Source organism: Actinopolyspora mortivallis (assembly GCF_003001495.1).
Classification (GTDB): domain Bacteria; phylum Actinomycetota; class Actinomycetes; order Mycobacteriales; family Pseudonocardiaceae; genus Actinopolyspora; species Actinopolyspora mortivallis_A.
In genome coordinates this window covers 1-57,671 of the sequence record NZ_PVSR01000027.1, presented here as the reverse complement: position 1 = coordinate 57,671, position 57,671 = coordinate 1, and the positions used below count along the sequence as shown (strand labels likewise).

Annotated in this window: 53 protein-coding genes (1 of these 53 running past the window's edge); 22 read left to right on the top strand and 31 right to left on the bottom strand. The window is 70.3% G+C overall.

Annotated features, from left to right (window positions below; all coding sequences use genetic code 11):
* The 7 genes from secA to CEP50_RS14340 form a co-directional block, all read right to left on the bottom strand.
* Positions 1-2,444, bottom strand: partial view of a preprotein translocase subunit SecA gene (secA, locus tag CEP50_RS14370; RefSeq protein WP_106114467.1) — the 5' portion only. Its footprint begins 424 nt before the window's first position; 2,444 of the gene's 2,868 nt are visible here — the first part of the coding sequence; it begins with the start codon at positions 2,442-2,444; its stop codon lies off the left edge, out of view.
* 294 nt (positions 2,445-2,738) lie between these two features.
* A complete protein-coding gene (gene hpf / locus CEP50_RS14365) occupies positions 2,739-3,464 on the bottom strand; it encodes a ribosome hibernation-promoting factor, HPF/YfiA family (protein WP_019855361.1) in 726 nt (241 codons plus the stop codon).
* Between the two features lie 464 nt (positions 3,465-3,928).
* Positions 3,929-4,621 carry a ComF family protein gene (locus CEP50_RS14360; protein WP_106114466.1) on the bottom strand — a complete coding sequence of 231 codons (693 nt, stop codon included), beginning with the start codon at positions 4,619-4,621 and terminating at the stop codon, positions 3,929-3,931.
* Between the two features lie 99 nt (positions 4,622-4,720).
* The gene (locus tag CEP50_RS14355; protein WP_106114465.1) at positions 4,721-6,460 is read right to left on the bottom strand and encodes an LpqB family beta-propeller domain-containing protein; all 1,740 of its coding nucleotides are present in this window, start codon (positions 6,458-6,460) and stop codon (positions 4,721-4,723) included.
* A complete protein-coding gene (gene mtrB / locus CEP50_RS14350; protein ID WP_106114464.1) occupies positions 6,457-8,142 on the bottom strand; it encodes an MtrAB system histidine kinase MtrB in 1,686 nt (561 codons plus the stop codon). Before mtrB ends, CEP50_RS14355 begins: the two co-directional genes overlap by 4 nt.
* A 90-nt stretch (positions 8,143-8,232) precedes the next feature.
* A complete protein-coding gene (gene mtrA, locus CEP50_RS14345) occupies positions 8,233-8,910 on the bottom strand; it encodes an MtrAB system response regulator MtrA (RefSeq protein ID WP_026449242.1) in 678 nt (225 codons plus the stop codon).
* 128 nt (positions 8,911-9,038) lie between these two features.
* Entirely contained in the window at positions 9,039-9,680 is a 642-nt protein-coding gene (locus tag CEP50_RS14340) for a dTMP kinase (protein ID WP_181188397.1), read from the bottom strand.
* 206 nt (positions 9,681-9,886) lie between these two features.
* Here CEP50_RS14340 and CEP50_RS14335 point away from each other — a divergent pair, with 206 nt between their 5' ends.
* Both CEP50_RS14335 and CEP50_RS14330 read left to right on the top strand, forming a co-directional pair.
* Entirely contained in the window at positions 9,887-12,544 is a 2,658-nt protein-coding gene (locus tag CEP50_RS14335) for a lipase family protein (protein WP_181188396.1), read from the top strand.
* A gap of 59 nt (positions 12,545-12,603) precedes the next feature.
* Positions 12,604-13,113 (top strand): GNAT family N-acetyltransferase, encoded by a 510-nt coding sequence (locus CEP50_RS14330; RefSeq protein ID WP_106114461.1) that lies wholly within the window; start codon positions 12,604-12,606, stop codon positions 13,111-13,113.
* Between the two features lie 99 nt (positions 13,114-13,212).
* Here CEP50_RS14330 and CEP50_RS14325 read toward each other — a convergent pair whose 3' ends face one another.
* The 6 genes from CEP50_RS14325 to CEP50_RS14300 all read right to left on the bottom strand — a co-directional run bounded on the left by CEP50_RS14325 (position 13,213) and on the right by CEP50_RS14300 (position 20,247).
* Positions 13,213-14,718, bottom strand: coding sequence for an amino acid permease (locus CEP50_RS14325; RefSeq protein WP_181188395.1), 1,506 nt, complete (start codon positions 14,716-14,718; stop codon positions 13,213-13,215).
* Positions 14,719-15,375: 657 nt separating this feature from the next.
* Positions 15,376-16,644 (bottom strand): mannose-6-phosphate isomerase, class I, encoded by a 1,269-nt coding sequence (gene manA, locus CEP50_RS14320; protein ID WP_106114460.1) that lies wholly within the window; start codon positions 16,642-16,644, stop codon positions 15,376-15,378.
* 159 nt (positions 16,645-16,803) lie between these two features.
* A complete protein-coding gene (locus CEP50_RS14315; RefSeq protein WP_106114459.1) occupies positions 16,804-17,889 on the bottom strand; it encodes a hypothetical protein in 1,086 nt (361 codons plus the stop codon).
* Positions 17,886-18,113, bottom strand: a complete 228-nt coding sequence (locus CEP50_RS14310) for a Trm112 family protein (protein ID WP_106114458.1) — start codon at positions 18,111-18,113, stop codon at positions 17,886-17,888. Before CEP50_RS14310 ends, CEP50_RS14315 begins: the two co-directional genes overlap by 4 nt.
* Before the next feature lie 114 nt (positions 18,114-18,227).
* Positions 18,228-19,577, bottom strand: a complete 1,350-nt coding sequence (locus tag CEP50_RS14305) for a phosphomannomutase/phosphoglucomutase (RefSeq protein ID WP_106114457.1) — start codon at positions 19,575-19,577, stop codon at positions 18,228-18,230.
* Between the two features lie 304 nt (positions 19,578-19,881).
* Complete coding sequence (locus CEP50_RS14300) at positions 19,882-20,247, bottom strand: DUF3499 domain-containing protein (RefSeq protein WP_106114456.1); 366 nt, start codon at positions 20,245-20,247, stop codon at positions 19,882-19,884.
* A 253-nt stretch (positions 20,248-20,500) separates the two neighbouring features.
* On the opposite strand from CEP50_RS14300, the gene CEP50_RS14295 reads away from it, so the two are divergent.
* On the top strand, positions 20,501-20,977 hold the full coding sequence (locus tag CEP50_RS14295) for a metallopeptidase family protein (protein WP_106114455.1): 477 nt from the start codon (positions 20,501-20,503) through the stop codon (positions 20,975-20,977).
* A gap of 54 nt (positions 20,978-21,031) precedes the next feature.
* Here CEP50_RS14295 and CEP50_RS14290 read toward each other — a convergent pair whose 3' ends face one another.
* Together CEP50_RS14290 and CEP50_RS14285 are read right to left on the bottom strand one after the other, a co-directional pair.
* A complete protein-coding gene (locus CEP50_RS14290) occupies positions 21,032-24,394 on the bottom strand; it encodes a glycosyltransferase (RefSeq protein ID WP_106114454.1) in 3,363 nt (1,120 codons plus the stop codon).
* Positions 24,395-24,529: 135 nt separating this feature from the next.
* Entirely contained in the window at positions 24,530-24,757 is a 228-nt protein-coding gene (locus CEP50_RS14285) for a WhiB family transcriptional regulator (RefSeq protein ID WP_169509107.1), read from the bottom strand.
* Positions 24,758-25,309: 552 nt separating this feature from the next.
* Here CEP50_RS14285 and CEP50_RS14280 point away from each other — a divergent pair.
* The 6 genes from CEP50_RS14280 to CEP50_RS14255 all read left to right on the top strand — a co-directional run bounded on the left by CEP50_RS14280 (position 25,310) and on the right by CEP50_RS14255 (position 30,271).
* Positions 25,310-26,050: a site-2 protease family protein gene (locus CEP50_RS14280; RefSeq protein WP_106114474.1), complete on the top strand. Its 741-nt coding sequence runs from the start codon at positions 25,310-25,312 to the stop codon at positions 26,048-26,050.
* A gap of 73 nt (positions 26,051-26,123) precedes the next feature.
* Positions 26,124-27,134: a 2-phospho-L-lactate transferase gene (gene cofD, locus CEP50_RS14275; protein ID WP_106114453.1), complete on the top strand. Its 1,011-nt coding sequence runs from the start codon at positions 26,124-26,126 to the stop codon at positions 27,132-27,134.
* A complete protein-coding gene (locus CEP50_RS14270) occupies positions 27,131-28,474 on the top strand; it encodes a coenzyme F420-0:L-glutamate ligase (RefSeq protein ID WP_106114452.1) in 1,344 nt (447 codons plus the stop codon). Before cofD ends, CEP50_RS14270 begins: the two co-directional genes overlap by 4 nt.
* Positions 28,471-29,040 (top strand): NUDIX hydrolase, encoded by a 570-nt coding sequence (locus CEP50_RS14265; RefSeq protein ID WP_106114451.1) that lies wholly within the window; start codon positions 28,471-28,473, stop codon positions 29,038-29,040. Before CEP50_RS14270 ends, CEP50_RS14265 begins: the two co-directional genes overlap by 4 nt.
* Positions 29,041-29,507: 467 nt before the next feature.
* Positions 29,508-29,747: a hypothetical protein gene (locus CEP50_RS14260; RefSeq protein WP_146134813.1), complete on the top strand. Its 240-nt coding sequence runs from the start codon at positions 29,508-29,510 to the stop codon at positions 29,745-29,747.
* A 341-nt stretch (positions 29,748-30,088) separates the two neighbouring features.
* On the top strand, positions 30,089-30,271 hold the full coding sequence (locus CEP50_RS14255) for a DUF397 domain-containing protein (RefSeq protein ID WP_106114473.1): 183 nt from the start codon (positions 30,089-30,091) through the stop codon (positions 30,269-30,271).
* Between the two features lie 171 nt (positions 30,272-30,442).
* On the opposite strand, the gene CEP50_RS14250 is transcribed toward CEP50_RS14255, so the two are convergent.
* Positions 30,443-30,778, bottom strand: coding sequence for a type II toxin-antitoxin system VapC family toxin (locus CEP50_RS14250; protein WP_258175250.1), 336 nt, complete (start codon positions 30,776-30,778; stop codon positions 30,443-30,445).
* A gap of 50 nt (positions 30,779-30,828) precedes the next feature.
* The gene (locus CEP50_RS20170) at positions 30,829-31,095 is read right to left on the bottom strand and encodes a FitA-like ribbon-helix-helix domain-containing protein (RefSeq protein ID WP_181188394.1); all 267 of its coding nucleotides are present in this window, start codon (positions 31,093-31,095) and stop codon (positions 30,829-30,831) included.
* Between the two features lie 169 nt (positions 31,096-31,264).
* Between CEP50_RS20170 and CEP50_RS14240 the strand changes: the two genes are divergently transcribed.
* The 3 genes from CEP50_RS14240 to CEP50_RS14230 all read left to right on the top strand — a co-directional run bounded on the left by CEP50_RS14240 (position 31,265) and on the right by CEP50_RS14230 (position 32,415).
* Positions 31,265-31,399 carry a DUF397 domain-containing protein gene (locus CEP50_RS14240; RefSeq protein ID WP_106114448.1) on the top strand — a complete coding sequence of 45 codons (135 nt, stop codon included), beginning with the start codon at positions 31,265-31,267 and terminating at the stop codon, positions 31,397-31,399.
* Between the two features lie 216 nt (positions 31,400-31,615).
* Entirely contained in the window at positions 31,616-31,774 is a 159-nt protein-coding gene (locus CEP50_RS20165; RefSeq protein ID WP_181188393.1) for a hypothetical protein, read from the top strand.
* Positions 31,775-31,785: 11 nt separating this feature from the next.
* Positions 31,786-32,415, top strand: a complete 630-nt coding sequence (locus CEP50_RS14230; RefSeq protein ID WP_258175245.1) for a hypothetical protein — start codon at positions 31,786-31,788, stop codon at positions 32,413-32,415.
* A 92-nt stretch (positions 32,416-32,507) separates the two neighbouring features.
* On the opposite strand, the gene CEP50_RS14225 is transcribed toward CEP50_RS14230, so the two are convergent.
* Positions 32,508-33,605, bottom strand: coding sequence for a sugar phosphate nucleotidyltransferase (locus tag CEP50_RS14225; protein WP_106114447.1), 1,098 nt, complete (start codon positions 33,603-33,605; stop codon positions 32,508-32,510).
* Between the two features lie 260 nt (positions 33,606-33,865).
* Between CEP50_RS14225 and CEP50_RS14220 the strand changes: the two genes are divergently transcribed.
* Complete coding sequence (locus CEP50_RS14220) at positions 33,866-34,198, top strand: hypothetical protein (protein WP_106114446.1); 333 nt, start codon at positions 33,866-33,868, stop codon at positions 34,196-34,198.
* Positions 34,199-34,216: 18 nt separating this feature from the next.
* Here CEP50_RS14220 and CEP50_RS14215 read toward each other — a convergent pair whose 3' ends face one another.
* The 3 genes from CEP50_RS14215 to CEP50_RS14205 form a co-directional block, all read right to left on the bottom strand.
* A complete protein-coding gene (locus CEP50_RS14215) occupies positions 34,217-35,092 on the bottom strand; it encodes a glycosyltransferase family 2 protein (RefSeq protein WP_181188398.1) in 876 nt (291 codons plus the stop codon).
* A gap of 53 nt (positions 35,093-35,145) precedes the next feature.
* Positions 35,146-36,300, bottom strand: coding sequence for a glycosyltransferase family 4 protein (locus tag CEP50_RS14210; protein ID WP_106114445.1), 1,155 nt, complete (start codon positions 36,298-36,300; stop codon positions 35,146-35,148).
* Between the two features lie 130 nt (positions 36,301-36,430).
* On the bottom strand, positions 36,431-37,525 hold the full coding sequence (locus tag CEP50_RS14205) for a glycosyltransferase family 4 protein (protein ID WP_106114444.1): 1,095 nt from the start codon (positions 37,523-37,525) through the stop codon (positions 36,431-36,433).
* A 184-nt stretch (positions 37,526-37,709) separates the two neighbouring features.
* On the opposite strand from CEP50_RS14205, the gene CEP50_RS14200 reads away from it, so the two are divergent.
* A complete protein-coding gene (locus CEP50_RS14200) occupies positions 37,710-38,675 on the top strand; it encodes a glycosyltransferase family 2 protein (RefSeq protein WP_106114443.1) in 966 nt (321 codons plus the stop codon).
* Positions 38,676-38,707: 32 nt separating this feature from the next.
* On the opposite strand, the gene CEP50_RS14195 is transcribed toward CEP50_RS14200, so the two are convergent.
* The 4 genes from CEP50_RS14195 to CEP50_RS14180 form a co-directional block, all read right to left on the bottom strand.
* Entirely contained in the window at positions 38,708-39,229 is a 522-nt protein-coding gene (locus CEP50_RS14195) for a DUF6346 domain-containing protein (protein ID WP_106114442.1), read from the bottom strand.
* 75 nt (positions 39,230-39,304) lie between these two features.
* The gene (locus CEP50_RS14190; protein ID WP_106114441.1) at positions 39,305-40,243 is read right to left on the bottom strand and encodes a WXG100 family type VII secretion target; all 939 of its coding nucleotides are present in this window, start codon (positions 40,241-40,243) and stop codon (positions 39,305-39,307) included.
* Between the two features lies 1 nt (position 40,244).
* Entirely contained in the window at positions 40,245-40,577 is a 333-nt protein-coding gene (locus tag CEP50_RS14185) for a type VII secretion target (RefSeq protein WP_106114440.1), read from the bottom strand.
* A 3-nt stretch (positions 40,578-40,580) separates the two neighbouring features.
* The gene (locus tag CEP50_RS14180; protein ID WP_106114439.1) at positions 40,581-41,039 is read right to left on the bottom strand and encodes a YbaB/EbfC family nucleoid-associated protein; all 459 of its coding nucleotides are present in this window, start codon (positions 41,037-41,039) and stop codon (positions 40,581-40,583) included.
* 269 nt (positions 41,040-41,308) lie between these two features.
* Here CEP50_RS14180 and CEP50_RS14175 point away from each other — a divergent pair, with 269 nt between their 5' ends.
* The 3 genes from CEP50_RS14175 to CEP50_RS14165 all read left to right on the top strand — a co-directional run bounded on the left by CEP50_RS14175 (position 41,309) and on the right by CEP50_RS14165 (position 45,589).
* Positions 41,309-43,828 (top strand): glycosyltransferase, encoded by a 2,520-nt coding sequence (locus tag CEP50_RS14175; RefSeq protein ID WP_106114438.1) that lies wholly within the window; start codon positions 41,309-41,311, stop codon positions 43,826-43,828.
* Between the two features lie 40 nt (positions 43,829-43,868).
* Positions 43,869-44,969 (top strand): glycosyltransferase family 4 protein, encoded by a 1,101-nt coding sequence (locus CEP50_RS14170; protein ID WP_106114470.1) that lies wholly within the window; start codon positions 43,869-43,871, stop codon positions 44,967-44,969.
* A 158-nt stretch (positions 44,970-45,127) separates the two neighbouring features.
* Positions 45,128-45,589, top strand: coding sequence for a VTT domain-containing protein (locus CEP50_RS14165; protein ID WP_258175244.1), 462 nt, complete (start codon positions 45,128-45,130; stop codon positions 45,587-45,589).
* Positions 45,590-45,601: 12 nt separating this feature from the next.
* Here the strand turns inward: CEP50_RS14165 and rfbD are convergent, their stop codons facing one another.
* Together rfbD and rfbB are read right to left on the bottom strand one after the other, a co-directional pair.
* Positions 45,602-46,516: a dTDP-4-dehydrorhamnose reductase gene (rfbD, locus tag CEP50_RS14160; protein ID WP_106114436.1), complete on the bottom strand. Its 915-nt coding sequence runs from the start codon at positions 46,514-46,516 to the stop codon at positions 45,602-45,604.
* Positions 46,513-47,502, bottom strand: coding sequence for a dTDP-glucose 4,6-dehydratase (gene rfbB, locus CEP50_RS14155; RefSeq protein WP_106114435.1), 990 nt, complete (start codon positions 47,500-47,502; stop codon positions 46,513-46,515). The genes rfbD and rfbB overlap by 4 nt, the downstream gene beginning before the upstream one ends.
* Positions 47,503-48,119: 617 nt before the next feature.
* Between rfbB and CEP50_RS14150 the strand changes: the two genes are divergently transcribed.
* The 4 genes from CEP50_RS14150 to CEP50_RS14135 all read left to right on the top strand — a co-directional run bounded on the left by CEP50_RS14150 (position 48,120) and on the right by CEP50_RS14135 (position 52,906).
* Positions 48,120-49,589, top strand: a complete 1,470-nt coding sequence (locus CEP50_RS14150) for an LCP family protein (protein ID WP_106114434.1) — start codon at positions 48,120-48,122, stop codon at positions 49,587-49,589.
* A gap of 174 nt (positions 49,590-49,763) precedes the next feature.
* A complete protein-coding gene (locus CEP50_RS14145; protein WP_106114433.1) occupies positions 49,764-51,182 on the top strand; it encodes an LCP family protein in 1,419 nt (472 codons plus the stop codon).
* Positions 51,183-51,258: 76 nt separating this feature from the next.
* Positions 51,259-51,984, top strand: a complete 726-nt coding sequence (locus tag CEP50_RS14140; protein ID WP_106114432.1) for a TIGR03089 family protein — start codon at positions 51,259-51,261, stop codon at positions 51,982-51,984.
* Positions 51,985-52,120: 136 nt separating this feature from the next.
* Entirely contained in the window at positions 52,121-52,906 is a 786-nt protein-coding gene (locus tag CEP50_RS14135) for a thioesterase family protein (RefSeq protein ID WP_106114431.1), read from the top strand.
* Between the two features lie 15 nt (positions 52,907-52,921).
* On the opposite strand, the gene purE is transcribed toward CEP50_RS14135, so the two are convergent.
* The 4 genes from purE to CEP50_RS14115 form a co-directional block, all read right to left on the bottom strand.
* Positions 52,922-53,410, bottom strand: coding sequence for a 5-(carboxyamino)imidazole ribonucleotide mutase (gene purE, locus CEP50_RS14130; protein ID WP_106114469.1), 489 nt, complete (start codon positions 53,408-53,410; stop codon positions 52,922-52,924).
* Positions 53,411-53,643: 233 nt separating this feature from the next.
* Positions 53,644-53,910: a DUF2599 domain-containing protein gene (locus CEP50_RS14125; protein ID WP_106114430.1), complete on the bottom strand. Its 267-nt coding sequence runs from the start codon at positions 53,908-53,910 to the stop codon at positions 53,644-53,646.
* A 199-nt stretch (positions 53,911-54,109) separates the two neighbouring features.
* Complete coding sequence (locus tag CEP50_RS14120; protein WP_106114429.1) at positions 54,110-55,294, bottom strand: 5-(carboxyamino)imidazole ribonucleotide synthase; 1,185 nt, start codon at positions 55,292-55,294, stop codon at positions 54,110-54,112.
* Between the two features lie 60 nt (positions 55,295-55,354).
* The gene (locus tag CEP50_RS14115) at positions 55,355-56,248 is read right to left on the bottom strand and encodes a hypothetical protein (RefSeq protein WP_106114428.1); all 894 of its coding nucleotides are present in this window, start codon (positions 56,246-56,248) and stop codon (positions 55,355-55,357) included.
* 178 nt (positions 56,249-56,426) lie between these two features.
* On the opposite strand from CEP50_RS14115, the gene CEP50_RS14110 reads away from it, so the two are divergent.
* The coding region (locus tag CEP50_RS14110) for a sigma-70 family RNA polymerase sigma factor (RefSeq protein WP_146134812.1) at positions 56,427-57,671 on the top strand (1,245 nt) is incomplete at its 3' end.

Below are 57,671 nucleotides of genomic sequence, written 5' to 3'. Positions count from 1 at the left end.
AGAGCTTCCAGCATCGCGTTGAACATGTCGAAGCCCTCACGCCGGTACTCGAGCAACGGGTCCCGCTGGGCCATGGCCCGCAGCCCGATTCCCTCCTTGAGGTAGTCCATCTCGTAGAGGTGTTCACGCCACTTCCGGTCCAGCACGCTCAACACGACACGGCGTTCGAGCTCCCGCATCGCGCCCTCGCCGACCTGGCTCTCGATCTCGGCCTCACGCCGGTCGTAGGCCGCCTTGGCGTCCTCCAGCACCGCTTCACGCAACCGGTCCCGGCTGAGGTCGCCGTCCTCCTCGGCCAGGTCCTCCCAGTGAATGGACACCGGGTACAGCGTCTTCAGTGCCGACCACAGCTGGTCGAGGTCCCAGTCCTCGGCGTAGCCCTCCGAAGTCGCCCCGTTCACATAGGCACGAACGACGTCCTCGATCATGTGCTCCACCTGCTCACGCAGGTCCTCTCCTTCGAGAACCCTTCTGCGTTCGGTGTAGATCACCGAGCGCTGCTGGTTGAGCACCTCGTCGTATTTGAGGACGTTCTTGCGGATCTCCATGTTCTGTTGTTCGACCTGGGTCTGCGCACTGCGTATGGCCCTGGTGACCATCTTGTGCTCGATCGGCACCTCGTCGGGCACCTTGAGACGGGTCATCACGGTCTCGACCATGTTCGCGTTGAACCGGCGCATCAGCTCGTCGCCGAGCGAGAGATAGAACCGGGACTCACCGGGATCACCCTGACGTCCCGAGCGCCCGCGCAACTGGTTGTCGATGCGTCGGGACTCGTGCCGCTCCGTGCCGAGCACGTACAGACCGCCCGCGGCACGAACCTCCTCGGCCTCGGCCTCGGCCTGCTCCTTGATCTTGCTCACCACGGCGGGCCACTCGGCCTCGTACTCCTCGCGGTTCTCCACCGGGTCCAGTCCACGCTTGCGCAGCTCGGCGTCGGCGAGGTGATCGACGTTGCCGCCGAGCACGATGTCGGTACCGCGACCCGCCATGTTCGTCGCCACCGTCACGGCGCCCTTGCGTCCCGCCTCGGCGACGATGCCCGCCTCGGACTCGTGGTGCTTGGCGTTCAGCACACTGTGCGGCACACCACGCTTGGTGAGCAGTTTCGCCAGGTACTCGGAGCGATCGACGCTCGTGGTCCCCACCAGGACCGGTTGTCCCTTCCGGTGCCGCTCCTCGATGTCCTCGGCGACGGCGGCGAACTTCGCCTCCTCCGTCTTGTAGATCAGGTCCGGCTGGTCCTTGCGGATCATCGGCTCGTTCGTGGGGATGCTCACCACACCGAGCTTGTAGGTGCTCTGGAACTCGGCCGCCTCCGTCTGGGCGGTACCGGTCATGCCCGCGAGCTTGTCGTAGAGCCGGAAGTAGTTCTGCAGGGTGATCGTGGCCAGTGTCTGGTTCTCGGCCTGGATCTCGACGCCTTCCTTGGCCTCGATCGCCTGGTGCATCCCCTCGTTGTAACGGCGCCCGTGGAGCACCCGGCCGGTGAACTCGTCGACGATGGCCACCTCACCGTTGCGGACGATGTAGTCCTTGTCGCGGTGGTACAGCTCCTTGGCCTTCAACGCGTTGTTGAGGTAGCCGACGAGCGGGGTGTTCGCGGCGTCGTAGAGGTTGTCGATCCCCAGCTGGTCCTCGATGACCTCGACGCCCTCCTCGGTGATGCCGACGGTCCTCTTGCGCTCGTCCACCTCGTAGTGCTCGTCACGTTTGAGCATCGGGGCGAGCCGGGCGAACTCCTGGTACCACCGCGAGGACTGGTCGGCCGGGCCGGAAATGATCAACGGCGTCCGTGCCTCGTCGATGAGGATCGAGTCCACCTCGTCGACGATCGCGAAGTTGTGGTCACGCTGGACGCACTCCGCCAGGCTCCAGGCCATGTTGTCACGCAGGTAGTCGAAGCCGAACTCGTTGTTGGTGCCGTAGATGACGTCCGCCGCGTAGGCCTCCCTGCGCTGTTCGGGAGCCATGTCGGCCGTGATCGCGGCGACCTCCATCCCGAGAAAGCGGTAGATCCGCCCCATCCACTCGGAGTCACGCCTGGCCAGGTAGTCGTTGACCGTGATGACGTGCACGCTGTTGCCCGTGATCGCGTTGAGGTAGCCGGGCAGCACACAGGTGAGGGTCTTGCCCTCACCGGTCTTCATCTCGGCGATCTGGCCGAAGTGCAGGGCGGCTCCGCCCATGAGTTGGACGTCGAAGTGCCGGTTGCCCAGCGTTCGGCGCGCACCCTCCCGCGCGACGGCGAACGCCTCGGGCAACAGCTTGTCCAGCTGCTCACCGTCGGCGTAACGGCTCTTGAACTCGTCGGTCTTGGCCCGCAGCTCGCTGTCGGACAGCGCGACCGTGTCGTCTTCGAGCTCGTTGATGTGCGCCGCGATGGAACGCAGGCGCTTGAGCATCTTGCCTTCGCCAGCGCGGAGCAGTCGGGACAGGACCATCCGGTCGACCTCACTTGCTGATCGTGACGCGCCCGTCACGGACGCTTTACGGCCATAGTATTAGAAGCCCACCCACGCACCGTTCGAACAGGCTCCTCGTACCGAGCCCGCCCGAAAGCCGGGAGCGGCCACGGACTACGAACGTTTCGGACACGTACGCGTGTTCCCGCAGCACCCGATCGTGCGGTGGCCGGGCCCGGACCGTCCAGGAGCGTACACCCATGAACGGGACCGTCCCCGCGTACCACGGTACGCGGAGGACGGCCCCCGTCGTTATGCTCCGTATGAATCAATTCACTTGTCGGAGGCCAGTCTGATCACCCCGTAGTCGAACCCCTTGCGGCGGTACACCACGCTGGGTTTGGCGGACTCGGCGTCGAAGAACAGATAGAAGTCGTGACCGACCAACTCCATCTCGTACAGCGCTTGGTCAACCGTCATGGGTGTGGCCGGGTGCTCCTTCTCGCGAACGATGCGGCCCGGCTCGTAGCCGTTGTCGCCGTGACGCTGCCCGGGAAGATCCATGTGCGAGGAGGTTTCGGAGGTCGAGGGAACGGAGCGCTCTTCGGCGTCGGTACGCGCCTGCTCGGCGGGAGGCTCCAGCAGCGTGGTGCGGGTGCCGTGCTGGGGCGTTCCTCCGGCCCCGGCGACGGCGACGGGGCGGTCGGCCAGCGCTGCGGTCGCCTCGGCCACGGAACGGGGGCTGCGCCGACCGTGGTGGACTTTCCGCTGGTCGTGCTTCTTACGCAGCCGGCTCTCCAACTTCGTCGTCGCGGCGTCCAGGGCGGCATAGAAGTCGGGGGCACTGGCTTCGGCGCGGACAGCCGGTCCACGTCCCTTCAGGGTTATTTCGACCCGCTGACAGTTCTTTGCCTGGCGCGGGTTACGCTCGTGGTGCAGTTCCACGTCGGCTCGCATGGCTTTTCTGTCGTAGCGGTCCAGACGGTTGAGCTTTTCACCGACGTGCCTCTGGTAGTGGGTGGGCACCTCGACGTTGCGGCCCTTGACGACGATGTCCATTCGCGACCTCCATTGCTCAGCGTTCTTCCGTGAACCCTGGTCACGGCGACGCCGGAGGGAGCAGCCTCAGCTCACGTCCGACGCCGGGGGAGTCACTGCCTCACCTCTTCCTCAGGTCGGATACGGCTGATTGGCACGCACACTAGCTCGCTTTATCCGTTCGCAACACCCCCGACCAGAGGGACGTCAACCGACCACCCTGTGTAATCGATACCGCCGAGCGGACGAGCACGGACTCCCTCGGGGAGCCCATCGGAAAAGCGGCCGTTCCCGTCGTCCCAGCAGGAGCGCGGTTGCCTCCGTTCGGGTGACAGCACGCCCACTCTCACCACCCCTTCGGGGGCAAAGTCTCGGCGGTCTCGGCTACTCGCGTATACCCGGACAACGCTCGGACCAAACCCGTGGTTCCCGCGTGTCCGGAAAAGTTTCCGATCACCGGCTGCTCCGGTCGTGCTCCACTCCGGTCACTGCCGGGCCGCCGCCAGTACCACCACGGCCACCACCCTGGTCCCGTCCGCGCCCAGGGCGTCCACACAACAGGACACCGTGGCACCGGTGGTCACCACGTCGTCGACCACCACGACCGGCTCCCCTCGGCGGGGCGCCCGAGGAGCACGCACCCGGAGCCCGCGCCTGATGTTGTGGAGCCGCCGTGTCGCGTCCAGCCCCACCGAGTCCCTGCTCACACGACTCAGCCGCAGACGGTCGTCCACCACTGCGTCCTCCCCCAGACAACGCGCCGCCCGGTGTGCCAACCGCACCAGGTGCGCCCCACCCCGTGCCCGAACGGCGGCCGGTCGCGACGGGACCGGAACCATCCGGAAGGGCCCCTCGTCGGGGAACTCCGCGCACTCCCCCCGCACCGTCCCGACAGCACGTGCGAGTCGGTCCCCCAGGGGCCGCACCAGATCACGTCTGCCGAATTCCTTGTAGGCGAGTACCGCCCTCCGCGCACCTCCCCGATAACGCCCGAGCGCGTAGACGGGAGGGGACTCGGCGAGCAACCCGGGGCGGACACGCCGCAACCTCCCGAACTCGCCGTCGCAGTGGGCGCACAGCACGGCCCCGTGACGTGCGCACCCGGCGCAACGGAGCGGAACGGCCAGCTCCACGAGGGCCCGCACGGACTCGCCAGGACCGAAACGATCTCGCACCATACCCGGCAGCGTCCCGCCTGGGGGAGACGTCCACGGCGTGATCCGGGAAAACCACGGGCGTGTCGGACGCCGGGGCGGGCGAGAACACCGCCCCGTGACTCAGCCGGGGTAGAACGGTATCGACTCCGGCCCGATGGGGATGTCCTGCAGGACTTCCCAGACCTCCTCCTGGTCCCTGGCCTGCCAGAGATAGGCGTCGTCGGCGACGACGACCTTCTGTCCCGGTCCCACGGTCAACCTGCGCAGCGGAGGACTCAGGTTCGAGGAGTTGTACGGCTTCCAGGTGAAACCGTCCACCGAAACCCGGACCACGGGCAGGGAATCGGTGTCGGTGATGGCGACGAGGTCCTTACCGCTCAGCCAGTCCACCCGTGTGATCCGGGAGTCACTGTAGCGGCCGACCAACGGAGTCGGTTCCTGCAACATCACCTCCGAACCGGTGCCCGCTATTCCGGCGACCACGATCCGGCCGTCCACCACCCCGGCCAGCCGGGTTCCGTCCCGGGAGACACGCAGGTCCTGGATCTTTTCGTCCCCGGCGAACTCCGCGGAGTCGACCTCGCTGACCGACCAGTAGCCGTTCTTGTCCCGGCTGGCCCGGACGATCCGTTCCCCGTCCACGACCGTCCAGACCTCGGACTCGTTCCGCCAGGTCGGTCGGGACATGAAACTTCCCCGCACGGGGAGGGCGCGGAGTTTCCCTCCGTAACCGCCCACACGCAGTTCCACCCGTCCCTCACCGGAGCGGACCACTGCCGCCAGTCGTTCCCCCTGGTCCGAACGAGCCGCCCTGGTGATCTTGAACTTCCCCGACCCGGCGTCCCCGGGAACGGGAGGGGCCTGTTCGTCGAACACCACGAGACGCTGGTCGACCACGGCCAACGGATCCACGTCCGAGGAGACCTTGTTCCCCTCTTCGTAGGAAGCCACATCGGCCGGCCGCAGGTTGGAGTCGTTCTCGGAGGAGATCAGCTCGGTCCCCTCCTCCTGCAACAGCACCCGCGCGGTGCGGACGCCCCGCAGCGTCAGCACCACCTGGGCGGCGATCAGACGCTTCTGTTCGCTGCTGAGCTCCCCCAGGTCGCTCAGGTTCACCAGCAGCGCGCCCTCGTTGTTCTCGCTGACGTTGCTGACGGTGGTCGTACCTTCCGGGATGGCCGTGTTCATCGCCGCGTCGAAACCGGCCGAGGGGCCCTTCAGCAACAGGTCGATCACTCGGGAGGGAAGGGTGCTGCGCGGCTGCTGACGCACCCAACGAACGTCCGGAACCACGGTCTCCTGCTGTTCGTCCGTGAAGTACACGGACACGGACCGGTAGTTGGAGGCGAAGGTGCTGCGACTGGCCAACAGCAGGTTTTCCGGGGGGTTGGTGATCCGCCACTCCCCCTCGGAGTTCCTCTCCACCCGGAACCTCATCTCCCGGCTCTGCTCGCGCGGGACGAAGGAGTGGTCCGGCCGCAGCGTGCCGACGACGTCCATGCTCACCTTGACCAGCTGGACCGAACCGGGCAGCTTCTCGTCCCGCAGCGGGATCGTGTCCACGTGGTCGACGATCGTCAGTTCCGGAGAAACCCGCCAGGACCGCGCGGCCCGCTCGGTCAGGTGCATGCGCGCGGCGGCGTAGTCGTCGCCGGGGCGCGCCCCGGCGTCGATGAAGTCCCGCACCAGGTCGGGGGCATCTATGCCCTCCGGGGGAGGCTCGACGGTGGTGCTGGTGGGCTTGCCCTCCTCGACCTGTCTGATCGCCTCCGGAGAGGTCTCCTCGGGGATCGAGGCACATCCCGCGATCGGCACGCACAGCACGAGCAGCAGCGTGACCAGTCGAACGCCTCGCCTCATCGTCCTTCCTCCCGACCGTCAGCGTCCGGACGTTGCCCGCTGGCCTCGTCCTGCTCCCGGTCCTCCTCGGTCTCGGAGGGAACCGCGAGCAGCGCTTCGGGAGCCGCTATGCTGCGCGCACTCGGAAGCGGCAGCGGGCTCTCGGAGATCTCCTGGTCGACCGAGTACTTCGGCAGCGTCAACCGGAAGCAGGAACCCTGTCCTGGTTCGCCCCAGGCGTCCAACCACCCACCGTGCAGGCGGGCGTCCTCGGAGGCGATGGACAACCCCAGCCCGGTTCCTCCCGTCTGGCGGTCCCGCGAGGGGTCCGCGCGCCAGAACCGGGTGAACACCAGTTCCGCCTCGCCGGGACGCAGCCCCACCCCGTAGTCCCGGACGGTGATCGCGACCTCGTTCGTTCCCTCGCCGAAGGCGATGTCGACCGGCCCTCCCTCGGCGTGGTCGATGGCGTTGGCCACCAGGTTGCGCACGATGCGTTCCACGCGGCGCGCGTCGGCGAAAACGGTGACCTCCTCTTGGGGGACATGGAGACGCAGTTCCACCCCGCTGGTGTCCGCTATCGGCCGGAGGGATTCCACGGCGCGGCGGACCAGCTCGGGGATGTCCAGGGACTCGGTGGAGAGCTCGGCCACCCCCGCGTCCAGCCGCGATATCTCCAGCAGGTCCCCGAGCAGCGCCTCGAAGCGGTCGAGTTCGTCGACGAGCAGTTCGGCGGAGCGTTCCAAACCGGCCGGGAACTCGTCCCGGGAGGCGTGCAGCACGTCGGCGGCCATCCGCACGGTGGTCAGCGGGGTCCGCAGTTCGTGCGAGACGTCGGAGGTGAACCGTCGCTGCAACTGGCCGAACTCCTCGAGCTGCTGGATCTGTTGCGCCAGGCTGTCGGCCATCTCGTTGAACGAGTCCGCCAGCCGGGCGACATCGTCCTCACCGATCACCCGCATCCGCTCGTCCAGATCACCACTGGCGAGCCGTTCCGCCGTGCGGGCCGCCTGCCGCACGGGGCGCACCACCTGGCGGGTCACCAGGTTCGTGATGGCCCCGAGCAGCACGAGCAGCACCAACCCTCCGACCAACAGGGTGCGCTGCACCACGGCCATGGTGCTCTGCTCGGCCGTCAGCGGGAACAGGAAGTACGCCTGCAACGGACGGGTGGGGGCGCCGGCCGGGCTTCCGATCGCCAGCATGGTGACCCTGTCCTGCCCCCGCGGGACCGTGACGATCTGGGCGGCGAACTGGTCCCTCTTGACGTACTCGCGCAGAGCTTGGGGCACGTCGTGCACCGGTCCCGCGGACGGGGGTTCCTCACCCTCCTCGGTGACCGCGTACCCGTCCACGAGAACGGGGTCGTAGGCCCCGGCGACCGAGTCGGTGTCGGCCTGCACCGAAGGAGCGGTGGTCAGTCGGTTGAGCGCTCCCTCCAGCTGCTCGTCCACTTCCTCGGAGTTCGGATCCACGGCGGACAGCTGGCGCTCCAGCACGGGAAGGTTCTGCTCCACCTGGCGGATGGCCGCTTCCCTCTTGGTCTGCAGCATCTGGTTCGTTATCTGCGTCTGGAGCACCATTCCCAGGACGAACACCACGGCCGAGGAGAGCGCGAGCGTGCTGACCACCACCCGCAGCTGCATCGACCGGCGCCAGACCGACTCGAACCGATGCCAGTGCCGACGTACCTCCTCACGCATCCACAACAGCGAACGCGGCCAACCGCGCCGGATTCTCCTGTCACTCACGGTGTCCGTCCCGCCGTACGAACGTGCTGACCGAAGCGCGGATCACGGAGGGCCGGCCTTGTAACCGACCCCGCGCACCGTGAGCACGACCTCCGGGTGCTCCGGATCCTTCTCGATCTTCGAACGGAGTCGCTGCACGTGCACGTTGACCAGCCTGGTGTCCGCAGCGTGACGATACCCCCACACCTGTTCCAGCAGCACTTCGCGCGTGAACACCTGACGCGGTTTCCGGGCCAGCGCGACCAGCAGGTCGAACTCCAGCGGGGTCAACGAGATCGGAACCCCGTCCCTGGTGACCTCGTGTCCGGGAACGTCGATGGTGAGGTCACCGATGGACAGCACCTCGGCGGGTTCGGCCTCGGTCCGCCGCAGCCTCACCCGCAGCCGCGCCACCAGCTCCTTGGGTTTGAACGGCTTGACGATGTAGTCGTCGGCACCGGACTCCAGGCCGAGAACCACGTCCACGGTGTCACTCTTCGCGGTGAGCATGACGACGGGAACCATCGACTCGGCACGGATCGCCTTGCACACGTCGATGCCGTTCATCCCCGGCAGCATCAGGTCCAGCAGCACCAGGTCGGGTTTGAGCTCACGCAGCGCGGGCATCGCCTTGGTGCCGTCGTTGACGACGGCGGTGTCGAACCCCTCACCACGGAGCACGATCGTCAGCATCTCCGCCAGGGCCGGGTCGTCGTCCACCACGAGCACGCGTGACTTCATGCCCCACATGGTTGCACTTCGCACCACGGGGGCACACACCGCCCGGTCATCATCACTGCAGGTCGCCGAACCATTGCCCAGAGCGTAGGAGCGAACACGGCCGAACGGAGCACCTCCTGTCGGGGGAACTAGGCGAGCACCCGGTCGGCCAGCCGCGCCGGGTCCACGGCACCCGCGCTGTCCACCACGTGCCAGGGGGACCACCACGAGGACTCGGCGAGCCCGAGATAGACCTCACCACAACGCTCCTGCAGCGAGGAGTCCACTTCGAACCGGTCCCCGCCGGCACGTCCGGCCGCACGTTCCCGCCGCTCGGCACGCCGTGCCGCGACCTCGGTGGGAACACTCAGCAGGACCTGCAGGTCGGGTGTGGGCATGGCGAACCGCTCCGTCTCCAGCCGCCACACCCAGTCGACGAACTCCCCCGCGGCGTCCTGTCCCAGCCGGGCGGCCCCGTAAGCGGCGTTGGAGGCCACGTAGCGGTCCAACAGCAGCACGTCGTGCTCGGCGACCCGCTCCCGCAACCAGGTGCGGGAGTACCACCTGTCCAGCGCGTAGAGCACAGCCATCCCGTAGACGGACTCGGCGAGATCCCCGTGGTCCCCGCGCAGGGCCTCGGAGATCAGGTCCGCGTGCACGTCCGTTCCGTAGCGGGGGAAGGCAGCCCCACCCACCGAGCACCCCCGGCGTTCCAGCTCGGTCGACAGCGCTGCGGTCAAGGTCTGCTTGCCCGCACCGTCCAGTCCTTCGATCACGATCAGCCGCCCCACGGCGGGCAACCCTACTCACCGAGAAGACGTCGCCGACGAGGACACCCGGTGCGGGACGACGGAACCCGACAAACGATTCACACTGTTGGGCAGTTCCGGGGACTCGGCGCACAATCTCCACCGGAACGGTCGCAACACGACCGTCGAGAAGAGACAATCGACTGAAGGCGCGTCCCGCACTCCGCCGTCGACCCACAGGAGGAACAGTGCACGTACCCGGGCCGGACACTCGCGTGGTCGAGCTGCGGGTACACGGCATTCTCGGCACGAAACCCCAGGATCTGACGGATTCGGTGGCCTCCGTGGACGTCGCCGGGGACGGGGTCGGGCGCATCGTGCGTCCGGCGGACAGACTGCTGCGGCCCGTTCCGGGACCGGACCTGACCGCGGGCGAACGCACCGTCCCTCGCTCGATCGAGGGATACGTGTGGGGTGACATGACCTCGGGGGGAAGCAAGGCCCTCTGGGCACTGCTGTTCCCCTTCGCCCTGGCGAACATGGCGCACTGGATGCTTCCCCCCACCGACACGGGTTCACGTCCCCTCCGGTGGCTCGGTGGAGCGCTGCGCGCCGGGATCCGCCTGACGGCGCTGCTGCTGACGATGTTGTTCGTCGCGCATCTGACCGTGCTGGGGCTGGATCTGATCGCCTCCCAGTGCCTGCGTCCCGGAGCGGAGTGCCTCACCCCCCTCCCCGAAGGGGTCCGCGTCTTCCGGGCACCGCGTTCGATCGTGGCCGTGGCCTTCGTCTCGGCTGTGGTGCTGGGAATGCACCGTCTTTCGGCCAGGTCCTGGCGGGTGTGCGGACGGAGGGAACCCGAGAGCACCTCCCCGGCGCGCAGCCCGCGACTGCCCGGTGCCGAGGTGGTGCGCGATCCGGAGGCGCCGGCGCTGCGGATACTGCACACGGTGGCCGGCCTGTGCGCGATGCTGCTGATCGCGTTGGGCGGGCTCGCCCCCTCCCCGGACCCGCGCTGGTGGGTCACCGCGGTGCTCACCGTCGGATGCGTGGCCGGTGTGCTGCTACTGGACGACCCCACCGACTCCGAAGGACGCGCCGACACCCCCTTCCGCCGTGCGGTCCGAACGGTGTTGTCCCGCAGACCACGGATGGTGCTCGTCGCGCTCACGGTGCTGGTGGTGCTGGTGACCGCACCGACGGTCGAGCTCAACGGCCCGCTCGCCGGTTCCGGGCCGGTCATCGAGCTGCTGACTGTCGGGATGCTGTTCTCCTGCGGATTCGTGGCCCTGCTCCTGGTGCCCACCGTGCTGCTGGCTCGCGACCGCTGGCGCGGCCTGCCCGCCCGACTCCGCCCCTGGGCCGGCGGGTGGTTCGCCGCGCCGGTGCTGTTGATCGCCTGCCTGCTGGGGACCGGCTTCGGGGCGGGGCTGACCCTGACCACCCGCGAGGCTCTCGGCGGGCGACCGCTGCTGCCCGACTCCTACGACACCGCCACCCTGCTGTGGGGCTCGGCCACGGCGTTGCTCGTCACGGCCGGGCTCGTCCTCGTCCCCTGGGTCTGGTTCCGCTGGTGGAGCGCGCTGCGCGGAGCGGAACCGGTCTCCGCCGAGGTCGAGTTGTTACACGCGGGCCGCTCCGCCGACCAGCGCAGCGCCGAGCGAGCGTGGAAGTGGGCCGAACTGCAACGCGCGCACGGACACAAGGCGGTACTCGTGCTCGCCGGAGTGCTGTCGGCAGGGACGGTGACGGCAGCCGCGCTGCGGCTGGGCTTCTCCCACCCGCCGTTCTGGGGTCGCTGGCTCATGGTCCTCGGGGTGGGCACACTGGCAACCCTGGCCGCGTTTCTCCTCCGCATGGTGTACCTGGCCGTGCGCAGACCCGAAGCGGCCCGAGAACTCGGTGTGCTGTGCGACCTCACGCTCTTCTGGCCCCGCGAGGCTCATCCCGTGGTCCCTCCGTGTTACGCGCTGAAAGTCGTGCCGGAGCTGGTCAACCGGGCCAGGCAGCACCTGGAGGACCCGCACACGCGCGTGGTGATCACCGGCCACAGCCAGGGCAGTCTGCTCGCCTCCGTGGCGACGGCGCGGCTGCTCCGCGAGCTGGACGAACGGGACCGTCGCCGCGTCGGGCTCGTCACGGCCGGCTCACAGTTGCAGTGGGCCTACGCCCGGGGGTTCCCCGCCGTGCTCGGCCACGACTCCCAGCGGGAGCTGGCCGGGGAACTGGACGGGCGCTGGCGTTCGCTGTGCCGGGGGACCGATCCCATCGGAGGTGGGGTGGGCACCTGGAGCAGGCAGGTCTACGACGGCAAGCTGCTGGGAGTCGGTTTCCGTCCCGACGGGACGACGGGGCCGCTTCCCCCGGCCGCCCGGGGACCGACCGGGGCCCTGGTTCTCGGTGGGGACCACTGGTTGCCGGATCCGCAGCGGGGGCCGTTCGAACACCGCCGTTGGATGGCCGGACTGCTTCGCCACTGGGAGTACAGCGGCGACCCGGAGTGGGATCGGGCGGTTTCCATGGCGGCGGGACTGGAGATTCCCGCCCGGGGGACCCAACTACCGCTCAGCACGCCGGTGGCCGGGGTCGCGGCTCACTCCCCGACCCTCAACGGGGCTCCGTCGCCGGCCGCGCCGGACAACTCCCCCTCCGAACGGTCGGCTCCCGTCATCCCGCTGGAGCCGGCGGCTCCGGAGCAGTCCCCCCTCCGTCACGAAGACACGTCCGAGACACGAGGTACCGGTGAGGACACTCCGGCGGAGCCACGTCCGGATCAGGCGTGCGCACCGTCGGAACCGTCCGAGGCACGAAGAACCGTCACCGATCCCGCCGCCGAGACCTTCGACCCCCCGGGGATCACTCCTCCGTGGGAACGGGGGCCCGCGCTGCGTCCCTCCGGGCACTGAACACGGTCGCGACGAATCAGGTGGACTTCCTCACCGACCTCTGAGGAAAATGAAGAGTCATGGTGAATATCCGCAGAGCCACCACGGCCGACATCGACGCGCTGGTCGAGCTGCGCGCCCAGATGTTCACGTCCATGGGCAGGAACTCCGACGATCACACGTGGCGTTCGTATGCCGCAGCGTGGTTCACGCGGAAGCTCTCCTCGGGAGAGGCCATGGTGGTGGTCACCGAAGTGCCCGACGGCCGGTTGGTCGCCGCCGCCCTGGGCGAGATCAACCACGATCCGCCGAGTCCCTCGAACACGACGGGGATACGGGGGCGGATCTCGAACGTGGTCACGGCCGCCCCGTACCGCCGCAGGGGCTACGCGCGAGCCTGCGTGCGACAGCTGCTCGACTGGTTCCGCGCCGAGACGGAGGTCGCCGACATCGACCTGTTCGCCACCGGGGAGGGCTCGAACATGTACCGGGAGTTCGGGTTCGAGGCGCGCCCCTACCCCGCCATGCGGCTGAGGCTGCCCGCCCGCGCCAGGGGAAGCGGCCACACGGTTCACCAGGGGGTGTCCTGACCCGGCGGCCCGTGTCGAAGGTGTTCCGGCCGTCCGTGGGGAGAACCGTCCCGGAGACGGTCCTCCCCGGCCTCCTCACCGGGCCCCTGCCGGGACGGATCAGTCGGGGATCTCCCCGGCGCGTTCCCGTTCGGCCAGCACCGAGTGGCTGCGGCTGTAGAGGAAGTAGATGACGACTCCGGCCACCATCCACACCGCGAAGCGGATCCAGGTCAGCGCGGTGAGGTTGAGCATCAGCCAGACACAGGCCACCACGGCCAGGATCGGCACCAGCGGCACCAGCGGGGCACGGAAGCCGCGGGGGAGGTCAGGACGTTTGCGCCGCAGCACGATCACCCCGACCGAGACCAGGCTGAAGGCGAACAGCGTGCCGACGTTGACCATCTCGGCCAGCCTGCTGAACGGGAAGAAACCCGCGGCGAGGAAAACCGCCCCGCCGACCAACAGGGTGGTGCGCACGGGAGTACCGGTGCGCTGGTCGGTTTTGGCCAGGCCCCGGGGCAGCAGTCCGTCCCGGGCCATGGCGAACAGCACCCGGGTCTGTCCGAGCAACAGCACCATCACCACCGTGGTCAGCCCGATCAGCGCTCCGAGCGAGATGAGGCTGGCCGCCCAGTGCACCCCGTTGAGCTGGAAGGCGGTGGCCAGCGTGGCGCTCTCCCCGTCCGGACCTGTGGCCAGTTCGGTGTAGTTGGCCATGCCGGTCACCACGAGCGCCACCGCGACGTAGAGGCCGGTGGTTATCGCCACCGAACCGAGGATTCCCCGGGGGGCGTTCCGCTGCGGGTCCTTGGTCTCCTCGGCCGTGGTGGCGACGATGTCGAACCCGATGAAGGCGAAGAACACCAGCGAGGCTCCCGCCAGCAGACCGTAGACACCGTAGTTGCTGGTCTCACCGCCGACGATCAGCGAGAACAGGGACTGTTCCAGCACCGGCCCGCTCTCGGAGGCCGACTGTGCTTCGGGAATGAACGGTGTGTAGTTGTCCGGTTTGATGTAGGCGATCCCGGCGATGATGATGAACAGCACCACCGAGACCTTGATCGCGGTGATGACCAGACTGACCCGCGCGGAGAGCTTGGTTCCGCTGGCCAGCACGCCGACCAGCACGGCCACCAGCAGCATCGCTCCCCAGTCCAGGTGTAACGGCCCCAGGGGAATCATGGTCTCCACCGGCAGGCCCGCGCTGGACAGGACCTGGTGGAGGTAGGCGGACCAGCCCTTGGCCACGGCCGCGGCGGCGATGGAGAACTCCAGGATCAGGTCCCAGCCGATGATCCAGGCCAGGAACTCCCCGAAGGTGGCGTAGGAGTAGGTGTAGGCGCTGCCCGCCACGGGAACGGTGGAGGCGAACTCCGCGTAGCACAGCGCGGCCAGCGCGCAGGCCACGGCGGCCAGCAGGAATGCCAGGGACACCGAGGGTCCGGAGACGTCTCCGGCGGTCTGGGCGGCGATGGTGAAGATCCCGGCTCCGATGACCACGGAGACACCGAAGACGATCAGGTCCCATGTTCCGAGGTTCTTCCGCAGTTTGGTGTCCGGTTCGTCGGTATCCAGGATCGACTGCTCAACTGTCTTGGTTCGCCATAGTCCGTGTCCCGGCACCCTGCCTCCTCGAATCACTGTCGACGCCTGTCGTGTCGAAGTCGAGCGGTTCGCGGAGCCGAGTCGACCTCGCGTCACGGGGTGACACCGGGTCTTCGGCACCGGGCGCGGCTTCGGACAGGCTCTCGTGTGAGACCGCACGATAGCGGCCACGTGGTCGTTGTCCATGACGATCGGGAGCACGATCCGCTAACGGGCCCACCGCGCCGAACACGGCGACGGAGGGGGCTCCTCCCGCGAACGCCCCCCATGACTGGCGTCCACGATGCGGGAAAGCCACCGGGGTCGAACGAGGTGCGTCCGCAGCTCGACCACCCTCGCGGAGCGTTTCCCATACCGCGGGAAAATGTTCCCGTTCCCCCGAAAAGGGTATACCCCGGGTTACGGGACCTCTCCCCCCAGGTATCGACAACCTATCCAAACGGTGAAGCTCCGATCACGGACAACCACGAAAACCGGCCACCGTGATAGAGTTCCGCGCCTCCTGCACACCCCCGCAGACCGTTTCGTCCGGATCTGTTGGCTCCCACGACGTCGTCGGTGACGCGCCTCACCCGAGGAACGGGACGAGGTCTCTCGCATGACGGGAAACCCGGAAGGTCCCGGGCGAGGACCCCGCAACCTCGGAAGGCACCTACGCCGAACGTGCCCCGGGGCTCACACGAGTCCCGGCGCGGCCCGGAACAACTGGGTCTCGGCGGCCGTGTCGAGCGGGCGGGCCACCACACAGGGGTCGGAGGCGGCCAACCACACCGAGTCGCCGCGTTCGAGTTCCAGCTCCCGCAGGGAGGACGGCACACCGTGCCCGTTGACCCCGTGCCCGGTGTTCAACGGTGAGAGTCGCACCCCGCCGCCGGTGCACAGCAGGATCTGCGGCCCCGCCGAATCCAGGGCCACCTCGGCGTTGTCGCCACAGGGCCAGTCCACCCTGGACAGCTCGAACTCGTCGGCCTCCGTCTGGTAGACGGTCAGGTTCGCGTCGCGCCTCGTTCCCGTCGAAACCCGCATCCGTCCGTTGTCGAAGTCGAGCACCCGCAACAGCTCGGCGACGTCGACGTGCTTGGGAGTCAACCCGCAGCGGAGGATGTTGTCCGAGTTCGCCAGGATCTCGATGCCGGTACCCCGCAGATAGGCATGCAGGTTCCCCGGAGGCAGGTAGATGGCCTCACCCGGCTGGAGCACCAGCCTGTTGAGCAGCAGGCTCGCGAGCACACCCGCGTCGTTCGGGTAGGACTCGCCCAGTTCCAGCACGGTCGCGCACTCCAGCCGGAACTCCCCCTCGGCGCGCACGTGCTCCGAGCAGGCGCGCAACAGTTCCGGCATCAGCGCACGCAGGGTGTCCTCGGGAAGGGTGATCCACGTGGTGAACAGCGCACGCAGCCCGTCCCGGTCGGGTTGTGCCTCCAGCAGTCCGGTGTGCGCGCGCAGCCCCGGCACGTCGAGCTGGTTCAACAGGCGAACGGTGCGGTGGGCGTCGCGGAAGCCCGCCAGGGCGTGGAACTCCGTCAGCGCACAGATCAACTCGGGTTTGGCGGTGGGGTCGGGATAGTTGCGGTCCGGCGCGTTGCGCGGGATGCCGGCCTCCTCCTCCCGGGCGAACCCCTCGGCCGCCTGCTCGGAGGAGGGATGCGCCTGTAGGCTCAACGGCTCGTCGGCCGCGAGCACCTTCATCAGGAAGGGAAGGCGGTTGCCCCACCGCCCGGTGCATCCCCGCCCCAGCTGGTAGGTGGGTTCCGAGTCCAGCAGTCGTACCAGCGGGACCTCGGACCCGTCGTGGCGCAGCAGTCGCGAGGAATCACCGGGATGAGCTCCCATCCAGAGTTCCGCCTCGGGATGGGGTGCGGGTACGGGACGACCGAGCAGCTCCGCGATCGCGGTCCGGGACCCCCAGGCGTACGGGCGTACCGCGTTGCGCAGTAACTCCACTGTCCTTCTCGCTTCCTCGTCTAACCGCGTTTCCCCGCACCGGCCCCGTCCGGTCGCACCGGTGACCACTCCGAGGCACGTTGTTCACCGCACCAGGGGATGCATCGCATGGTCCCGAACACTCCGAAGGAGGTCCCGGACAACCAGCCGTCCCTCGCCTCAGGACGTCGCGAGCATAGAACGCTGGTGACCGTCCAGTAACCCCGAGGCCAGTCCGAGGTACACCGCGGCCATGTCGAAACCGACCGCCAGCAGCCCCGCACGCAGCGTCGCGTCCTCCCGCGCCGTCTCCGGAGGGGAGAGCACGTCCGCTCCCGGCAAGGCCGCCGTGGCCCGCTGTTCGAGGAAACCCGCCCGCTCACCGACCCGGGTGGTCAGCAGGAGGACCCGCAGCCCCGCCGTGCCCTCCCCCGGATCGGCGAACAGCTCGGCTTCGCCTCCCGCGCTCGCGGCCCTGTCGTACAGGGCGTAGCGGTTCACGGCCTGGGCGTACTCGCCCACGTCACACGGCAGCCCCCCGTAACAGCCGAGCACGAACGCACCGTGCCCGGCCACGGCCGTGGCCAGCTCGTCCACCCCCCACAGCAGCGGCATCCGGTCGGCCAGGCGCAGGGCCAGGTTCTTCGCCGGATTCCACGAACTCTCGTGGGCGGGATGAGTGGCCGCCGCTCGCTCGTCCAGGGCGTCGGCCAGCTCCTCGGTGTCGATCCGCAGCAGCCCGAGCGCCTCCAACAGGCAGGCCCCCACCGTGAACACGTGGGCGAAGTCCAGCCCGGCGGCCACCGGAACCCGCGGCGGCACCGTTCGCGCCCGACCGGCGACGGCGGCGGCCACCGGCCCCTCGTCCGGGGTGGCGAGCACCACGCCGGCCCCTCTCCTGCCGGCGACCTCCAACGACTCGGCCAACTCCCGGTCCCCGCCGTCCGGACCGTGGGCGAAGACCACGTCGAGCGGACCGATCCAGGACGGCACCACCTCGGTGCGCACCACGGGCACCGGACAGGACGAGCCGAGCAGCGCGGCCAACGCGTCACAGGCGGCCGCGCCCACACCCGGCCGGGCGAGCAGCACGAGAGCACGCGGGCGCTGCCCGTCGAGCACGTCCAGTCCTACCTCGGCCGCGGAGTGCGCCGCCGAACGCACCTGCGCCCCGGCCAGGGCCGCCTGGCGGAGCAGCCCCCGGGTGTCCGCCTCGAACAGGCGCCGCTGATCGTCCAGCATGCTGTCGTCCAGCACCACCCTCACCCCTTTCCAGGGCCTTCGGAGGGGGTGTCGGCCTCGGAGCCTCCGATCGCCTCCTGCAACAGCAGCACGGGAATCCCGTCCCGGACCGGAAAGCTCCGTCCGCAGGACTCACAGGTGAGGTACTCGGCGTCCGGATCCGTGGGCAGACCGTCCCGCAGTGGCGCGTTCCGTGGGCAGGGGCACACCAGGATCTCGCGCAGTCGGGGATCCATCGCGATACTCACTGTTCCTCCCGGATGTTCACGCCGCCGACACCGACGGGACGAACACCATCCCACCGACACGCCCGTGGGGCGAGCCTCCATGTGGGTAGCGTCGCCCACATTTCCCGTGACCGTTCACCTGCGCAGTATCGTGAGCACTTCGTCACGCAGCGCCGACATCCTCTCGGAATCGGTGGCCTCCACGTTCAACCGGAGAACCGGCTCCGTGTTGGACGGACGGAGGTTGAACCACGAACCGTCCGACAACTCCACGGTAAGCCCGTCGAGCTCGTCGATACGAGCACCGTTGCGGTGGCGGAACTCCTCGATCACGGCACGCATCCTGCTCGTCTGGTCGTCCACGCGCGAATTGACCTCGCCGGAGGCGACGTAACGGGAGTAGTCGGACATCAACCCGGCCAGGGTGTTCTGCTGTTTGCCCAGCGCGGCGAGCACGTGCAGCGCGGCCAGCATCCCCGAGTCCGCGCGCCAGAACTCGCGGAAGTAGTAGTGCGCCGAGTGCTCCCCACCGAAGATCGCACCGGTCTCGGCCATCGTCTGCTTGATGAAGGAGTGACCGACCCTGGTGCGCACCGGCTTGCCCCCGTGTTCGCTGACGATCTCGGGGACCGCCCTGGAGGTGATCAGGTTGTGGATGATCGAGGCACCCGGTTCGACCTCCAGTTCCCGGACGGCGATCAGCGCCGTGATCGCGCTGGGGGACACGGCCTCGCCTGCGGCGTCCAGCACGAAGCAGCGGTCCGCGTCCCCGTCGAAGGCCAGGCCGAGGTCAGCTCCCACCTCGGGAACCTTGGCACGCAGATCCTCCAGGTTGGCCGGCTCCAGCGGGTTCGCCTCGTGGTTGGGGAAGGTCCCGTCGAGGTCGAAGTACAGGGGCACCAGCTCGATGGGCAGCCCCTCGAACACGCTCGGCACGGTGTGCCCGGCCATGCCGTTGCCGGCGTCCACCACCACCCGCAGTGGACGGATGGAGGTCAGGTCCACCAGCCCGCGCAGGTAGTCGGCGTACTCGCGGAGCATGTCGCGTCGGGTGACGCTTCCCTGCGCCCCCAGGAACTCGGGCACTCCGTGGCCGATCAGCTCCTTGATCTCGGACAGTCCGCTGTCCTGTCCCACGGGGGCAGCTCCGGCCCGGCACAGCTTGATCCCGTTGTACTCGGGCGGGTTGTGGCTGGCGGTGAACATCGCACCGGGCAGGTCCAGGTGCCCGGAGGCGAAGTAGAGCATGTCGGTGCTGGCCAAACCGATGTGCACGACATCGATGCCCTGGCCGGTCACCCCTTCGGAGAACGCCGCGGCCAGCTCTGGGGAGGACTCCCGCATGTCGTGGCCGACCACCACGGCGGGCCCTCCGACCAGTCTGGTGAACGCGGCACCGACCTCCCTGGCCAGCTCCGCGTCCAGCTCTTCACCCACCAAACCCCGGATGTCGTACGCCTTGACGATCCCCGACAGGTCCCGCACGCTGCACTCTCCCCGTAAGTTAACGGCACTCTTGCCTGCGTGCCGAGCCTACCGGCGCCCACGGGCGGTGTGCTGTCCGCCGGACGGCCAAGACCACTGCCCGATCAGCCCAGCACCGGCCCTCCGAACCGCAGGAACCCCGAAGACACGCTGTTCCCCCCGCCCGACAACAGCCCGCCCGCACGTAGGGTCGTCCACCTCCGCGTCCGGCCCCTTCCGGGGGCGTGCACTCCCCACGGGGGCGTAACGACTGTGCCAGGACTCACACTCGCTCGCCTCCGGGCCTCGCGGAACCGGCGGGGAACTACTCCTCCCCCGGGTCGGGCAACGCGCGCAGATGCCCGCGGCGGATCCCCCTGCCGGAACGGGAGCCGGACTCCCCTCCTTCGGAGGGGTCCGTGCGTCCCGCCTCACGAACGGCCTCGGCCAACGCCGTCAGATCGTCCTCGGAGGGTTGCGCGGCGGCGAACTCCCCTTCGTGCCGCACGACGTGCCACCCCTTCGGGGCGGTCAGCCGCATCGCGTGCTCTTCGCAGAGATCGTAACTGTGGGGTTCGACATAGCTGGCCAGCGGCCCGACCACGGCGGTCGAGTCCGCATAGGCATAGGTCAGCGTAGCCACCGCCGGGCGGGTACACCCGGTTCGCGAGCAACGCCTCACGCTCCGCACGCCTGGCACCATAGCGCCCTTGTCACGTCGGCACTCGTCGGCACGCGGAAAACACACCCGAACAACCGGGCCTCGGCACCGGCACAGCTCGACAAGACTCCGCTCACCGCCCGTTCACACCGTGGAATCACTCGTTCAGTGAAGTACAACACGTGGAGAGGACACGACCGATCTCCCCTGTCGGGGGCGGGTTTGTCCCCGGATGTGTCCACACGATTGCCATAGCACCACACACGCGGCGTACCCTCGTCGCGTGGTGACCGCACGGGAAACTCGGCAACGGCTCGGGAAGCGTCGGGAACGGCGTGGCCGCGGGCTGCGCGGACCGCTCTACCCCTCCTCACTGCCGGCCGCCAAGAGCAGGTCCCAGCGCTTCGACGCGCTCGTGCTGGAAGCGCTGGAACCCATCGAGCAGCGTTGGCAGACGGAACTGACCCAGCTGGACGTGGCCGTGGACGAGGTACCGGAGGTCGAGGGCACCTCGCCCGAGTCGGTGGTCTGGGGCGACGACATGGTGCTGGACTCGAACGTGCCGCTGGCCCGTCTCGTCCCGGCGGGGGTGGACCGACGCGGTCTGCCCACCAGGGCCCGGATCGTGCTGTACCGCAGACCGCTGGAGGCCCGGGCACGCAACCGGGCGGACCTGGTGGACCTGCTGTACGAGGTCCTGGTGGAACAGGTCGCCAACTACCTGGGGCTCGACCCCGGTGTGATCGGGGGCAACCAGTAGGTCCACCGGCGTGTTCGCCCCCGGTTCCCGGCCGGGGAGCGGGCGGGGGCGGCCCTACCGCGGGTGCCGTGTGCCCGGTCTCCGCGAACGCCGGGAAAGCGCACCGATCACGGTGAACAGCAGCGCGGCGGCCTGCACCGTCAGCAGCGTGGTGCGGGGAACACCGGTGTAGCCGATGGTCACCTCGCCGGCCTCCTCCGGAAGGGGAACGGCCAGCTGCCCACCCCAGCCGGTGGCGAGTCCGACCCGCTCGCCGTCCACCCGTGCCCACCACCCGGGTTCCCGCTGCGCGGCGAGCAGCAGCACACGTCCCGGGGCTCCCCGGGAGAAACGGACCGTCACGTGCGGGGGCTCCGCCCGCACCCGGATCGGCCGGGACTGGGGACGCGGCGGTGCTCCCTCCCGTGCCTCGGTCGCCTGGGCCGGCCCGAGAAGAGCGACCCGGGTGTGCGGGAACACCACCCGGAACACCCTTCCGAGACCGTCGGCGTTCCCGAGGTCCTCCACCAGGTCACCGGCGAGTTCCCCGAACGGAGACGCCCGTCGCTCGGGAAGCGCGATCCGTCCCGTTCCCCGGGCCGCGGCGGCGACCACCCCGGAACGAACCCGCTCGGCCCGTTCGGACAGCAGGTCCCGCTGGATCCGCTCCAACGCGGAGACCGCCCCCTCGGCGGGAGGCAGGCTCCCCGTCCCGAACTCCGGCTGTCGTCGTGGGGACAGCACGGGCGTCTGTCCCGGGCGCAGTCTCATCCAGTAGCCGTCCGCCGTGGACCCGGCCACGGGACTGGTGTCCCCTCCGCTCATGCGCAGTGGTCCGGTGCGCCCCACGACAGCGGCGCCCGCGGCGAGCAGCAGCACCGAGAGCACCACGGCGGTGGCGGTCACGCGGCGCGGCAGTGATGAGAGCGGGGGTCTCTCCGCTCCCGCCACGGCGGCGAGCACGATCCACAGCAGACCACAGGACACGACCAGCAGCGGGCCACCCGGCCACCCCGGCACGGGTGAGCCACCGGACACCGGCGGAAGACGGAGCGAGACCGCGAGCAGGGCCGCGCCCCCGCCGAGGAGCACGAGCAGCACCCCGGGCAGCACGAGACGGCCACGGGAGTACACCCCCGCGGACAACGCGGCGACGAGCAGCACCAGCCCCGCCCCTCCGAGCACCGCCACACCGGAGGGCGAGCCCCACGGCGGAGTTCCCGAGGCGGTTCCCATCACGGAGCCCGTGCCGTGCAGCAGGATGCCGGGCTCGCTCAGCCAGACACCGGGCCAGGGCAGCAGGCAGGCCACGGGTAACAGCACCAGGGCAGCGAAACCACCCGTGCGGCGGAGCGGGCCGGTGGGCACGGCGGCCGGGGAGACGAACCCCACGGCGGCCACCAACACCAGCAGCACGTACGTTCCCGGGGAGAACGCCGCCAGCAGCGCCAGACCGAGCACGAGCCTGCACGTGGTGCCCAGCCAGTTCGGCCCGCCCCGGGTGCGGGCGGGAAGGGCCCCCACCACCGATCCGATCCCGACCAGCAGTGGTGGCAGCAGCACGTGGGTGACCACCACGTCGATCCGTCCCTGGCTGGTCGCGAGCATCCCCACCGGCAACAGCGCGTAGGCGGCGGCCACCACCGCGCGTGCCGCGCGGGAGGCCGGCAGGACTCCGCCGGCGTGGTAGGCCGCCACACCGGCCAGCGGCACCTGGAGCAACAGCAGCAGGGCGAGCGCGGCCGGAGGCCCCCCGAACGGAGCCAACACCCCTCCGAACAGCCCCAGAACCAGCAGGGCCGGCGAGGCGGGGGCGGCGGTGCCGCCGTGCACCGGATGCCAGGCCGCCAGGTAGGTCGACCAGGTGCCTTCCAGACCGGGAACCGGCAGCAGCCTCCCTCCGTGCGGATCCAGTCCGAACCGGCCGACCTCAGCCATCAGACCGTGCACAGTCAGTGAGAACAGCGCCAGCCCCACGACCAACACCAACGGCGGACTCAGCAGCAGCTCGCGCGCCACCCGCGCACGACTCACCGGGACCAGCAGCAGATCCCGGGCGGGATCCCCGGCCTCTTCCCTCCCACGGGGACGCGGGGAGGGACGCTGCTCGTCTTCCTCCTCCGCCGTCGCTGTTGTCTCCGGCAGGGACACCACCACGGACCCGCTCGGTTTGCGCAGCCCCGCGGCGGATCTCCTCCGGGGCCCACCCGTGCCGAGAGCACCGGCGGGCAGGGCGTCCGGCCCGTGCCGGGGAAGGTCGTGTCCGGCCCTCTCCACCGGACGTCCGCCCCGGGTCTCCGGCAGTCCGAGGGTGGTGTCCCGGCGCACCCGGCGCCGCACGAGTCGTGCGTAGCCGGTCACCAGGGCCGCGCGGAGACGGGCGGTTCTTCCGATCAGGAGTTCCCGCACGTCGTGGGCCGCACCGCTCCGGCCGTGCCCCTCCCGCGCGGCACGGACCCGGAGTCCGCCACGTGTCAGCCTTCCCATGGCCACGACCTCGGCCCGGGCCCGTGCCCACCGACCGCTCAGGACGCAGCCGAGCACGAGGAGCACCGCGGTCAGCGGAAGCCGGAGCAGCGCCGTCCGGTACGCGCGTGGGCCCGTGTTGGCCAGGTAGACCAGCAGTTCGTCCGCCCGTCTGTCGGCGGGACCGGCCACGTCCTCGACGACCGTGCCGCGAAGCGGCCGTGAGCGGTCCCGAGCCGGTCGGCGCAGTCGGGCGGCGGGGACCGACAACACCACGTGCCCCGTGGCGTTGATCCGCCATCCCAGGTCCACCTCGGCCCCGGCCGAGGACAGTTCCTCGTCGAACCCGCCGAGCTCCTCGAACACCTCCCGTCGCAGCAGGGCTCCCGAGGCGGGTACGGCCAACACCTCGGAAACCTGGAGGGGCTCCTCCGCACCGTCGCCGGTGTTCCGCAACGAGGGGTCGATCTCGAACTCGGTCGTCCCGGTGCGAACGCGGCCCGAGGTGTCCATGGACAGCGCCGCGTCCACCACGAAGCGGGGGTCGTCCGCGTCGAGGGCGAGCGGACCGAGCGCGGCGGCCGAGGAGTCGGTGTCGGCCACGTGGAGCAGAGTCCGCAGGCACTCCGGCTCGGGAAGGGTGTCGTCGTCCAGCAGCCACACCCAGCTGCCGGGGTCTCCCCAACGGCGCTCGGCCAGTTCCAGGGCCCGGTTGACGGCGGCCCCGGATCCGGTGTCCGCCTCGGGGGTGACCACGCCGTGTGGCGGTCCTTCACCCGAGGAGGGCTCCTCGATCCCCGCTCCGAGGTCCACGGCCAGCACGTGGCGCGGACGCACCGTCAGCTCCTCCAGAGCCGCCAGCACGTCGGCCAGCTGCTCCGCCCCCCGGCGGCACACCACGATCGCGAGTACCGGTTCCGTCCGGGGACGCGCTCGAGCCGCGGACTGCGCGGCGGCACGGAATACGGCCACCCTCTCCTCCCGTGTGCCGGGGTCCGATCACCGCGTAACGGTAATGGACGGCACAGTGGTGGGGTGGCCGTTGCCCGTACTTGCTCGGTGCAGCCCGGCCGCTGAGCACGCCGGGGCGCAGGTCACGAACCCGGTTCAGCCCGCCTGCCGCTTGAGCCTGCGTCGCTCCCGTTCGGAAAGACCTCCCCAAATACCGAACCTCTCGTCGTGTTCCAGGGCGTATTCGAGGCATTCCGAACGCACTTCACACCCGGCGCAAATACGTTTCGCCTCGCGGGTCGAGCCTCCCTTTTCCGGAAAGAACGCCTCCGGGTCCGTTTGCGCGCACAGGGCACGCTCCTGCCAGTCCTGATCCTCCTCCATTCCGATCAGGCCGGCCAGAATGTCGAGCTCGCCCACACGAGCCTCGTCCCCCGCCGTGAGGTCGCTTCGCTCGATCTGCAACATGTGAACCTCCCCCGTTTAGTTATTCCGATCCCGCGGACCTCCCCAGGACACGCGGGACGTAGGGAACCGGCTCCCCACCGGTTCGACGCTCGGCCGGTCATTCCCGGCCGCCGGGCGGTTCGTGGCCACGCCACCACGAAGTCGCCCGACCGTGCACTCCTCCGGGCCTCCCTACACCCGGCGCCACCGATCGGGTGATCATTGCCACACCTGGCGGGGATGGTGATCAACTATTTCGGTGGCTGAATAACACTGTTGTGATTACACCCGTGTAGCCCTCCGCGGTCAAGCCGAGACCTTCCGTGGAGGGAACCGGAAACGTCTCGACGGAGTACGCCCACTCCGTCACAGCGTGTTCATTTCGTTACTCCGTTCGGCCTTTTCAAGATCCCGGATCTAGGAATACCACCGACACCCCGACGACGCTCGACGAAAGAGCGGGAGACTGGTGGGGTGCGAAACACCTCGATGCGCGTGAGCCCCCTGTTCTTGGCCCTGTTGGCTGTCACCGTACTGGGTGGCGTTCTGGCCACACTGGACAACGGCTTCCTCGTCACCACGGGTGTCGTGCTGATCGTGCTCGGCGGGTGGGCCACCTCGCTGTGCCTGCACGAATTCGGTCACGCGATCACCGCGTTCCGGGGTGGGGACCGTGCCGTGCGCGCCAAGGGCTACCTCACACTCGACCCACGTCACTACACCGACCCCGTGTTGAGCCTGCTGCTGCCGATACTGTTCGTACTCATCGGCGGTATCCCTCTTCCGGGTGGGGCCGTGTGGATCAACCACGCGGCGCTGCGTTCCAAAAAGGACGAGGCCACCGTCTCCCTCGCCGGTCCGGTGATGAACCTGCTGATCGGGATCGGACTCACCGCGTCCGTGGCCACGATCGCCATGCCGTACCCCCTCGCGGCGGGACTGTCCTACCTCGCCTTCCTGCAGGTGATCGCCTTCGTGCTCAACATCCTTCCCATCCCCGGGCTCGACGGCTACGGAGCGATAGAACCCTGGCTGTCCCCCCAGGCCCGCCAGTTCGGGGAACAGGCCCGCCCGTGGGCACCGCTGGGGATCATCCTGGTCCTGGTCGTGATTCCCGGAGTGGGATCGCTCTTCTTCGAGGCGGCCTTCGCCCTGTTCGACACCGTCGGCGGAACGGACACACTGGCCATCCACGGCAGCTCCCTGTTCCGCTTCTGGGAACGCCTCTGAGCCGACGGGGCGGGCCCGCCCGAGAGGCGAGGTTCGCCACCGCCGCCCACCCGGCCGTGGGAGGATTTCCGTCGTGAAGGTCGCAGTACTGGTCGGCGGAGTCGGTGGCGCGCAGTTCCTGCTCGGGGTCAAGAGTGCCCTGGGACTGCCCGCGATCGGCGAGCCCGAGCAAGATTCACCGCACGAGATCTCCGCGATCGTCAACATCGCCGACGACGTCTGGATGCACGGACTGCGGGTGTGCCCCGACCTGGACACCTGCATGTACACCCTCGGGGGAGGCATCGACACCGCCAAGGGCTGGGGACGCTCCCACGAGACGTGGTCGGCCTCCGAGGAACTGGCCTCCTACGGAGCGGAACCGAGTTGGTTCGGCCTCGGCGACCGGGATCTGGCGACACACCTGGTCCGCACCAGGATGCTGCGGGCGGGATACTCGCTCTCCGACGTGACCGCGGCGCTGTGCGACCGCTGGCGCCCCGGGGTGCGGCTGCTGCCCGTCACCGACGACCGGGTGGAGACCCACGTCGCGATCGAGGATCCCGGCGGTTCCGGTGCCAGGGCCGTGCACTTCCAGGAGTGGTGGGTCCGTTACGGGGCCGAGCCCCCGGCCCACGCGATCGTCCAGGTCGGTGCCGAGGAGGCCTCCGCCAACGAGGAGACGGTGGCGGCGATCACGGACGCCGACCTGGTGCTGCTGGCACCGTCGAACCCCGTGGTCAGCATCGGCGCCGTGCTCGCCGTGCCCGGGATGCGGGCGGCGCTGCGCTCCACCTCCGCCCCGGTGGTGGGACTGTCCCCGGTGGTCGGAGGACGTGCGGTTCGCGGCATGGCCGAGGCCTGTCTGAAGGCGATCGGCGTGGACAGCACGGCCCAGGCGGTGGGCGAGCACTACGGTTCCCGCTCCACCTCCGAGGAGGGTGTGCTGGACGCCTGGTTGGTGCACAGCACCGACACCGCCCAGATCCCCGGTGTGGCCACCCGGTCGGTGCCGCTGCTCATGTCGGACGTGTCGGCCAGCGCGGAGATGGCCCGCGCCGCCTTCGACATCGGAGGCGTGGCACTGCCGGAGGTGACCGGATGAGCGACCACGCGGCGGCAGAAGGACTGGAACTGCACGCGGTCCCCGGGCTGCCCGAGTTCTCCGAGGGGGACGACTTCGCCGCGGCCCTGGCCGCGCGCGCCCCGTGGCTGCGGGACGGCGACGTGCTGGTGGTCACCAGCAAGGTCCTCTCCAAGGTCGAGGGGCGGATCGTCCGTGCTCCCCGGGATCCCGAACAGCGGGACGCGTTGCGTCGTGAACTGGTGCTGTCCGAGGCCGATCACGTGCTGGCGCGGCGCGGCAGAACACTGATCACCCAGAACAAGCTCGGCATCGTGCAGGCGGCCTCCGGGGTGGACGCCTCCAACGTCGCCACGGACGAGATCGCGCTGCTGCCGCGCGACCCGGACGCCAGTGCCGAGGAACTGCGCGCCGCGCTGTTCGAACGGCTCGGGGTCCGGGTGGCCGTGGTGATCACCGACACCATGGGACGGGCCTGGAGGGTCGGGCAGACCGACGTGGCGATCGGCTCGGCGGGGATCTCCGTGCTGCACCGCTACGCGGGAACCGAGGACTCGCTCGGCAACGCCCTGGAGGTCACCTCGGTCGCGGTGGCCGACGAGGTCGCCGCCGCGGCCGATCTGGTCAAGGGCAAGCTCGGCGGCACCCCCGTGGCCGTGGTGCGTGGGCTGACCGTCCGGGACGACGGGTCCGTGGCCGGCGACCTCGTCCGCACCGTCGAGGAGGACCTGTTCCGACTGGGAACGGCCGAGGCTATCGCCCGGGGACACCGCGAGGCGGTGCTGCTGCGCCGCTCGGTGCGCGAGTTCTCCGAGACACCGGTGGACTCGGGCGCCCTGCGCCGGGCCGTGGGTGCGGCGCTGACCGCTCCCGCCCCGCACCACACCGAACCGGTGCGGTTCGTGTGGCTGCGGGACCGGACGCTGCGCACCAAGCTGCTGGACGCGATGCGCACCGCCTGGCTGGAGGACCTGCGCGCCGACGGGCTCTCCGAGCAGCGGGCCCAACGCAGGGTCACCCGGGGGGAGCTGCTCTACGCGGCTCCGGAACTGGTGGTCCCGTTCCTGGTCCGCGACGGGGCGCACGAGTACCCGGACGAACGCCGCGCCGGGGCGGAACGGGCGATGTTCCAGGTGGCGGGGGGCGCGGCCGTGCAGAACCTGCTGGTCGCCCTGGCCGCCGAGGAGCTGGGCTCGTGCTGGGTCTCCTCGACGCTGTTCTGCCCCGAGGTGGTGCGTTCCGTGCTCGAACTGCCCGCGGCGTGGGAGCCGTTGGGGGCGGTGGCGGTCGGGCACCCGGCGACTCCCTCGGAGGGACCTCGGGAGCCCCGTGATCCGGAAAGGGGGCTGTTGGAGCTGTGAACGGCCCGCACACCGACGCGCTGCGGACGCTGCGGCAGTGGTCCGGAGCGGAGTTCTCCCCCGGCCAGGAGGCCTTGCGGCACGCCTTCGTGACCCTGCTGCTGGCTCGGCCGGACGCGTGTCTGCGCGAGTGCGAACCGGGGCACGTGACCGCCTCCGCTCTGGTGGTGGATCACACGGCCGAGCACGTGCTGCTGACCCTGCATCCCCGCGTGGGGCGCTGGTTGCAGCTCGGCGGGCACTGTGAACACCCGGACGAAACACTCGCCGGGGCCGCGCTGCGCGAGGCCACCGAGGAGTCCGGGATCGAGGGGTTGACCGTGGAGGAGGAGCCGGTGCACCTGGACGTGCACCCGGTGACGTGCTCGCTCGGTGTGCCCACCCGGCACTTCGACGTGCGCTTCCTGGTGCGCGCCCCGGAAGGGGCCCTCGCCCGGCGCAGCGCCGAGTCGGTCGACCTGCGCTGGTGGCCCGTCGCGGAACCGCCCGACGAGAGCGATCTCGGCCCGCTGCTGACGGCGGCCTCCCCCCGACTGGAGGAGGGGCGAGCCGGGGCGAGGTCGTGACCTCCTGCCGGGCCGGTGGTTCCCCTCGGAGACTTCCGGCCCGGCCCGTTTCCCGGAAGGAATCCGGACAGGGCGCCCGCCGTCCTTCCGGAAGGGGAATACCCGTCCACGAAACATCGTTCCGGAAGACGAGAATCCTCTGGTCGACAATAGGATCGACCTCGCCGTCGACAATATCGGAAACGGCGCTCGGGCGATGTGACAATCAGCACTGAAAATGTTTCATCCTCCGCCCCGGAACTCGGTATGCTCGGTTTCCCAGAACGGAATCCTGCGAGTCGGTCCGGATCGAACCGCTTTCGGAACGGACGACGGTGCCCGCACCGTTTCCGCACCGGAAGGACCTCCAGCGGGCCGGTCGGCCTGCCGATGGAGTGATCACGGGGTTCGACGGCACGGCGGATCCGGAGCTCGGGCTCCCGCCCGGGCCGAGGACCGACGCGAGGACGGAACGAGGGAGACGGACGATGAACGGAGTCGAAGCGGAGGAGCTCACCGGGCTGGCCGGGAAATTACGCGGGGCGACCGACGTGTTGGACAGCGCCACCCAGCCCTCGCCCCTGCCGAACGTGGGAGAGGCAGCACGGGCACTGGCCGACTCGATGGCGATGCTGACCGGTTCGACCCCCGAGGACGCGGCCGAGAACGACACGGACGCGCCCGGCAGGGACAAGGACACCGAGCAGCGCGGTTCCCGGGCACGCTGAGACCCGGTTCGGTCTGATCACCCGCTCCCGGAGGGGCCCTCGGACGTGGTCCGGCTCCGCCGGGAACGCTCTCCTGCCGCGGTGAGTCCTCCGCGTGGTACTGGTTCTCACGGTTCGCCGGGGGATTCGGAGACGGCGCGTCCGAAGCCGTTCGGCTCAGGACCGAGACGGATCGGTGCATCCGCCGCTCCCGGGAGAGCAGGCGCAACGCCGACCGCGGGCCGCGGAACCTGCCGTGGAGGCCTCCGTGTGCCGCGAACACCTCGACTGCGCTCGACGGCGCTGTCTCCGAGCGATTCGTTGGCAGCTGTCGAGAAGCGTATCGATTGAAAGGTTCCGTCGTGACGCCGAGGCTCGAAACCCTGCGGTGGCGCACATCCAGCTACAGCGACAACGGGGCGTGCGTCGAAGTCGCGGCGTTGCCCGGTGCGGTCGCCGCCCGGGACTCCGAGGAGCGCCGGGGCCCCGTGCTGACCTTCGACCACCGACAGTGGCGGGCCTTCCTGCACAGCCTGCGCGGTTGACCACCATCGGCGGTACCGCGGAACAGCGATGAACCGTGGCCACTGGTTTCGAAGGTCTCCCGGCTGGGCAGAGGTCTCACGAGGGATCGGAGTCCAGCCGGACACCGAAGCGAACACCACGTCGGCACGGCCGAACCGGTCCCCGATATCCGACCTCCGGGGCGAGCCCAGCTACCGCACGAGCCGGATCTCGCAATGCAGCCGTGGCGCCCTCGCCAACCGAGCATCCCCCGTGACCAGCACTGAATCGTGCACTTCCGCGACCGCGACATAAGCGGCGTCGTACGGGGAGAGATTGTCCCGCAGTTCCCAGATCCGCCCGTTCACCGGAATCGTGAAATCGAGCGTCTCCACCGCGGCACTGGACCAGCGTTCCAGGGCCGTGTGGGCATCCCGCTCCGAGATCTTGCGTCCGCGTACCAGACCACGAAGCACATTGAGCATCTCGACTGGCTGATGTGGTGGAGCCGCCCAGTGCGGGTCTGCGCCCAGCGTTTTCCGCACCATCGGACTGCTGTGACCGGCTCCCAGGAAAAACGCGACCAGGGTGGAGGTGTCTACGACGAGCAAGCCGTCCCCTCCTGGTCATCCGGTTCGGACCTCTCCCCACGAGCTTCGTGTACGGCCTCGACGATCTCCTCCATGCTCAGCAGACCACCACCGATCGGCTGCAGCTCGGTCAGTTCGACGTTGCGCGCGAACCGCGCTTCCCGCTCGAACACGCGCAACAGGTAGCTCTGCAACGACTGGCCGCTGCGTTGCGCGGCCTCGGCGAGCACGTCACGAACCTCTTCGGGAACGTTGCGGACCGTCACCGTAGTCATGCATGCATTATAGCTGCTTTGTGCAGTCCAAACAACAGCAAGCCACGGGGCGAGTTCCCACACCTCCACGATCAAGACCCGCCGTCGACGAGGTCGACGAACCACGTGGTTGCTTCGACAATGACCACTGCCGTGGAATGATTCGGCGCAGCCGACCGAGAGGTGAACGGTGACCGGCGAGGACCACCGTCTCGACTGGCGGGGATCCAGCTACAGCGGCAACAACGGCGCGTGCGTCGAAGTCGCGGCGCTGCCCGGTGCGGTCGCCGCCCGGGACTCCAAGGACCGCCAGGGCCCATGCTGACCTTCGACCACCGACAGTGGCAAGTGTTCCTGCACAGCCTGCGCGGCTGATCGACACCGCGCCCCGGGCGCGGTTCGTGCGGCACGCACCGCCACCACGCCCGAATCCGAGAAACTTCTCTCCCGGTCACGAGTCGAGGTTGGGCGCCCACTCCTCGGCGAAGGTCTCCATCCGGCGCACCACCAGCCTGGCGGCGTTCTGCCGCGCACCCGGGCCGTGGCCGGTGGTGTCGCTGTCAGTGTCGGTGTCGGTTTCGCCATCGACGAATGGGGCGACGACGTCGTGGACGCGGCAGGCGACGCCGCGAACTGGGCCGGCGACAAGATCGGCGACGCGGCGGACGCCGTCGGCGACTTCGTCGACGACATCTTCTGAAACGAGCGCTCATGAATCACACAGCCGGGCTGCCGCCCAAACCCGACCCCCGGACCGGAGAACCACGCCCCCCTCGCGCACCGCTGGAACCCGAGTGGAAAGGCGCCGAGAAAAAACGCCCGGGAGGGGAGAACAAAGCCCCTCAAACTCCGGAAGGTGAATCGCCCGTACTCGAATGGTTCTATCCGTCCCGCGGCCAGTCGTTCAGTATCGGACTGACGATATCCCTCGTCGTCCTCACGTTCGGCATCATCAGAGACGGCGGGATCGGATGGATGACAACGTGGTGGCTCTGGTTGTTCATAGTTCCGTGGCCGTTCATCACGTTGTTGGCAGGGCGCAACACGCGCATGGCGGCTGGGGCCGACTGGCTTCGTTACGGCAAGAATGGATTCATCAGCACGTACGAACTCACATCGGTGAAGGTCGCCACGGAAGGCGCTTCCCGAGTGCTACAACTGAACGACGCGGACGGACGGAGACTGTCGGCGCAACTCAACGATCTCCAGCGGAACCGCGAGCTGTGGGACCTCGTCTACAACGGCATCCTGCACTCGGTACGCGGCAACGGAGCCGAAACCAACAAACTCGCCCGAACCCTCCTCGACCTCGACAACCCACTCCGCTTCCGAGGAGAGTGAGCAAAGCGCCTCCCGACACCTCAGCTGACGCCGAGCACCGCCGGGTCAGAGCTGAGCCGACCACCACCGGCGGGCCCCGGCCGACCACCCGTTCAGCAGTCGTGCGAGAAACGCACCCCACCAGGGGGGATCTCCACCCCGGGCCAGATCCTGGCCCCGTGCCTGAGTTCGCAGCCCGCGCCGACCACGGCCCCGTCGGCGACCACGGCCCCGTCCAGCACCACGTTGTCCCCGACCACGGCCCCGGCTCCCACGACGCTGTCGGAGACGAGCGCCCCCGAGCCGATGCGGGCGTCGTCGAACAGCACGGAAGCCTCGACACGGCTGTGCGCCCCGACCACGGCCCCGGAGCCGACCGTGCTTCCCCCACGCACCACGGCCGTCGGTTCCACCACAGCCCCGTCCAGTACCAGCGACTCCCCCGTGGGACCGGGCAGCGCCCCGCTGGGAGCCCGTCCGCGCACCAGGTCGGCGGAGCCCCGCGTGAACGCCTCCGGTGTGCCCACGTCGAGCCAGTAGGCCGAGTCCACGTAACCGTGTAATCGCGCCCCGGACTCCAACAGTCCTGGGAAGGTCTCCCGCTCCACCGAGACCGGCCGCCCGGCGGGGATGTCCTCCACGACCTCCCGGCGGAAGACGTAGCAGCCCGCGTTGACCTGGTCCACCGGCGGGTCGGTCGTCTTCTCCAGGAAGGCCGTCACCGCACCCCGCTCGTCCGTGGGAACACAGCCGAACCGGGAGGGGTCGCTCACCCGCACCAGGTGCAGGGTCACCTCGGCCGCGTACCGCCGGTGGGCACGCAGCATCCCGGGCAGGTCCACCCCGGAGAGGATGTCGCCGTTGAAGACGAACACGTCCGGCTCGCGCAGCCTGTCCGCCACGTTGCGGATGGCCCCGGCGGTGTCCAGCGGCTCGGGCTCGACCACGCACTCCAGCTCCAGCCCCAGGCGGGAGCCGTCACCGAAGTACTCGGCGAACGTCTCCGCCTGGTAGGAGGTGCTCAGCAGCACGCGCCTGATCCCGGCGGCGCGGATGCGCGACAACAGGTGGGTCAGGAAGGGCACGCCCGCCGTGGGAAGCATCGGTTTCGGGGCGGACAGCGTCAACGGACGCAGACGCGTCCCGCGCCCTCCCACGAGCACCACGGCCTCGGCACCTCGCGGGGGTGCGTGCTCGTCCGGACCCGTCATCAACCGTGCTCCCTCCCCGAGCTAGGCAACTCACCCTGACGTAGGAATGTATGGGGAATACTCTGGCAGTAGCAGCGCTGCCCCGGCGCGGGCACCCCGTCCGGCACGTTCCGTCCACGTCCGGCCACGGAGAGCGGGAACTCTGCCACGCCGGACGGGGCCGCCCCGGTCGGACGCCCTCCCGTCCCGGCGGCACCGCTCGGCCCGCTTGGTGCCCGCGCCGCGGCTGACAACCCACCGGCCAGCATTGAGAGGAAACCATGGACCCCCGCAACCGAGCCGACGAAGCGCTAGCTCGTTCGCGGGCACGTGGTGCGTTCGTCGTCACCCCCGACAGCGCGACCTCGCCGATGGACGCCGCCCAGACGGTCCGGATCCCGCGTGAGACGGTCCGCGAACTCGACGGGGCGGACCCGAACTCGACCACGGTCATCCAGGACTCACACGACCGGTCACGGCAGGGCGACGAACCCGCCCGGCGGGCATCGGAGGGCACCCGGCCCGCCGGGGCCGAGTACGAGGACGAGACGCCCACCACGCCGCACGGGATCACTCCCCACGACGCGCGGAACGGCCCCCCGCGGTTCGACTGAGCGCCTGCCGGAGCGCGGTCACCGCTGCCGCTCGGCCGCGCGCACCGCCAACCGGGCCCGTGTCCCCAGCGCGGCGCGCAGGGCCAGCCGCAGCGGAGCCAGGGCGGGACCGGAGTAGCGGTCCGCCAGGTAGCGGTAGGCGCTGCGATGGTGCTCGGCCAGCATCCGCGCAGAGGCCCGGGAGGCCGCGTGGCCACCGATGTGCACCACCTCGGCGTCCGGCACGTACACGTTGAGCCAGCCCGCGCGGGCCAGCCGGTCCCCCAGGTCCACGTCCTCGAAGTACATGAAGTACCTCGGGTCGAAGCCCGTGACCGAGTCCAGCGCGGCACGGCGCAGCAGCAGGCAGGACCCGGACAGCCAACCGGCCGTCCGCTCGGAGGTGCTCTCCGTGGAACGGCGGTAGGCGCGGGTGAACGGGTTCTCCGGCCACACGCCTCCCAGCAGCGCGTGCCCGGCCCCACGGCCCAGGGAGGGCAGGGCACGGGCCGAGGGGTAGACGCTGCCGTCCGGCTGCCGGATCAGCGGCCCGAACGCGCCGCCACGGGGCCAGCGCTCGGTGGCGGCCAACAGCTCGTCCAGGCTTCCCGCCGTCCACTCGACGTCCGGGTTGGCCACGACCACCCAGCCGAACTCCTCCCCCAGTTCGGCGATGCCGCGATTGGCCGCCGACCCGTAGCCGAGATTGCCCGCCATCCTGGCCAGCTCCACCCCGGGGCGTTCGGCGGCGCGCTCCGGAACCCCGTCCGTGGAGCCGTTGTCGGCGAGCACCACCCGGACCTGACGGTCGGTGGCCTTGGGCAGCGTCTCCAGGAACCGTTCGAGCAGTTCCCCCGGCGAGTAGGTAACCGTGACGACGGCGAGTCCGTCGCCGTAACTCTGGCTGTCACGCACGTCGACATTGTCCACCACCTCGGCGCACGCCACCGCCCGGTCTCCCGGGGCGGTCACCTCCGTGCTCTGCGGTGCAGGTGGTCGGCGTGTGCGTAGGCCCGCAGGTGACTCGCCGCACACGCCTGCCAGGTGAACTCCTTGGCACGCTGCTGGGCCGCGGTCGACAGCTCGGCGCGGCGTGCCGGGTCGTCCAGCAGGGAGGCGATCCCCCTGGCTATCTGGGACTCCCGCACCCCGCAGTAGGCCACGGCGTCCCCGCCGACCTCGGGCAGGCTGAGTCTTCGCGTGGTGAGCACCGCTGCACCACAGGCCATCGCCTCCAGGGCGGGCAGGCCGAAGCCCTCCCCGATGCTCGGGTAGGCCACCACGGCGGCCCCGCCCAGGAACCCGGCCAGCCGTTCGACGGGCAGATAGCCCGCCCGGATCACCCTGATCCGGTGCGGCACCGACTCCAGGGCGCGTTCCACCTCGGAGTCCCAGCCGGACTGGCCCGCCAGAACCAGGGCCGGCGAGTCCGCGCGTCCCACGGCCGCGCGGGCGAAACCACGGATCAGGGCGGGCACGTTCTTGCGTGGTTCCAGCGTGCCCAGGAAGGCGACGTAGGGCTGCTCCCCCAGCGAGAGGTCCCGGCGCACCGCGGCCACTTCCTCGGGGCTCGGCGGGTGGAAACGCTCGGGATCCACACCGTGGTAGGTCACCCGCAGCCGGGAGCTGTCCGCCCCGGCGGTGCGGACCAGCTCCTCCGAGGTGGCCCGGCTCGGCACCACGCACACCGTGGCCCTGCGCAGCGCCGCCCGGGTCCAGGCGCGGAAGAAACGGGCCTTGACCGGCGAGTGCAGGGGCGCCTCGGTGAAGAAGGTCGCGTCGTGCAGGGTGACCACCGAGGCCGCCGGGTTCGCCAACGGCACGGTGTAGTGCGGGGAGTGCACCACGCGCGCCCCCAGTCTGCGCGCCAGCCGGGGCAGGGTGGTCTGTTCCCAGGACAGGCGGGCCGTGCGGGTGGCGACGGCGTCGGCGGCGGGAACAACCCGGCTGTTCGGGGCGATCCTGTGGTACAGCGCCGCGTCCCTGGGCTGGCAGACCACGCTCATCGGTGCCCCCGTGACGTCCAGCGCGGCCAGCAGGGAGTCGACGTAGCGCCCCACCCCACCGCGATCGGCGGGAACGGCTGTCGCGTCGATGAGGACGTGTGGATCACCTCTGTGCACAGCAGGCAGCCTAGGAAACACGAGTGGATCACCGTGGCGGGATGGCGAAATCGGTCCCGGCGGAGGCGGCGAGTTCACCCGTCGGCACCAGAGCCCGGAGTTCGCCTCCCGGCACGCTCGCCCGGGGAGCTCACTCCCCCGTGTGCAGTCGCCAGATCCGGCGTGCGCTGTCCCGCCAGTCGAAGAGCCCGGCCCTGGCCCGACCGAGGCGGGCCAGCTCCGCGCGGCGGCTCGGGTCCCCGAGCACGGAGGCCAGCGCCTCGGCCAACCGCTCCGGCTCGGACCGGGGAACCGTCACCCCCGCCCCACCGGCCACTTCCACCAGGGCCGGGGCGTCCGAATGCACCACCGGCACCCCGTGGGCCATGGCCTCCAGCAGCGGAAGTCCGAATCCCTCGGCCAGGCTGGGCACCACCAACACGCTCGCCCGGCGCAGCAGCACCGTCAGCTCGGTGTCGTCGACGGAGTCGAGCCAACGCACCCGGGAACGCACCCCGTGCCGCTCGGCCAGCCGCAGCGGGTCCACCCCGCCCCAGCCGGGCTTTCCCACGACGAGCAGCGGCGTTCCGTCCAGTTCCGGGCGGCCCAGGGCCTCGATCAGCGTCGCGTGCCCCTTGCGGGGTTCCACGGTGCCCACCACGAGCAGGTACTGCTCGGGAAGGTCCAGCTCCCGTGCCGTCCGCTCCGCCTCCTCCGGGGCGACCTCGACCGGGTCCGCACCCTCCCCCACCACGTCGATCCGGGCGAAGACCCGCACCCTGCGTCTGAGGTCCCGGGCCACCGCCTCGGTCGGCACGACCAACGCGTCGGCCGTGCGCGCGGCCCGCGCCACGACCTTCCGGTGCCAGGCGACACCCCGTGGGGTCAGCGTCTCCGGATGGGTCCACGGGACCGTGTCGTGCACGCTGACCACCAGACCTCCCCCTGCCCGCACCGGGGGGAACAGCGGGGTGGGAGCGTGCACCGAGTCCCCGCCCACCCCGGGGGGCAGACCGTGGCGCCAGGCCAGCGTCAGCGCCCTGCGCGGCAGCGGCAGGACACGCGGCCCCTCCACTCCCTCCACTACGGCGCGCGAGGGGTCCCCTCCGGAGCTGACGACGCTGGTCACCGTCCACCCCGGGGGGGCGGTGGCGGCCAGCGCGCGCAGCAGTTCGCGGGTGTAGCGGCCCGTCCCCCCTGGGACCGGGGACAACAGTTGTTCGGCCGTCACGACCAGTTCGGGCACCGGCTTCTCCGGAGAACTCGTGGATGTCCGGGGCGTTTCCCCGGAACGGATGCGGTTGGCACGGCGGCCCTCGGCACACCCCCTCCGCGGGGAGGCTCGGGATGGCTTTCCGTGGATGAGCTCCGGGAAGAGTGTGCCGGGGAGCTCGGAAGCGAAGGCGGCAGGGGCGGATACTCTCGGTCGGGTGAACCCGGGCCCGAAGAGCACCGTCGTCGTGGTCACCTGGCGTGGACGCGCCCATGTGGGGCGGTGTCTGGACGCGCTGCGGAACCAACGCCCCCACCGACTGCTGGTAGTGGACAACGCCTCCGACGACGGCACCGCCGGAGTGCTCGCCGAGCACCCGAGCCGCCCGGAGGTGCTGCGCCTGCCCCGCAACCTCGGTTACGCCGGAGGCGTGCAGCGGGCCCTGGGGCGGGTGGAGACCGAGTACGTGGCCTGGCTCAACGACGACGCCCGCCCGGACGCCGACTGGCTGGACACCCTGGAGGCCGCACTGGACGCCTCCCCGGAGGCGGCGGCGGCCGCCTCCCTGCTGTACGGCGCGGACGGGACGGTGTCGCGAGGAGTACGGCTCACCGCGACCGGTCACGGCGCGGACACCGCCGAACCGCAGCGGGTGTTCGGGTTCTGTGGTGGGGCGGTGCTGCTGCGCACCGCCGTCCTGCGGGAGGTCGGGGGTGTTCCGGCGTCGTTCTTCTGCTACTACGAGGACACCGACACCTCCTGGCGGCTGCGGCTGGCCGGTCACGAGGTCCTGCCCACCACGGCGGGATGCGCGCACACCCCCGGGACCTCCTCCGCTCCGGGATCGGCCCGTTTCCACCTGTGGAACGAACGCAACCGGCTGGTGATGCTGCTGCGCTGCGCTCCCGCCCGTATCGCCCTGCGGGAGGTGCTGCGGTTCGGCGCGGTCACGGCCGCGTTGCCGCTGCGCCGGCTGCGGGGCGCGGTGGTGCCGGAGGCGGCGAACTTCCGCGTCCCGCTGCGGCTGCGGGTGTTGGGACAGCTGTTCGCGCGGTTTCCGCGCACACTGCGGCAACGTCGCCGCGTGGCCGCCCGGTCCGTGGTTGACCGTCGGCAGGTGTGGAACCGCTGGTCCGAAGCCGGGCGGCACCGAACCCGCCCGCCGGGGGCCGAGCGTCCGTAGCGCCGGGAACGGCGCCCGGCAGCCTCCTCCGCTCACGCGTCGGCGGTGGTGCTGGAGCCGAAACGTGCGCGCAGATTCGCCCAGCCGAAGAGCACGCACCCCACTGCGGGAAGCCCCGTGGCCAGTATCCCGATGACGCCCAGCACGGGTTTCGGGCGGTAGTCCTGCCGGTAGACCTCCTGTTCGGTGCTCGTGCTTCCTCCATTACCCGTGTCGACCGCACGTTCGACCACGGCGACCTCCCTGCCGATGTCGTCCGGGGTCAACTGCGAACCGGTCACCTCCCGCATCTCGGTGGTGCCGTCCTGCCAGGTCACCCGAGCCCGGCAGATGTGCCCGAAACCGACCACACTGCCGCCGTCCGGGGACTGCGAGTCCGCGATCGGCCCGGCGAACCGACACCGCTGCGCCACCGCCGTCCCCCGGTCCGTCACCTCCGAACCAACTGCTCCCAGACCGAAGAACGGAATGACAACCAGGATCGAGGCAGCGAACAACAGCAGCCCCAGCGGTATCAGCACCACGTCGCGGGCGAGGCGCACGAAAACCTTCACAGCGTGTGAGTCCTTCCCGAGTCAACCGGAACGCATCCTGTCCCCGCCGAGGACGGGGAACATCGTCCTGCGCACTCACGTTCCGCCGTCGAAGTCGTGGTCGTGCTCGCCTCTCATGTGGTTGGCGTAGTCCTGGTCGTCGTGGGTGGCCCCGATCGCCGCCGTGTTGCGGACCACCTCCTCGGACAGGGTCAGGTTCGCCAGCCTGCTGTTGCCGGCCGCGTTCTGGAGGGACTTGCCCAGTTTCGAACTGGGCTGAAGCAGGTCGTCCACCTTGGCCAGTGCCGGCTTGGCCTTCCTGACGATCTCGGCGAGCTTACGGAAGGAACTGACGATCCTGTCCAGCCACTTGGAGACCTTGCTCGCCCACTTGGCCACGATCCGGATTCCGTCGGCGATGAGCAGCGGCGTCGCCGCTCCCAGCGACAGTCCCGCCGCCGCCGAGGAACGGACGAGGTAGGTGACCAGCTCGGACATGGCCGAGGCGATCATGTCCCGCACGGTGGTGCGCACGACCAACAACGCCGTGCCCGCGAGGGAAACGGTGGCACCGAGCAATCTCGCGATCTCGGCGGCCCCCTCGATGAGCTTGGCCTCCCCGGAACCGAACATCCGGTAGCTGTCCGCGGCGGGACCCTGCCAGCCGGCCGTGTCGGCGTCCACGGCCTGCTGCATGTCCGTGGAGGCCTGCCTCAGGTGGTCCGAGATGTTGGCCCAGGTGTGCGCGTTGGCCTGCACCTGGTCGTGGTTTCCGGCCAGGGAGTCCAGCATGTCCGGCAGGGGCCAGACGTGTTCCATCATCCAGGCGAAGGCGGAGGTCAACAAGGCCTCGAAGGGGTCGGCCGCCACCGCGACCGCGTCCAGTCCCGCGGCGGTGGCCGTGATCCCGGCCTCGCACCAGTCCTCGTTGTCGACGGCCCTGGCCGAATCGACGGCGAAGTCGACCACCATCAGACCGTCCTCCCACTTCTGGGAGTCGGGCTCGGTCTCGACGAGCGGGTTCTGCTCGGCCATCTCAGATCTCCCCCAGTTCGTTCCGGACGGACTCCAGCAGCTCACCGGCCTGACGATCCACCTCGTCGTAGGTGTCCGCGGCGCCGCGCACCCCGGCGGCGGTGGCCTCCACGGCCGCCGTGGCCGTGCCGATGGTGGTGAGTGCCGCCGTCTCGAACGCCCCGATCAACGGGGTCAGCACGGGACTGCACAACACACCGTAGGCGTCCGTGCCGTTCAGCGAGACCTGCCCGGCGGCGTTCCGCGCGGTCCCGAGCCGGTCGGTGACCTGCCCGAGGTTCCGGGCGTGCTCCCGCATGGCCCCGGTGTCGACTCCGAATCCGCTCTGTCCCATGGGTCACCTCCTGCGCGAGTTCATCCAGTCGAACTCGTCGAACTCCTCGTCGTCCTCGCCCCGCGTCGACGCGGCGGCCCTCTCCCCTGGTTCCGCTTCGTCCGCGGGGAAACGCTCCCGCATCCCGGACAGCACCGAACCGAGGGTTTCGGTGTCCTCACCCAGCACCGGCTCCATGGCCTCGCGCATCCGCTCGGTCAACTGCGTCTGCGCGGAACGCACCGTGGACAGGATCTCCGAGGATAGTTCGTCGGGACGCTTCCGGAGGGCTCCGTCGGTGAGATCCAGCTCGGCCAGGTTGCCGTTCTGCTCGACGGTCACCCGCACCGATCCGTCCCGGTTGGACTCCTCGGCGCGCACCGAGGAGGCGGCCTCCCTGATGCGGTCGGCCTGCCGCATCTTGTCCTCGATCTGCCTGCGGAAACCGGCGAGCATCTCGTCCGGGTCCGACGGTGTCGTCATGTCCTCCTCCTCGTGAACTCGACGGGACGAATTTCCGTTCGGGGCCACCCCATCCCGGATCGCGTAGCGCCTCATGATGAAACCAGACAGCCCGTCGGTGTGTCGGCGTATTGTTCCGAATGCGTTTGGGACACCACGCACAGCTCTGGCTGTTGCTCGCCTCCCCAATGCCAGTTTTCGGCAAAACTGGCCGGTCGCGATCAGGGCCGAACGGCCGAACCTCCCACCGCCGGGTATCCGCCGCGCGGCCGTAGGGCAAGCTTGGGAACGTGGCTGACTCCCGGGACAGTGCCGACCTGCCGACCGTGTCGGTGATCACCGTCAACTACCGCACCACCGAGGACACCGTCACCTGCCTGAGCAGGCTGCGCGCGGAACTCGACTACCCCGCGGACAAGCTCGAACTGATCTGCGTGGACAACGCCTCGGACGCCGACAGCGCCGCCCGGCTGGGCTCCCTTCCGGACGTGTCCCTGGTCACCTCGGCGGAGAACCTCGGCTTCGCGGGCGGGTGCAACCTCGGTGCCCGCGCAGCCAGCGGCGACGTGCTGGCCTTTCTGAACAACGACGCCGTCGCCCACCCGCAGTGGGCCCGCAGCGCCGTGCGTGTGCTGCGGGACGAGCCCACGGTGGCGGCGGTGGCGGGCAAGGTGCTCGACCGCGCGGGAGACCGCGTCGACTTCGTCGACGGCGGGCTGACCTGGTTCGGCATGGGCTACAAGCGGCACGCGGGCGAGATCGACGACGGAAGCCACGACGCGCCCAGGGACGTGCTGTTCGGAACCGGCTCCTCGCTGTTCGTGCGGGCCGAGCCGTTCACCCGGCTGGGCGGGTTCGACGAGCGCTTCTTCATGTTCTACGAGGACGTGGACCTGGGTTGGCGGCTCAACCTGCGCGGCTGGCGGGTGCGCTACGTTCCGGAGTGCCTGTCCTACCACTCCCACCACGGCTCCATGGCCGGTGTGGACTCGGCCCGCGAGCACTACCTGTTGGAGCGGAACGCGCTGGCCGCCCTCTACAAGAACGCCTCGGAGGACACTCTCGCCCGGGCGCTGCCGGCGGCGCTGGCGCTGACCGTCCGCAGGTCCACGGCACGCGGCGAGGTGGACCCGACACAGCTGGAACTGGACCGCCGTCCCGACGATCCGGCGGAGGACGGGACCACCACGGTCAGCACCCAGGCCCTCGCCGGGGTGCTGGCCATCGACCAGTTCGTCGACCTGTTACCCGAGCTGCGACGCTCCCGCGAGGTCGAGCAGCGCGAACGGGTCCGGGCGGACGTGGACCTGCGTCCGCTGATGCGCAAGGCCCTGGAACCCGCCTACCCGCTGCCGCGCTACCTGGCCGCGCACGAGGTCCTCGTGGAGGCCTTCGGGCTGGACCGGGCGTTCGGCGCGCCGCGCCGGATCGTGGTGATCACCGGGGACGCGGTGACCGAGCGGATGGCCGGCCCGGCGATCCGCGCCTGGCACACCGCCGAACTCCTCGCCGAGGAGCACGAGGTGCGGCTGGTCAGCACCAACGAGCGCGTGCACACCCGCGAGCAACGCTTCTCCGTGGTGCGCGCCGACGCCAGGGAGCTCGCCGGCCACGTGGAGTGGGCCGACGTGGTCGTGCTCCAGGGGCACGCCCTGGAGATGGTTCCGGCGTTGAAACGCGCCGACTCCGACAAGATCGTGGTCTGCGACATCTACGACCCGATGCACCTGGAACTGCTCGAACAGGGCAGGGACACCGACGAGCAGCGCCGTCACGCCGACCTGCGCGGGGCGACCGAGGTGCTCAACGCGCAGCTGCGTCGCGGCGACTTCTTCCTGTGCGCCTCGCAGCGCCAGCGCCACTTCTGGCTGGGTCACCTGGCGGCACTGGGCCGGATCACCCCACGGATCTACGACACCGACCCCACCATGCGCTCACTGATCTCGGTGGCCCCGTTCGGCCTGCCAGCGGCGCCGCCCCGGCGCACCGCCCCCGGGATCAGGGGCGAACACACCGGCATCGACGCCGAGGACAGAATCGTGCTGTGGGCGGGCGGGGTCTACAGCTGGTTCGACCCGCTCACCCTGCTGCGTGCCGTGCACCGGCTGTCCGAGCGACGGAAGAACCTGCGGCTGTTCTTCCTCGGCATGAACCACCCCAACCCGGAGGTCCCCGAGATGGGGATGGCCGACCGCACCCGCGAACTCGCCGAGGAACTCGACCTGGTGGACCGGCACGTGTTCTTCAACGAGGGGTGGGTGCCCTACCGGCACCGCCAGAACCATCTGCTGGACGCCGACTGCGGGGTCACCACCCACTTCGAGCACGTGGAGACCACCTTCTCCTTCCGCACCAGGATGCTGGACTACCTCTGGGCGGGTCTTCCCGTGGTCACCACGGAAGGCGACTCGTTCGCCGACCTGGTGCGCCAGGAGGAACTCGGGGTGGTGGTGCCCGCCGAGTCCCCCGAGGAGCTCGCCGAGGCCCTGGACCGCGTGCTCTACGACGAGGACTTCGCCGCACGGTGCCGGGAACGCGTCGCCGAGGTCCGCGAACGCTTCACCTGGGAGTCCGTCCTCGCCCCGCTGACCGAGTTCTGCCGCGACCCGCGCCCGGCCCCGGACCGGCTGCGCGGTTCGGCCCCGCTGAGCCGCACCCCACGGGAGAGCGGGGTCGCCGCGCTGCGCAAGGACGTGGCGCTGCTGCGCGAGTACCTGGATCGGGGCGGCCCCCGGGAGGTGGCCAGACGCGCCGCGGGCAGGATCCGCCGCGTTGCCGCACAACGCCTGCGCGGCGGGGGTTCGGAGTGAGCCGGAGGCGGCGCGTCCGAAGTGGCCACACGACACGGGCGTGCGAGAACGACACGTGGAGAGGACCCGTGACGTGCGCGTGACCCTGGACGGCACCCCGGTGTTGGGGAGGAGGACCGGCATCGGGCGCTACACCGCACGACTGGCGCAAGCACTGGCCGAGTTCCCGAGCACCCGGGTGCGGCTGCTCGGACTGACCACCCGGGGATGGCGGGCGCTGCGCACGAACGCCCCGGCGGGCACCACGGCCTGCGGCCCGCCGCTCCCGGCCCGGTTGCTGCGCTCCTGCTGGTCGCTCGCCGAGTTCCCTCCGGTGGAACTGCTGTGCCCGGGTGCGGACGTGGTGCACGGAACGAACCTCGTACAGCCTCCGGCCGCCCGCGCAGCCGGGGTGCTGACCGTGCACGACCTGGACTTCGTCGACGCCGCCGACGCGGCGGGGGCGGGACCCAACCCGCGTGGTTTCGTGCGCTCGTTGCACCGGGCGGCCGTGGTGTGCACCCCCACCCGGGCGGTGGCGGAACGGCTCACCGCCCGGTTCGACGTGGATCCGGACCGCGTCGTGGTCACCCCGCTCGGGGTGGACGGAGCCTGGTTCCACGCCGCCCCGCCGGACGCGGCGCTGCGGGGGCGCTACGGGCTGCCTCCCGACTACCTGCTCTTCGTCGGCCAACCCGGTCCCCGCAAGGGACTGTCCACGCTGGTGCAGGCGCTCGACCCGGACCTCCCGCCGCTGGTGCTGGCCGGACCGCCCCCCACCGAGGCTCCCCCCACCGGCAGTGGACCGAGAAGCACCGGATACCTGCCGGAGGAGGAGCTGCGCCGGGTGGTGGCCGGTGCGCGGGCGCTGGTGCTGCCCTCGCGGGACGAGGGGTTCGGGCTGCCCGCACTGGAGGCCATGGCGGCGGGAACCCCGGTGGTGTGCAGCGACATTCCCGCGCTGCGCGAGGTCACCGGCGGGCACGCGCTGCTGGCCCCGTACGGCGACTCCTCCGCGCTGCGGTCCGCCCTGCACCGGGCCGTGAGTTCGGAGGGCGACCACGGGATGGCGGCCGCGCGCCGACACGCGGCCGAGTTCACCTGGCGGCGCTGCGCCACCGAGACCCTGCGGGCCTACCGGCTGGCACTGACCAGTCGCTGAGCGCCCTCCGCCGTCACGAAAACCGTCTCACCACCCCGCCCCGTCCGGTTACGATCACCCCGGGTGGGCACTGACGCACCGACAGTGCCCGTGAAGCACTCGTCGACGGGATCCCCCCGTGCGGAGGTCCGGTGCTCTGGGTTCTCAGCGTTTTCACCGTGAGCGTGTCCACCGCCGTGGTGCCGGTGTTCAGTTCCGAGATGTACCTGGTGGGTGTGGCCCTGGCCCAGCCCGAACTGTCCTGGTGGGTGTTGGGTCCGGCCGCCGCCGTGGGACAGCTGGTGGGGAAAACGGTCCACTACCTGGCGGCGCGGGGGGTGCTGCGGCTGCCCCGGCTGCTGCGTCGGTACCGGAACCGGCCCGACGGGGAAACACTGCGGAGGCTGCAAGCGGCGTGCACGCGGCACCGGCTGTCCGGCGCCACCACCGTGTTCGCCAGCGGCCTGGTGGGGCTGCCGCCCTTCACGCTCGTGGCCCCGGCCGCGGGGCTGCTGAAGGCCCCGCTCACGGTGTGGGCTCCCGCTGCGACGGCCGGACGGCTCATCCGGTTCTGCCTGCTGGCCGCGCTTCCCGGGCTGTTGCACCTGGGCACGCTGCCCTTCGGATGGTCGCTCCGGTGAGTCCTCCGCAGGTCACCGTCCCGGCCAGCGGGTCCCGTGGTGGCGGAAGGCCGCGTTCAGCGCCTGCCGCCACGGGCGCAGTCCGGTGAGTCCGCTGTCGGTCCACTTCCGGTCGGACAGCACCGAGAAGGCCGGGCGCGGCGCGGGGCGAGGCACCTCCGAGGAGGGAACCGGGCGCACCCGCTCGGGATCGGCTCCCAACTCCTCGAACACCGCCCTGGCGAACTCGTAACGACTGGCCACACCGCTGTTGGTGCAGTGCAGCACCCGGTGGGGAGCGTCCCGCCGCACCACGGACTCGGCCAGTTCCAGCAGCCCACCGGCCAGGTCGGCCGCCCAGGTGGGCGAGCCGAACTGGTCGTCGGCGACGGAGAGCGTCTCCCGCTCACCTTCCAGCCGGACCATGGAACTCACGAAGTTCGCCCCGGCGGCTCCGTACACCCAGGCCGTGCGCACCACCCACGAGCGGGGGTGGATGTCGAGCACCGCCCGTTCCCCGTCGAGTTTCGTGCGCCCGTAGACGCTGCGCGGCCCGGTCTCGTCCTCGGGCTCGTAGGGCTGCCGCGCGTCCCCGGAGAACACGTAGTCGGTGGAGACGTGCACCAGGGGGACACCGCGCTTGCGGCAGATCCGGGCCAGCGTCGCCGGGGCCGTGCTGTTCACACCGGCCGCCGTCGCGCTGTCGGACTCGGCGGCGTCCACGGCGGTGTAGGCGGCGAGATTGACCACCACCGGGCGCAGTCCCGAGTCGGCGGCCGCGTCGGTGAAGGAGTCCACCGCGTCGGTGAGCGCGGCGGAGTCGGTGACGTCGAGTTCCCCCGAACCGGGGGCGTGAACCAGCCCGTTGCGGGCACCCCGGGCCAACCCGGCCAGCTCGACGCCGACCTGCCCACGTCCCCCGGGGATCAGCAGGGCGGGCGGAGTCATGCGAAGGCCCCCTCGTGGGATTTCAGCGGCTGCCACCAGGAACGGTTCTCCCGGTACCAGCGGACCGTCTCGGCCAGCCCCTCCTCCAGACCGACCCGGGGGGCGTAGCCGAGATCCCTGCTGATCTTGTCGTAGCGCAGCGAGTAACGCCGGTCGTGCCCCTTGCGGTCGGTGACCGGCAGCACCATCGACCAGTCGGAGCCGGTGGCCTCCAGCAGCATGGCGGTCAGTTCCGCGTTGGTGAGCTCGGTTCCGCCTCCGATGTTGTAGACCTCCCCGGGCTCGCCGGACTCGGCGACCAGTTGGATGCCACGGCAGTGGTCGGCCACGTGCAGCCAGTCCCGCACGTTCTTCCCGTCGCCGTAGAGCGGGACCTTCCTCCCGTCGAGCAGGTTCGTCACGAACAGCGGGATCATCTTCTCGGGGTGCTGGTACGGCCCGTAGTTGTTGGAGCACCTGGTCACGCACACCGGAAGTCCGTGGGTGCGGTGGTAGGCCCGCGCCAGCAGGTCCGAGCCGGCCTTGGAGGCGGAGTAGGGCGAGTTCGGTTCGAGCGGCTGCCCCTCCGACCAGGAGCCCTCGTCGATGGAGCCGTACACCTCGTCGGTGGAGACGTGGACGAAGCGGCTCACCCCGGCGGCCAGGGCCGCCTGCAACAGCGTGTCGGTTCCCACCACGTTGGTGAGCACGAAGTCGGAGGCCCCCGAGATGGAGCGGTCCACATGGGACTCTGCGGCGAAGTGCACCACCACGTCGGTGCCGGGCATCCACTCGGCGAGCAGCTCGGGGTCGCGCACGTCTCCCCGGACCACGCGCAGCCGCGGATCGGTGGAGAACTCGGCCAGATTGGCGGTGTTGCCCGCGTAGGTGAGCTTGTCCAGCACCACCACCTCGGCACCGGCGAAGGCGGGGTAGTGACCACCGAGCAACTGCCGCACGTAGTAGGAACCGATGAAACCGGCCCCTCCGGTAACGAGAACCTTCATCGCGCCTTTCCTGTAGAACCCTGTGGCCGTGGTCGTCGGGAAGCGGGGCGCACGACGGAGCCGTCCACGGCCGCGTCACGCCCCTGACGCCGGCCCGCACCACGGCCTCCGTGGAGTCTGACATGCGTGCTCCGGCCGCGCTTCACCAACCACGCAACCCGACGCGCACACGACGCGTCACCTGAAAGAGTAGTGCCGCGCGTCGCGTCGACCGAACGCACCGTGCCGCTGTGATCGGCGTTAACCTGCACCCGCAAGGCCAGTACAGCCTCTTTCCGAGGTGATCCGGCCCGCCAGGCACCCAAGGAGGACTCGCCGTGGACAACCGCCCACGACGACCAGGCGACCCTGACGGACACCCCCACAGGCCCGGCCCCCGTCAACCCCGTCGGAACGGCCCGGAGGGCGGGCCGCGACCGCTCGACTCCGGCGGGCGCGGCGATCCGGGCGGCTCACGGCCGTCACGGCGCCCCTCGCAGGCCGGAGCCGACTCCGGTCGCGGGGTCCGTCAGGACCGGCGCGGCGGACCACGCGCGGAACCCCGCGGCGCTCCCCCCGCGAAGGACGTCTGGGCCGACCGGCGGGGCGGTTCCACCCGGTCCTCCCGCGGCGGCCGCGTGACGCTGCGTTCCGTGCAGATGTGCGTGGCCACGCTCTCGGTGATCGTGCTGGCCACCACCGGCTACGCCTGGGGAACCCTGCGGGAGTTCACCAGCAGTATCAGCGGGGACCTCAGGATCAACAACGAACGGGACTCCCCCGACGGAGCGACCGACATCCTGTTGGTCGGCAAGGACAGCCGAACCGACGCGCAGGGCAACCCGCTGCCGGACGAGGTGCTGCGCAAGCTCCGGGCCAGCGACGCCGGCGGTCACCTCACCGACACCATGATCCTCCTCCGCATTCCCGACGACGGCGAACACGCCCGGGCCGTGTCCTTCCCCCGGGACACCATGGTCGACATGGGGGAGTTCGGCACGAACAAACTGAACTCCGCCCTGAACCGCAAACGGGTCGCCACGCTGCGGGAACTCAAGGCCGAAGGGGTCACCGACGAGCGGAAGCTGGCCCGCGAGTCCCGGATCGCCGGGCAGCAGTTCCTGATGGACACCATCGAGGACTTCGCCGGGGTCAGCATCGACCACTACGCCGAGGTGAACCTGCTCGGCTTCTACAAACTCACCCAGGTCGTCGGAGGGGTGAAGGTCTGCCTGAAGAACCCGGTGGACGACCCCAACTCCGGGGCCGACTTCCCCGCGGGAACACAGACCATCTCCGGCGCCGACGCGCTGGCCTTCGTCCGCCAGCGCCACGGACTGCCCCGGGGGGACCTGGACCGGATCGTGCGCCAGCAGGTCTTCATGTCCGGTCTGGCCCGGAAGATGCTCTCGGCCGGCACTCTGGGCAACCACGCCAAGCTCAGGGAGCTGATGAACGCGCTCGGCGACTCGGTCCTGCTGGACAAGGACTGGGACGTGTTGGACTTCGCCACGCGGATGCAGGACATCGCGGCGGGCGACATCACCTTCGAGACCATCCCCGTGGAGATGACCGGCCCCAGCTCGGGCCTGGCGGCCGACCCCTCCGAAGTACGGCGTTTCGTGGACAACCTCCTCCTGCCGCCGGAGGAACGCGAGGCCGCGCGCCGGGAGGCCGAACGTGCCGAGCAGCTGCGCGCCGAGACCGAGGTGAACGTCTACAACGCCTCGGGGGTGTCCGGGCTGGCGGGCCGCGTCCGGGACGACCTCGACGAGGACGGATTCGAGCGGGGGGCGGCGGCCAACGCGGAACGGATGCGGGAGGAGTCGGTGATCCGCTACTCCTCCGACCGGGAAGCCGCCGAGCTCGTCTCGGAGGAGCTGGGCGGGATCACCGTCGAGCAGAGCTCTCAGCCGGAGCCGGGCACGGTCTCCGTCTACCTCGGGGACGACTACCAGGGCCCCGGGGCCAGGAAGTTCACCGGTACCGGAGGGGTGCGGCTGGACGGGAGGACGACGAACCGGGCCCTCGGCACACACGGCGACGGAAGCGAGCAGCTCGGCGACGGGAAGTCCATCACCGCCGACGGCGTCCCCTGTGTGAACTGAGATTCCACCGGGACGCGACGGACACCCCCGAACCGGGTGATCTCCACACGAGCCGGCACCCCGAACGTTAGCCTGTGAACCGCCCCGATCCGGGCCGAGGAGCCACGGGCCCGGCCCGGATCGGGCGTCACGACGTTCCTGTCCGGACACCACGCCCGAGAGGGAGGACCACAGGTGGACGAGCCCGAGGAGCGGTCCCCGTCGTCCGGCGCGGCGCCCGACGACTCCGGACGGCACCGCCCCCCGGAGAGCTCGGCGGAGGAGGTCACCCCCGGAGACGGGCCTCGACCGCGTTCCGCGGAAGAGGGGGCCGACGGGGAACCGGAGGATCCGGCCCCGGGAAGTCGTCGGGGTTTCGCACGCCGCCTCGCCCGGGGGGTGGGCCGGGGGCTGCTCGTGGTGCTGTCGGTGCTGGCGCTGGGTGTCACGGCGACCGGCTGGACCGTGGTCCAGCGGTTCCAGAGCGGGACCGGAAGCGTCGACATCCTCGGCGGGAACTCCATGCGACAGGTCGACGAGAGGGACACCGCCGAGGACATCCTGCTCGTCGGCAGTGACAGCCGAACCGACGCGCAGGGCAACCCGCTTCCCCCCGAGGTGCTCGACCTGCTGCGCACCGAGTCCGCCTCGGGGCTGAACACCGACACGATCATCCTGATCCGCGTTCCCGAGGACGGCAGCGACGCCACGGCGATCTCCATCCCCAGGGACACGGCGGTGGAGTACGAGGGCGGAACCGAGAAGATCAACGGGATCTACGGACTCACCAAGGCGGACCGGGCCGAGCAGCTGCGCGCCGAAGGCGGCCACGACGAACGGGAGATCCGGCGGAAGTCCCGGGTGGCCGGTCAGCGTGCGCTGGTCGAGGCCGTGCAGTCGTTGACCGGGGTCCGGGTGGACCACTACGCCAAGGTGAACCTGCTGGGTTTCTACGAGGTCACCAAGGCGTTGGGCGGGGTGCGGGTATGTCTGCGGCGCGCCACCAGCGACGAGGACTCGGGGGCGGAGTTCCGGGCGGGTCCCCAGGTCGTCTCGGGATCCGACGCGTTGGCCTTCGTACGGCAGCGCCACGGGCTGCCCAACGGGGACCTGGACCGGATCGTGCGCCAGCAGGCCTTCCTCGCGGCGGTGGCCGACAAGCTGCTGTCGACCGAGATCCTGACCGACATGTCCACGATGAACCAGCTCGTCACGGCGGCGCGCAAGTCGGTCGTGCTGGACAGCGACTGGCAGGTGATGGACTTCGTGGAGCGGATGCGGTCCCTGGCCTCGGGGGAGATCGGCTTCACCACCATTCCGGTGGAGAACGCCACGGCCACCGACGAACGGGGCCGCAGCATCGTCACCGTGGACAGAGAGAGGGTGCGCCGCTTCGTCGCTGATCTCGGGCACGACGTGGACTCCACCGACTCCGGCGGCGCCCCGGGGAACTCCTCGTCCGAGCCGGAGGGTTCGACCACGTCCACACCGCGCTTCACGGGTGGTTCCGGGCTGGTGCTGGACGGAGCCCGCTCCGCCGGGGAAGGCTCGGCCGTGGCGAGCGCGGAGACCGGTGGGCGGATCACCACCGACGGGATCCCCTGCGTCTACTGACGCCCCGGCTGGGGCCGGTCGACTCCGGCGTCCGCCAGAGCGACCGGATGGTGATCACGTCCGTTAGTCTGCACGCATGAGCGTCACCGAAGCGCTGCTGAGTCCACTGCTGACCCGGGGGGCACCGCGCCCGTTGATCACGCACTACGACGAGGCCGTGGGAGGCCGGGTGGAGCTGTCCCGAGCCACCGTGGCCAACTGGGCGGCCAAGACGGCCAACTGGCTGACCGAGGAACTCGACGTCGAACCGGGAACCCCGGTGGCCGTGCGTCTGCCCGCGCACTGGCAGACCGCCGGGATCCTGCTCGGGGCCTGGTGGTGCGGGGCCAGGGTGGTGCATTCCCCCTCCGCGGCGGAAGCCGCTTTCGTGCCGGGTGACCGGATCGCCGAGGGCGAGGGCTCGGGCGCCACGGTGGCGGTCGCGCTGGACGCGCTGGGAGGATCGGTGTCCTGTCTGGACGAGGACGTGGTGGACTTCGCCTCCGAGGTGCGCATTCGGGGCGACGAGTTCACCCCGTTGATCCCCGTGTCCGGGGACACGCCCGCGCTGTTGGACAGCACCGTGGACGAGGTGGTCCGTGCCGCCCGCGAGCGCGCCGAGACACTGGGCATCGGCGGGAACGACCGTGTGCTGTCCGCATTGGACTGGACGTTGCCGCACGGGGTGCTGGACGGTCTGTTGGCCGTGCTGGCGGCGGGGGCCTCCCTGGTGCAGCTCTCCGGCCTGGACGATGCGGATTCCGGAGTGCTGGACAAGCGGCGCGCCGACGAGCGCACCACGGTGGAGCTGGGGCTGGACTGAGCACCCACGGACTCCGGAGGACACGCCGGTTCCGCCCGGCACGGTCGCGCCGGCCGGCGTGTCCCGGGGAAGCCCGCACCGAGAAACGACCCCGGACCGTCTCGCAATTTTCTTTACCGGCGAGTAGCATCCGGGTGTGTCCGACAACACGCAGACGCTGTTCCAGTTCACGAGGGACGGGTTCCTGCCCACCGAGGCGGCGGGCAACCCCTGGGGCGAGCTGACCGGCGGCGGGCCGGTCGCCGGGCTGCTCACCCGCGCCGTCGAGCGGTCCCTGCCCGACGGGGAACTGTCCCTCGCCCGGATGACCTTCGACCTGATGCGGCCGGTGCCACGCCGCGAGGTGGCGGTGGACACGCGAACACTGCGCTCCGGGAAACGGCTCCACGTGGTGGAGGCCGAACTCACCTGCGAGGGCCGCCCCCTGACCCGCGCCACCTTCCAGGCCCTGCGCCCCACCGAGCTGGACGGCCGCGACCAGCGCACGGAACCCCCCTTCCCCGGACCGGACGGGATCCCCGACGGCTCGTTGATCCCGCCCGAGCTGGGGCTGCGCTGGGGGGTGCACGACGTGGTCGACGTCCGCTGGGTGGACGACCAGAGCAGCCCGGACGCCAGCCGGCTGTGGATGCGCATGCCCGTACCGCTGCTGCCGGACGAGGAGCTCAGCCCGCTGGTGCACACCGCGACCCTGGTGGACTGCGTCAGCGCGGCCAGTCCGGTCGGCGAGCTGTTCGGGCCGTGGATCAACACCGACATCACCTGCTACCTGCACCGCAGGCCCGCGGGGGACTGGCTCGGCATGGAGATCCGGCGTTCGGTGGAGACCAACGGGATCGGTCTCGCCCGGGCCCGTCTGTTCGACCGCCAGGGCGCGGTCGGCACCGCGCAGGAGGCCGTACTGGTCAACGACCTCGGCTGAACTCGGGGCGCGACGTCACCGCTCTTCGGCCCGCTGCCGCAGCGCGGCGTGCTTGTCCAGCACCTTGCCTTCCAGCTCGTCCTGGTACTCGGCCATGCGGGAACGCAGTCTGCCGCCCAGCTCCCCCGAGTCGGCCGAGAGGGTGCGCACCGCCAACAGCCCGGCGTTGCGGGCACCGCCGACCGAGACGGTGGCCACCGGGATACCGGCGGGCATCTGCACGATCGACAGCAGCGAGTCCATTCCGTCCAGGTGCTTCAGCGGCACGGGCACGCCGATCACGGGAAGCACCGTGGCCGAGGCGACCATGCCGGGCAGGTGCGCCGCTCCGCCGGCACCGGCGATGATCACTCGGATTCCCCGGTCGGCGGCTCCGCGCGCGTAGTCCAGCATGCGCTGCGGAGTGCGGTGCGCCGAGTACACCCCGACCTCGTAGGGAACACCGAACTCGGCCAGGACCTCCCCGGCCTCCCCCATCACCGGCCAGTCCGAGTCGCTGCCCATCACCAGACCGACCAGTGGTTCTCCGGAACCTCGTTGCCCCGACTCCGCCAAGACTTCCTCCCGATACGTGGCTTGCGGACTCCCCCGCAGAGCCTAGACGCCCCGCACGCACGGAGTGCGCACCGGACTCGGGAAGGCAGTGGATCCGCTCCAGGGAGGACCGAGGCCCGTGAGCCGCTCCCGGCGCGCCGCCGGACGACCCACTGGCCTCGTCGTCACGCGCGGGATTCCTCTCAGGAGGAGCCCCCGCCGTCGCTGTCACCCCAGTTGCACCTGTGCTGCTGCGGGTTGTCCGTCTTCCAGTCGGGGTTGGACGGACGGTCGGACTCCATGTTCCACTCCGGTTCCTTGCGCCCGAAGGCGGCGTGGCAGTCGAACTGCTGGCGCAGCGTGTCCTTGTTCGGGAAGGTCACGCAGTTGCGCAGATCGCCCCAGGCCACCCCCACCGAAGGATGGGGCACACGCAGGGCGTGCGAGGGAACCAGGTTGACCGTGAACATGTTCCCCCGTGGCTCGCCGAACCAGCCGACTGGAAGTCGTGATCGAACCACGCAGGACGAGGCCGACGGAACCCACCGCCGCCGGTTCTCACCCGAGCGAGCTCGTCCGGCCGAGCACGACAGCGCTCGCTCCCGACCACCGACACCGTGCCGCGCCGCCCGAACGGCCCTTTCCGCGAGACCGACCCCGTGCCGCCGCTCAGTGCACCGAATAACCGTCCGGCCACTCGGCGTGGGCCAGCCAGTGCGCGGCCAGCCGGGCCTGCTCACGCACCTCGTCCATCCGCTCGCCGAGCATGTTCACGTGGCCGATCTTGCGGCCGGGCCGCGAGCTCTTGCCGTACAGGTGCACCTTCGCGTGCGGGTAACGGGCGAACAGGTGGTGCAGCCGCTCGTCCACGCTCATCCTCGGCTCGGTGGCGGCGGCGAGCACGTTGCCCATCACCACGGCCGGCGCGGTCAGCTCGGTGCTGCCGAGCGGGTAGTCCAGCACGGCACGGACGTGCTGCTCGAACTGCGAGGTCCGCGCCCCGTCGATGCTGAAGTGCCCGGAGTTGTGCGGGCGCATGGCCAACTCGTTGATCACCAGGCCGTCGGGGGTCTCGAACAGCTCCACGGCGAGCACCCCCACCACCCCGAGTTCCTCGGCGATCCGCAGACCGATGTTCTGGGCCCGTTCCCGCAACGGTTCGGAAAGGTTCGGGGCGGGGGCGAGCACCTGCACACAGACCCCCTCGGACTGCACGGTCTCCACCACCGGCCAGGCGCCACCCTGGCCGAACGGGGACCGCGCCACCAGCACGGCCAGCTCGCGGCGCAACGGCACCCGCTGCTCCGCCAGCAACGGCGCGCCCGCCTCCAGCAGTTCTCCGGTGGTACGTCGAGCCCCTTCGGGAGTGTTCAGCACCCACACTCCCTTGCCGTCGTAGCCGCCCCGGGCCGTTTTCAGCACACACGGCCAGCCGTGTTCGGCCCCGAAGGACAGTACGTCCTCCACACGGGTGATCTCGGCGAACGGCGGAACCGGCAGCCCCAGCTCACCGAGTCTGCGTCGCATGACGAGCTTGTCCTGCGCGTGCAGCAGGGCCTCCGGGCCCGGGTGCACGGCGACCCCCTCGGCGGCCAGGGCGCGCAGGTGCTCGTTGGGCACGTGCTCGTGGTCGAAGGTGACGGCGTCGCAGCCCTGGGCGAACGCGCGCAGGGCGGCCAGGTCGGTGTGCGAGCCGATCTCCACGTTCGGGGCCACGAGAGCCGCCGACTCGTCCGGTGAGGAAGCCAATATCTTCAGCGACTGGCCGAGTCCGATGGCCGCCTGATGCGTCATGCGCGCCAGCTGGCCACCACCGACCATGCCGACGACGGGAGTTGCAGTCCGGTGGTCCACAGCCCGGACAGCTTACCCGCTCCGGGTGAACCCGCCGCGACCGAGGGGCACGGTGCGCGCTCAGCACAGCGAGTCGATCAGCGCGCAGGCCTGCGCGTACTCCGCGGGCAGCCGCAGCCAGCGCAGCCGGGGCCCCTCCCCCGAGGCACAGGCCCGCGCCAGCTCCGGGTCGGACCGCAGCCGCTCGGCTATCGTCCGCTCCGCCCGGCGACGCCGCTCGGCGAGCCCCGCACGCTGTCTGGCCAGCACCACCGGGGTGGACTCCCGCAGCAGGGACACCGTCTCACCCGCGTCGAACTCGGTACGCAGCACGTCGGCGGCCAGCACCACCCCCATCAGATGCGTCCAGCGGTCCGCTCCCTCCGCCGGGCACAGCGTCACCACCAGCAGGCCGTAGTGATCCCGCCCCTCCCGCCGGTCGCCGTGCTCGGCCCCGGCGGTCTCGCGGTACACCTCGTACAGCCGCATCCGCAGGTACGCCCCGGTGGTGAGCCCGGTCAACGCGTCCACCACCTCCCGGGAGGCGGAACGACCCGCCGTCACGTCGGCCCAGGACACGGCCACGGTGCGCAGCGGCTCGGCCGGCAGCTCGGAACAGTCCCCCCGGGCGAGCACCACCCCCTCACCCGCACCGGCGACCACCTCGTACAACGCGGCCAGATCGCTGAGCGTCTCGTCCAGCCCGATCCCGGCGCGGGCCCGCTGCTGGCCGAGCTCGGCGAGGGCGTCGAACAACTCCCCCCGCCCCAGCAGGGCGTCACAGACCTGGTCCACCCCCGAGCAGGACCAGTCCCCCGGGAACGGCCACCCGGCGGCCAGCGTCGCGCTGCGCCACCACGCGCGAAGCGCACGACGGCGTTCCCGGAGATCTCCGGCCTCGGGCAGTCTCTCCGGCAGCGGAAACCCGCAGTCCCCCGCACGGGAACCCCGCTCGTGTTCGCCAGACTGAGGCATCCGACCTCCAAACTCGTGACTCCCGCAGTGGGGACGTGCGGGCGGCTGCCCCGTGACGGTGATGTGAATAGCGTTCACCCGGAGAGTTCGATCACAATCCCCGCTGGGTACAGTCCCGGTCCGAGTCGTTCATGGAACGCATCCGGTTGCCGGTGATCCGACGAGGGGAGAACACAGCGTGGGAACGGTCCCAGGCGATTTCGACGACGCCGGCGACAGCGAGCTCATCGAAGCCGTGCGCGAGGGCTCCGGTGAGGCCTACGGCGTTCTCTACCGACGGCACGTCGCCGCCGCCTACAACATGGCCCGGCAACTGACCAACGGCTCCGGCGAAGCCGACGACCTGGTCTCCGAGGCCTTCGCGAAGGTGCTCACCGGGCTGCGCTCCGGGCAGGGTCCCGACACCGCCTTCCGCGCCTACCTGCTCACCACGATCCGCCGCACCGCCTACGACCGCAGCCGCAAGGACAGCAAACTGCGGTACTCGGAGGAGATCTCCGCCGAGCAGAACACCGACCTGCACGTGCCGTTCACCGACACGGCGGTGGCCGGAGGCCCCGCCGAACCGATCCGGCTGGTGGCGGGCGGAGAACCGAAGACGCTGCCGGTGACGGTGCGCAACAAGGGCGACGGAACCTCGACTCCGGTGACCATGCGCGTCAGCCTCCCGGAGGGCATCACGGCCCGGCTGCCCGAAGCCGACACGAGCGAGGGCTCCGGAACGGCACCCGCCGACACCGCACCGGCCTGGTTCCCGGCCCCGTCCGCGACCGCGCGCCGGGCTGCCGAGACTCCCTCCTCCGGGCCGGGTTTCGCGTGCACCGTCGCCGAGGAGGCGTTGAGCTGCACCACCCGGCGCGGGTTGCGCCCCGGGGAGACGGTGCGACCGGAGTTCCGGCTGCGTGCCGGGCAGCGGGCCAACGGTGGCAGGATCGCCCTGGACGTCACCACCGCCAACGGGCTCTCGCTGCCGCTGGCGGACGTGACCGTGCACGTGGCCCCGGAGCGCGACCCCGCCGTGGCGGTCACCGCGCGCGGCTGGACCGGCATCCCGTGGCTGGCCCGGATCAGCGCCCGGGTGACCAACACCGGGGACGTGCCGGGAAAGGCGGTGACCACGATCACACTTCCCGAGCGGACACGGCCCGTGCGGATCCCGGACTCCTGCGCGCACTCCGGCACGGACCTGCGGTGCACGGCACCCCTCGCCCCCGAGGAGCGCACCGACGTGACCGTGTGGCTGGTCGACAGTCGCTTCCCAGACTGGGGGCACGGGTCGGAACCCACACACGGTTTCCCGTGGCAGCGGGAGGAACCGGCCGAGGTGACCGTCACCGCCGAACTGGGCGAGGCCACCGACCGGCAGCGCATCGAACTCGGACCGTGGTGGCCACCGCTGCCGCACGACTGGCCGCACCTCGAC

Bases quoted from the DNA above. Each gene is read 5' to 3' on its own strand.
- hpf (WP_019855361.1), bottom strand. From the start codon at position 3,464: ATGGACATCGTCGTCAAGGGCCGCAACGTCGAGGTGCCCACCCACTAC.
- CEP50_RS14360 (WP_106114466.1), bottom strand. From the start codon at position 4,621: ATGGTGCGAGATCGTTTCGGTCCTGGCGAGTCCGTGCGGGCCCTCGTG.
- CEP50_RS14355 (WP_106114465.1), bottom strand. From the start codon at position 6,460: ATGAGGCGAGGCGTTCGACTGGTCACGCTGCTGCTCGTGCTGTGCGTG.
- mtrB (WP_106114464.1), bottom strand. From the start codon at position 8,142: ATGCGTGAGGAGGTACGTCGGCACTGGCATCGGTTCGAGTCGGTCTGG.
- mtrA (WP_026449242.1), bottom strand. From the start codon at position 8,910: ATGAAGTCACGCGTGCTCGTGGTGGACGACGACCCGGCCCTGGCGGAG.
- CEP50_RS14330 (WP_106114461.1), top strand. From the start codon at position 12,604: ATGGTGAATATCCGCAGAGCCACCACGGCCGACATCGACGCGCTGGTC.
- CEP50_RS14285 (WP_169509107.1), bottom strand. From the start codon at position 24,757: ATGGAGGAGGATCAGGACTGGCAGGAGCGTGCCCTGTGCGCGCAAACG.
- CEP50_RS14280 (WP_106114474.1), top strand. From the start codon at position 25,310: ATGCGCGTGAGCCCCCTGTTCTTGGCCCTGTTGGCTGTCACCGTACTG.
- CEP50_RS14270 (WP_106114452.1), top strand. From the start codon at position 27,131: ATGAGCGACCACGCGGCGGCAGAAGGACTGGAACTGCACGCGGTCCCC.
- CEP50_RS14260 (WP_146134813.1), top strand. From the start codon at position 29,508: ATGAACGGAGTCGAAGCGGAGGAGCTCACCGGGCTGGCCGGGAAATTA.
- CEP50_RS14250 (WP_258175250.1), bottom strand. From the start codon at position 30,778: ATGGTGCGGAAAACGCTGGGCGCAGACCCGCACTGGGCGGCTCCACCA.
- CEP50_RS20170 (WP_181188394.1), bottom strand. From the start codon at position 31,095: ATGACTACGGTGACGGTCCGCAACGTTCCCGAAGAGGTTCGTGACGTG.
- CEP50_RS14230 (WP_258175245.1), top strand. From the start codon at position 31,786: ATGAATCACACAGCCGGGCTGCCGCCCAAACCCGACCCCCGGACCGGA.
- CEP50_RS14225 (WP_106114447.1), bottom strand. From the start codon at position 33,605: ATGACGGGTCCGGACGAGCACGCACCCCCGCGAGGTGCCGAGGCCGTG.
- CEP50_RS14220 (WP_106114446.1), top strand. From the start codon at position 33,866: ATGGACCCCCGCAACCGAGCCGACGAAGCGCTAGCTCGTTCGCGGGCA.
- CEP50_RS14190 (WP_106114441.1), bottom strand. From the start codon at position 40,243: ATGGCCGAGCAGAACCCGCTCGTCGAGACCGAGCCCGACTCCCAGAAG.
- CEP50_RS14185 (WP_106114440.1), bottom strand. From the start codon at position 40,577: ATGGGACAGAGCGGATTCGGAGTCGACACCGGGGCCATGCGGGAGCAC.
- CEP50_RS14180 (WP_106114439.1), bottom strand. From the start codon at position 41,039: ATGACGACACCGTCGGACCCGGACGAGATGCTCGCCGGTTTCCGCAGG.
- rfbD (WP_106114436.1), bottom strand. From the start codon at position 46,516: ATGACTCCGCCCGCCCTGCTGATCCCCGGGGGACGTGGGCAGGTCGGC.
- rfbB (WP_106114435.1), bottom strand. From the start codon at position 47,502: ATGAAGGTTCTCGTTACCGGAGGGGCCGGTTTCATCGGTTCCTACTAC.
- CEP50_RS14140 (WP_106114432.1), top strand. From the start codon at position 51,259: ATGAGCGTCACCGAAGCGCTGCTGAGTCCACTGCTGACCCGGGGGGCA.
- purE (WP_106114469.1), bottom strand. From the start codon at position 53,410: ATGGGCAGCGACTCGGACTGGCCGGTGATGGGGGAGGCCGGGGAGGTC.
- CEP50_RS14125 (WP_106114430.1), bottom strand. From the start codon at position 53,910: ATGTTCACGGTCAACCTGGTTCCCTCGCACGCCCTGCGTGTGCCCCAT.
- CEP50_RS14115 (WP_106114428.1), bottom strand. From the start codon at position 56,248: ATGCCTCAGTCTGGCGAACACGAGCGGGGTTCCCGTGCGGGGGACTGC.